The 57,671-nt window shown below is 39.6% G+C and carries 53 protein-coding genes, 1 pseudogene, 1 riboswitch and 1 other annotated feature (1 of these 56 running past the window's edge); of the genes and pseudogenes, 26 read left to right on the top strand and 28 right to left on the bottom strand.

Translation table 11 applies throughout. The features are described from left to right. The first annotated feature begins 85 nt into the window (after nt 1–85). From H5S41_RS08610 to H5S41_RS08620, 3 genes are all read left to right on the top strand, one after another. On the top strand, nt 86–1,681 hold the full coding sequence (locus H5S41_RS08610) for an IS1182 family transposase (RefSeq protein ID WP_259395115.1): 1,596 nt from the start codon (nt 86–88) through the stop codon (nt 1,679–1,681). 250 nt (nt 1,682–1,931) lie between these two features. Further along, nucleotides 1,932–2,129 (top strand): hypothetical protein, encoded by a 198-nt coding sequence (locus tag H5S41_RS08615; RefSeq protein WP_182602988.1) that lies wholly within the window; start codon nt 1,932–1,934, stop codon nt 2,127–2,129. A gap of 189 nt (nt 2,130–2,318) precedes the next feature. After that, a complete protein-coding gene (locus H5S41_RS08620) occupies nt 2,319–2,603 on the top strand; it encodes a hypothetical protein (protein WP_153709255.1) in 285 nt (94 codons plus the stop codon). Nucleotides 2,604–2,716: 113 nt separating this feature from the next. On the opposite strand, the gene H5S41_RS08625 is transcribed toward H5S41_RS08620, so the two are convergent. Beyond that, nucleotides 2,717–3,796, bottom strand: a complete 1,080-nt coding sequence (locus H5S41_RS08625) for a DHHA1 domain-containing protein (protein WP_182602989.1) — start codon at nt 3,794–3,796, stop codon at nt 2,717–2,719. Between the two features lie 135 nt (nt 3,797–3,931). Between H5S41_RS08625 and H5S41_RS08630 the strand changes: the two genes are divergently transcribed. Further along, on the top strand, nt 3,932–5,167 hold the full coding sequence (locus tag H5S41_RS08630) for a DUF2325 domain-containing protein (protein ID WP_182602990.1): 1,236 nt from the start codon (nt 3,932–3,934) through the stop codon (nt 5,165–5,167). Nucleotides 5,168–5,230: 63 nt separating this feature from the next. After that, nucleotides 5,231–5,469, top strand: a binding site (T-box leader). Nucleotides 5,470–5,520: 51 nt separating this feature from the next. After that, nucleotides 5,521–6,906, top strand: coding sequence for a branched-chain amino acid transport system II carrier protein (gene brnQ, locus H5S41_RS08635; protein WP_182602991.1), 1,386 nt, complete (start codon nt 5,521–5,523; stop codon nt 6,904–6,906). An 82-nt stretch (nt 6,907–6,988) separates the two neighbouring features. On the opposite strand, the gene H5S41_RS08640 is transcribed toward brnQ, so the two are convergent. The 3 genes from H5S41_RS08640 to H5S41_RS08650 all read right to left on the bottom strand — a co-directional run bounded on the left by H5S41_RS08640 (nt 6,989) and on the right by H5S41_RS08650 (nt 10,031). Further along, nucleotides 6,989–7,582, bottom strand: a complete 594-nt coding sequence (locus H5S41_RS08640; RefSeq protein WP_182602992.1) for a glycoside hydrolase family 73 protein — start codon at nt 7,580–7,582, stop codon at nt 6,989–6,991. 78 nt (nt 7,583–7,660) lie between these two features. After that, complete coding sequence (locus tag H5S41_RS08645; RefSeq protein WP_182602993.1) at nt 7,661–8,440, bottom strand: putative ABC transporter permease; 780 nt, start codon at nt 8,438–8,440, stop codon at nt 7,661–7,663. Between the two features lie 49 nt (nt 8,441–8,489). Further along, nucleotides 8,490–10,031, bottom strand: coding sequence for an ABC-F family ATP-binding cassette domain-containing protein (locus tag H5S41_RS08650; protein ID WP_182602994.1), 1,542 nt, complete (start codon nt 10,029–10,031; stop codon nt 8,490–8,492). A gap of 210 nt (nt 10,032–10,241) precedes the next feature. Here H5S41_RS08650 and H5S41_RS08655 point away from each other — a divergent pair, with 210 nt between their 5' ends. Further along, entirely contained in the window at nt 10,242–10,673 is a 432-nt protein-coding gene (locus tag H5S41_RS08655; RefSeq protein ID WP_231833068.1) for a helix-turn-helix transcriptional regulator, read from the top strand. Between the two features lie 316 nt (nt 10,674–10,989). Here the strand turns inward: H5S41_RS08655 and H5S41_RS08660 are convergent, their stop codons facing one another. Both H5S41_RS08660 and H5S41_RS08665 read right to left on the bottom strand, forming a co-directional pair. Next, entirely contained in the window at nt 10,990–11,277 is a 288-nt protein-coding gene (locus tag H5S41_RS08660; RefSeq protein ID WP_182602995.1) for a helix-turn-helix domain-containing protein, read from the bottom strand. Next, nucleotides 11,264–11,620 (bottom strand): type II toxin-antitoxin system RelE/ParE family toxin, encoded by a 357-nt coding sequence (locus tag H5S41_RS08665; RefSeq protein WP_182602996.1) that lies wholly within the window; start codon nt 11,618–11,620, stop codon nt 11,264–11,266. The genes H5S41_RS08660 and H5S41_RS08665 overlap by 14 nt, the downstream gene beginning before the upstream one ends. A gap of 326 nt (nt 11,621–11,946) precedes the next feature. Here H5S41_RS08665 and H5S41_RS08670 point away from each other — a divergent pair, with 326 nt between their 5' ends. The 7 genes from H5S41_RS08670 to H5S41_RS08700 all read left to right on the top strand — a co-directional run bounded on the left by H5S41_RS08670 (nt 11,947) and on the right by H5S41_RS08700 (nt 18,431). Then, nucleotides 11,947–12,963: a C40 family peptidase gene (locus H5S41_RS08670; RefSeq protein WP_182602997.1), complete on the top strand. Its 1,017-nt coding sequence runs from the start codon at nt 11,947–11,949 to the stop codon at nt 12,961–12,963. A gap of 371 nt (nt 12,964–13,334) precedes the next feature. Then, a complete protein-coding gene (gene trpX, locus H5S41_RS08675; RefSeq protein WP_182602998.1) occupies nt 13,335–14,330 on the top strand; it encodes a tryptophan ABC transporter substrate-binding protein in 996 nt (331 codons plus the stop codon). Then, nucleotides 14,327–15,226 carry an ABC transporter permease gene (locus tag H5S41_RS08680; protein WP_153709276.1) on the top strand — a complete coding sequence of 300 codons (900 nt, stop codon included), beginning with the start codon at nt 14,327–14,329 and terminating at the stop codon, nt 15,224–15,226. Before trpX ends, H5S41_RS08680 begins: the two co-directional genes overlap by 4 nt. Further along, on the top strand, nt 15,219–15,983 hold the full coding sequence (locus H5S41_RS08685) for an ABC transporter ATP-binding protein (protein WP_182598557.1): 765 nt from the start codon (nt 15,219–15,221) through the stop codon (nt 15,981–15,983). Before H5S41_RS08680 ends, H5S41_RS08685 begins: the two co-directional genes overlap by 8 nt. Before the next feature lie 65 nt (nt 15,984–16,048). Continuing rightward, entirely contained in the window at nt 16,049–16,612 is a 564-nt protein-coding gene (locus H5S41_RS08690) for a cadmium resistance transporter (protein ID WP_182602999.1), read from the top strand. Nucleotides 16,613–16,659: 47 nt separating this feature from the next. Continuing rightward, on the top strand, nt 16,660–16,992 hold the full coding sequence (locus H5S41_RS08695) for an ArsR/SmtB family transcription factor (protein WP_182603000.1): 333 nt from the start codon (nt 16,660–16,662) through the stop codon (nt 16,990–16,992). A gap of 116 nt (nt 16,993–17,108) precedes the next feature. Next, on the top strand, nt 17,109–18,431 hold the full coding sequence (locus tag H5S41_RS08700; RefSeq protein ID WP_182603001.1) for an MATE family efflux transporter: 1,323 nt from the start codon (nt 17,109–17,111) through the stop codon (nt 18,429–18,431). 89 nt (nt 18,432–18,520) lie between these two features. Here the strand turns inward: H5S41_RS08700 and H5S41_RS08705 are convergent, their stop codons facing one another. The 4 genes from H5S41_RS08705 to H5S41_RS08720 all read right to left on the bottom strand — a co-directional run bounded on the left by H5S41_RS08705 (nt 18,521) and on the right by H5S41_RS08720 (nt 25,768). Further along, nucleotides 18,521–23,581: a mucin-binding protein gene (locus H5S41_RS08705; protein ID WP_182603002.1), complete on the bottom strand. Its 5,061-nt coding sequence runs from the start codon at nt 23,579–23,581 to the stop codon at nt 18,521–18,523. A gap of 173 nt (nt 23,582–23,754) precedes the next feature. Continuing rightward, complete coding sequence (gene trxA / locus H5S41_RS08710; protein WP_153709281.1) at nt 23,755–24,072, bottom strand: thioredoxin; 318 nt, start codon at nt 24,070–24,072, stop codon at nt 23,755–23,757. Then, on the bottom strand, nt 24,062–24,829 hold the full coding sequence (locus tag H5S41_RS08715; protein WP_153709282.1) for a MeeY/MeeF family manganese export membrane protein: 768 nt from the start codon (nt 24,827–24,829) through the stop codon (nt 24,062–24,064). Before H5S41_RS08715 ends, trxA begins: the two co-directional genes overlap by 11 nt. Next, nucleotides 24,830–25,768 carry an RluA family pseudouridine synthase gene (locus H5S41_RS08720; RefSeq protein ID WP_182603003.1) on the bottom strand — a complete coding sequence of 313 codons (939 nt, stop codon included), beginning with the start codon at nt 25,766–25,768 and terminating at the stop codon, nt 24,830–24,832. Between the two features lie 144 nt (nt 25,769–25,912). Here H5S41_RS08720 and H5S41_RS08725 point away from each other — a divergent pair, with 144 nt between their 5' ends. Further along, nucleotides 25,913–26,830, top strand: a complete 918-nt coding sequence (locus H5S41_RS08725; RefSeq protein ID WP_182598552.1) for a magnesium transporter CorA family protein — start codon at nt 25,913–25,915, stop codon at nt 26,828–26,830. A 47-nt stretch (nt 26,831–26,877) separates the two neighbouring features. On the opposite strand, the gene H5S41_RS08730 is transcribed toward H5S41_RS08725, so the two are convergent. Further along, entirely contained in the window at nt 26,878–28,311 is a 1,434-nt protein-coding gene (locus tag H5S41_RS08730; RefSeq protein ID WP_182603004.1) for a C69 family dipeptidase, read from the bottom strand. Between the two features lie 167 nt (nt 28,312–28,478). Next, nucleotides 28,479–28,577: riboswitch (purine riboswitch) on the top strand. 105 nt (nt 28,578–28,682) lie between these two features. Between H5S41_RS08730 and H5S41_RS08735 the strand changes: the two genes are divergently transcribed. Together H5S41_RS08735 and nhaC are read left to right on the top strand one after the other, a co-directional pair. Beyond that, complete coding sequence (locus H5S41_RS08735) at nt 28,683–30,011, top strand: nucleobase:cation symporter-2 family protein (protein WP_153709286.1); 1,329 nt, start codon at nt 28,683–28,685, stop codon at nt 30,009–30,011. A gap of 312 nt (nt 30,012–30,323) precedes the next feature. Continuing rightward, nucleotides 30,324–31,724, top strand: a complete 1,401-nt coding sequence (nhaC, locus tag H5S41_RS08740) for a Na+/H+ antiporter NhaC (RefSeq protein ID WP_182598550.1) — start codon at nt 30,324–30,326, stop codon at nt 31,722–31,724. Between the two features lie 130 nt (nt 31,725–31,854). Here nhaC and H5S41_RS08745 read toward each other — a convergent pair whose 3' ends face one another. Further along, nucleotides 31,855–32,508 (bottom strand): histidine phosphatase family protein, encoded by a 654-nt coding sequence (locus H5S41_RS08745; protein WP_182603005.1) that lies wholly within the window; start codon nt 32,506–32,508, stop codon nt 31,855–31,857. Nucleotides 32,509–32,640: 132 nt separating this feature from the next. Here H5S41_RS08745 and H5S41_RS08750 point away from each other — a divergent pair, with 132 nt between their 5' ends. Together H5S41_RS08750 and H5S41_RS08755 are read left to right on the top strand one after the other, a co-directional pair. Beyond that, entirely contained in the window at nt 32,641–32,910 is a 270-nt protein-coding gene (locus H5S41_RS08750; protein WP_153709289.1) for a hypothetical protein, read from the top strand. Between the two features lie 125 nt (nt 32,911–33,035). Next, nucleotides 33,036–35,165, top strand: coding sequence for an LTA synthase family protein (locus tag H5S41_RS08755; protein ID WP_182598548.1), 2,130 nt, complete (start codon nt 33,036–33,038; stop codon nt 35,163–35,165). A 45-nt stretch (nt 35,166–35,210) separates the two neighbouring features. Here H5S41_RS08755 and H5S41_RS08760 read toward each other — a convergent pair whose 3' ends face one another. From H5S41_RS08760 to H5S41_RS08800, 9 genes are read right to left on the bottom strand one after another with little or no spacing between them, the layout of a single operon-like run. Further along, nucleotides 35,211–35,714, bottom strand: a complete 504-nt coding sequence (locus tag H5S41_RS08760; RefSeq protein ID WP_220483290.1) for a shikimate kinase — start codon at nt 35,712–35,714, stop codon at nt 35,211–35,213. A 2-nt stretch (nt 35,715–35,716) separates the two neighbouring features. Continuing rightward, entirely contained in the window at nt 35,717–36,793 is a 1,077-nt protein-coding gene (locus H5S41_RS08765) for a prephenate dehydrogenase (protein WP_182603198.1), read from the bottom strand. Nucleotides 36,794–36,795: 2 nt separating this feature from the next. Beyond that, nucleotides 36,796–38,088: a 3-phosphoshikimate 1-carboxyvinyltransferase gene (aroA, locus tag H5S41_RS08770; RefSeq protein ID WP_182603006.1), complete on the bottom strand. Its 1,293-nt coding sequence runs from the start codon at nt 38,086–38,088 to the stop codon at nt 36,796–36,798. Further along, the gene (locus H5S41_RS08775; RefSeq protein WP_182603007.1) at nt 38,066–38,620 is read right to left on the bottom strand and encodes a hypothetical protein; all 555 of its coding nucleotides are present in this window, start codon (nt 38,618–38,620) and stop codon (nt 38,066–38,068) included. The genes aroA and H5S41_RS08775 overlap by 23 nt, the downstream gene beginning before the upstream one ends. Further along, nucleotides 38,620–39,792: a chorismate synthase gene (gene aroC, locus H5S41_RS08780; RefSeq protein WP_182603008.1), complete on the bottom strand. Its 1,173-nt coding sequence runs from the start codon at nt 39,790–39,792 to the stop codon at nt 38,620–38,622. The genes H5S41_RS08775 and aroC overlap by 1 nt, the downstream gene beginning before the upstream one ends. 5 nt (nt 39,793–39,797) lie before the next feature. Continuing rightward, the gene (locus H5S41_RS08785) at nt 39,798–40,070 is read right to left on the bottom strand and encodes a chorismate mutase (protein WP_153709295.1); all 273 of its coding nucleotides are present in this window, start codon (nt 40,068–40,070) and stop codon (nt 39,798–39,800) included. An 11-nt stretch (nt 40,071–40,081) separates the two neighbouring features. Continuing rightward, a complete protein-coding gene (gene aroD, locus H5S41_RS08790; RefSeq protein ID WP_182603009.1) occupies nt 40,082–40,837 on the bottom strand; it encodes a type I 3-dehydroquinate dehydratase in 756 nt (251 codons plus the stop codon). 6 nt (nt 40,838–40,843) lie between these two features. Further along, on the bottom strand, nt 40,844–41,716 hold the full coding sequence (locus H5S41_RS08795; RefSeq protein ID WP_182603010.1) for a shikimate dehydrogenase: 873 nt from the start codon (nt 41,714–41,716) through the stop codon (nt 40,844–40,846). Then, nucleotides 41,703–42,920 carry an MFS transporter gene (locus tag H5S41_RS08800; protein WP_182603011.1) on the bottom strand — a complete coding sequence of 406 codons (1,218 nt, stop codon included), beginning with the start codon at nt 42,918–42,920 and terminating at the stop codon, nt 41,703–41,705. Before H5S41_RS08800 ends, H5S41_RS08795 begins: the two co-directional genes overlap by 14 nt. 430 nt (nt 42,921–43,350) lie before the next feature. Between H5S41_RS08800 and H5S41_RS08805 the strand changes: the two genes are divergently transcribed. Then, complete coding sequence (locus H5S41_RS08805) at nt 43,351–44,472, top strand: glycerol dehydrogenase (RefSeq protein ID WP_182603012.1); 1,122 nt, start codon at nt 43,351–43,353, stop codon at nt 44,470–44,472. An 81-nt stretch (nt 44,473–44,553) separates the two neighbouring features. Here the strand turns inward: H5S41_RS08805 and H5S41_RS08815 are convergent. Beyond that, nucleotides 44,554–45,403: pseudogene (locus H5S41_RS08815) on the bottom strand (alpha/beta hydrolase). Nucleotides 45,404–45,454: 51 nt separating this feature from the next. Beyond that, entirely contained in the window at nt 45,455–46,666 is a 1,212-nt protein-coding gene (locus H5S41_RS08820; RefSeq protein WP_182603014.1) for a D-alanyl-D-alanine carboxypeptidase family protein, read from the bottom strand. Between the two features lie 70 nt (nt 46,667–46,736). On the opposite strand from H5S41_RS08820, the gene H5S41_RS08825 reads away from it, so the two are divergent. Further along, complete coding sequence (locus H5S41_RS08825; RefSeq protein WP_182603015.1) at nt 46,737–47,318, top strand: hypothetical protein; 582 nt, start codon at nt 46,737–46,739, stop codon at nt 47,316–47,318. A 198-nt stretch (nt 47,319–47,516) separates the two neighbouring features. On the opposite strand, the gene H5S41_RS08830 is transcribed toward H5S41_RS08825, so the two are convergent. Continuing rightward, nucleotides 47,517–48,167: a L,D-transpeptidase gene (locus H5S41_RS08830; protein WP_182603016.1), complete on the bottom strand. Its 651-nt coding sequence runs from the start codon at nt 48,165–48,167 to the stop codon at nt 47,517–47,519. Nucleotides 48,168–48,358: 191 nt separating this feature from the next. Between H5S41_RS08830 and H5S41_RS08835 the strand changes: the two genes are divergently transcribed. From H5S41_RS08835 to H5S41_RS08850, 4 genes are all read left to right on the top strand, one after another. Further along, nucleotides 48,359–48,601: a hypothetical protein gene (locus H5S41_RS08835; RefSeq protein WP_153709304.1), complete on the top strand. Its 243-nt coding sequence runs from the start codon at nt 48,359–48,361 to the stop codon at nt 48,599–48,601. A gap of 79 nt (nt 48,602–48,680) precedes the next feature. Further along, nucleotides 48,681–50,066 (top strand): L,D-transpeptidase family protein, encoded by a 1,386-nt coding sequence (locus H5S41_RS08840; RefSeq protein ID WP_182603017.1) that lies wholly within the window; start codon nt 48,681–48,683, stop codon nt 50,064–50,066. 161 nt (nt 50,067–50,227) lie between these two features. Continuing rightward, a complete protein-coding gene (locus H5S41_RS08845; RefSeq protein WP_182603018.1) occupies nt 50,228–50,869 on the top strand; it encodes an NAD(P)H-hydrate epimerase in 642 nt (213 codons plus the stop codon). Between the two features lie 102 nt (nt 50,870–50,971). Further along, nucleotides 50,972–51,466, top strand: coding sequence for a winged helix DNA-binding protein (locus tag H5S41_RS08850; protein WP_182603019.1), 495 nt, complete (start codon nt 50,972–50,974; stop codon nt 51,464–51,466). Nucleotides 51,467–51,541: 75 nt separating this feature from the next. Here the strand turns inward: H5S41_RS08850 and hisS are convergent, their stop codons facing one another. The 3 genes from hisS to H5S41_RS08865 all read right to left on the bottom strand — a co-directional run bounded on the left by hisS (nt 51,542) and on the right by H5S41_RS08865 (nt 54,965). Continuing rightward, on the bottom strand, nt 51,542–52,819 hold the full coding sequence (gene hisS, locus H5S41_RS08855) for a histidine--tRNA ligase (RefSeq protein WP_182603020.1): 1,278 nt from the start codon (nt 52,817–52,819) through the stop codon (nt 51,542–51,544). A 325-nt stretch (nt 52,820–53,144) separates the two neighbouring features. After that, the gene (locus tag H5S41_RS08860; protein ID WP_182603201.1) at nt 53,145–54,341 is read right to left on the bottom strand and encodes an MDR family MFS transporter; all 1,197 of its coding nucleotides are present in this window, start codon (nt 54,339–54,341) and stop codon (nt 53,145–53,147) included. Nucleotides 54,342–54,344: 3 nt separating this feature from the next. After that, nucleotides 54,345–54,965 carry an LVIS_2131 family protein gene (locus H5S41_RS08865; RefSeq protein WP_182598531.1) on the bottom strand — a complete coding sequence of 207 codons (621 nt, stop codon included), beginning with the start codon at nt 54,963–54,965 and terminating at the stop codon, nt 54,345–54,347. 224 nt (nt 54,966–55,189) lie between these two features. Here H5S41_RS08865 and H5S41_RS08870 point away from each other — a divergent pair, with 224 nt between their 5' ends. Next, nucleotides 55,190–55,375 carry an LBP_cg2779 family protein gene (locus H5S41_RS08870; RefSeq protein ID WP_003665077.1) on the top strand — a complete coding sequence of 62 codons (186 nt, stop codon included), beginning with the start codon at nt 55,190–55,192 and terminating at the stop codon, nt 55,373–55,375. 122 nt (nt 55,376–55,497) lie between these two features. Here H5S41_RS08870 and H5S41_RS08875 read toward each other — a convergent pair whose 3' ends face one another. Further along, nucleotides 55,498–56,439, bottom strand: a complete 942-nt coding sequence (locus H5S41_RS08875; protein WP_182603021.1) for a LacI family DNA-binding transcriptional regulator — start codon at nt 56,437–56,439, stop codon at nt 55,498–55,500. A gap of 413 nt (nt 56,440–56,852) precedes the next feature. On the opposite strand from H5S41_RS08875, the gene H5S41_RS08880 reads away from it, so the two are divergent. After that, nucleotides 56,853–57,671: the start of a LysM peptidoglycan-binding domain-containing protein gene (locus tag H5S41_RS08880; protein ID WP_182603022.1), read on the top strand. Its footprint extends 903 nt past the window's final position; the window shows 819 of its 1,722 coding nt (coding positions 1–819); the start codon lies at nt 56,853–56,855; its stop codon lies off the right edge, out of view.

Raw genomic sequence — 57,671 nt, forward strand, 5'->3', positions numbered from 1 at the left:
TAAAAGAAAAAGACACCGACCAGCCCGTCGATGTCTTCAAAATACCCTCGAAAGGATATATAAAACATTGGAAACTAATTATAACATGAATCAACTTAGTTTGAACATACCTACTGCCTATGAACCTGAATTAAACCATCCTGCTCGTTATATTAACCAATTAGTTGAAGGCCTTGCGATCCGCAAGCCTAATATTATGGGGCGACCAAGGGAATACGATCCGAGAATGTTATTAAAATTGGTCCTTTTAGCCTACAGTTACGGTATTATTTCCTGTCGGAAAATTGAACGCTTTGCTCGTGAAAATATTGTCGCAATGTGGTTAACTCAAGAACAGCGACCAACTTACCGTACGATTGCTCGCTTTGTGATTTCTAAGGACTTAGAAGAAATGATCCAAAGCAGTTTTAAGGAGTTTCATGACTACTTGAAAGCTCAAGGAATGATTGATGAGGCTTCATTTATTGATGGCACTAAAATTCTGGCTAACGCAAATAAGTACTCCTTTGTTTGGAAGAAGCGTACGATCAAATATAGTGAATTAAACGTTGAAAAAGCCCGTAAACTGCTTCAAGAAATCAAGCAAGCTGAAGTTAAAATCGACGTTGACGAGAATAACTTTGACGTTGATCAGCTCGATACTATTATTGCGCTTCTTGAACAACGTATCGAAGAATTGAATCAACAGGTAAGCGAAACCGCTAAGGTTTCGCCTAATCCGGCCAAACAAGAACGACGCCACGCCAAAAAATATCGCCGCGCTTTAGAACACTGTCGCCAAAAAAATTTAGAATATCGTACTCAAATGCAGATCGCTGGTTCACGGAATAGCTACTCTAAAACAGATCACGCAGCTACTTTTATGCGCGTTAAAGAAGATCCAATGCGTAATGGACAAACTAAGCCGGCATATAATCTTCAAATTATGACTAATTCGCAATTTACGCTTGGTTATGACTTAATGCAAAACCCCACTGATACGAGAACACTAATTCCATTTCTTAAGCAGCTCGCCCAGAACGAAGTTTTGGGACGAGAAATTGTAGCCGATGCTGGTTATGGGTCTGAACGTAATTATAAATATCTTGAAGATGAGTTGCCTGATTGCACCGCCCTAATTCCTTATAGCACGATGATTAAAGAGAATAGTCGCAAATGGCGCTCTGATGATCGAAAGGTTATGAATTGGGAATACCATGAAGACGATGATTACTATGTCAATCCAGCTGGAGTCCGCTTTAATTTTAAACGATACGCTTACCGAAACGATAAATATAAGTTCCATCGCGACTTTAAGGTATATCAAGCCGAAAAGTACGATGAAAATCACCAAGTTATTCCTCAGGCATTAACGCCACGTGGAAATACTAAGTATATTATGGTTAATCCACAATGGGAGTATTTTAAAGCTAAAGCACGTAAGTCGCTTTCAAAGTCCACTACGTATTCTCGTCGCAAGTACGATGTAGAAACTGTTTTTGGAAATTTGAAAGCTTATTTGGGTTTCAAGAGGTTCACGGTGCGTGGTCTCAAGAAAGCCAAAAGTCAGATTGGAATTGCCCTAATGGCACTGAATATGAAAAAGATCGCCGGGAGGCTGTCCATATTTAGTATTAATTTTAAGAAAAGGAAGAACCGCTCAGAATTTCAAATGAAATTCCGAACGGTTCTCTTAATTTAAAGGACTTATGTCACAGCCCCTTTTGATTCGAGGCTAATCGCCTCTTGAAAACCTTTGAAATTAATTCAAAGGAGTAGATTATTATGATTTTAACGCAAAAGGAAATTATCCCTATTCTTAATCAGCTACTAACCACCAAATAGCTTTTCCAGTTACTAATGGCCAAATAGTTACCACAGAGTTTCCTCAATTTATTCACAGTTGCCACGACATAGCAATTATTAGTGAAGAAATACAGCTATTACTTCACTTGCCAAACAAAACAACTTATTACTGTTCATGGTCAGTTTCAATTAATGAAGAACAGCTGCCAATAATTGACTTAACAGTTCGTCCTGTTACCCCCGAATCACACCGTCCTGTGATTATCTCTCCACAACTTACTACTCGGTTTACCGACTACTTTATTAAGACTGGTCGTATACCAAACCCATGGAAAATTAGCTAATTTCACACTATTTGATACGTTTTTATTTAAATCATTATGGAATAAGTGTACTATTCTTGCATAATTATAAGCCTTTTTTCTTGGTAACTATAAAAACCAGTTTATAATAGAAAGTGAAAGGTAAATCTTCTTTATTGGGTAACATATCTATTCGTATGTGTAGGTACAGATTTGAAAGGAGATAATACTATGTTCGACGTTATCTTTTGGATTCTTGCAATCTGGTTCGTAGTAAACGTTGTATGGATGTGGTTTGCTCTTGACAATCAAGTTCTACAAAAGACATTCGCATGGATTAACGTATGTGCAATTGTAATTGGCTTTTGGGTATATTACGGCATGACACACGATGCAAGTGCTCTTAACGGCTGGTTCCTTACAATGAACTGGGTAAACATTGCCGTTGCCGCTGTTCAATTCTACTTTGGTTATCGTGAAAACAGTGTTACCCACAATAATCACACAACAGCATGATTTACTTTTCATGAAAGAACTATGGCATTAGGTCATGGTTCTTTTTTTTGTTTAAAAATCCGATGGTGGCAAATCTGTCATCATCGAATTTAACTTTATGTTTCGATTGTACATTACTTTTTCCCAAACAATGCCGCTATCTTAGCCGCAACTTCCGGATCAAGGTTATCCGCAAGGGTACTTTCATTTGAATTCTGTTCACTCTGCTGATTGTCGATTGTCTGCTTAAGGTCATCAATCACCGCCTGCTCGCCGACTTCAATTGGATTGACCGTTAACCGGCCGCCAGCAGCATCGGCATGACCACCACCGTTAAAGTACTTTTCAGCAAACTTAGCCACGTCTAGCTTACCATTGCTCCGAAGCGATACACTAACCGGGCTAACCACCAAGGCAGCATCAACTTCCGGATGTTGTTCTAGTAATTCATGCGCTATTTCTGATTTGTAATCACTTGCATATACTACGCCGAATTTATGCCCATCGAGTTCCGCTACTAAAACGTCTTTCAAATGGCTCTTAAGATACTTAGCCCGCCGTTCATTAAGCGTTCGAATCAATAAGCGATTTGCATCTTGGTACTTTTGCCAGCTAGTATTAAAGACATTTTGAACAAACTCCTCAGAATCTTGTAGGGGATAAAACCAAAAGAGCTGGTCAAAGTTATCCGCATCAATTCGTTCCTGTTCATCCATTTCAGGATCATTTTGCCAATCCCATGTATCATAAGCACGAATTAGTTCAACTAGATAAGCAAGCTCCTTTTGCCGCTGTTCATCAACCTTAGTAAAAGCTGATTGCTGTTTTAACCAATCCCATACTAAACTAGTTGCACTCGGATTAACCGCGGGATCAGCAGGCACAATACTATTTGTTGCGTATTTTTGCCGTAGTTCTGCTTCACTCTCATGATGATCAAAAACCAGCCAATGATTGGCAAAGCGTTCATTAAGCATTTTAAATGAGTAGTCGCTATCCGGTGTCATATCCATAATATATACATCTGTAAAACGCCCCGCTTCTGCTGTTTGCATCCACCGGCTTAATTCCTCATCAATTCGACCCGCGCCACAGTTTGTCATATCAAACTCAGTGTTCTCAAACATTACCGGTTGCAACGTTTTTAATAGCAATGGAGCCCCGAATCCATCTAAGTCATTGTGCGAAAATAATTTTATTAACCGTTGTGCCATTTTCTGTCCTCGCAATCCTAATTTTGTCTCTTATTATACCTTTTGAAACTACTGCTAACCACATTAATTACTGACATTGCGCTAACTAACTGCTATCATTGAAACTAGTAACTTATTTTAAGAAAGGAAAGCAATATGGAAATTTATGATTATCGTCAAGAATTAATTGACCTTTTAAATAACACCACTGACGATCCGCAAAGCCTCTTACAAACACAGCGGAGTCTTACCACCATTCTTAATATTCTAAACCATTATCAAGATAGCAAACCTGTTAAACCGTCTACTCCACGGTTTGTTCAACGGAAAATTCAACCAGCAGCCAGCAATCTCCCACCACAGGCACGCAAAACACTTAAGTCACTCTTAACCGGACCCGCTGCCAATAAAGAGCAAACAACTTTAGCGACGCCTACACCTTCCCCTACCGCTCCTGCCCCACAAAAAATTACTGAAGAAGAACGACTAGCTGCTGACAATTGCTATCTTGTTCATCGCAAATTAAGCGGTGCCGAGATCAATCACCGTTATTATCCAGAAGCAATTCTCCATGCGCTGCCTTTCCCTGTTGAAGATGGCGATATCGCCCAACTAGACTATGAGCAAAAAGTACGGGGACTACCAGTCATTCGGCGGATTACCGGTGACCACCTTCGTGAATACACGCCCGAAAAAATTAATGTTGTTGAGTATGGTGAATTAAAACGTGTTCCCGGTTCAGATATCCTCCAACTAAACAAAACAATTAAAGGTAATTCAATTGTCGACGAGGCACCAGAAAATACAATTGTCATTGATCCGTTCAAGTATCCCGGTCGCGATATTAAAGCGGGGATGGTTATTGACTTTGCTTACTACGATCGCGGTAATGGATTGGCAGATGCTAAAGACGGTTCTATTCGCTGGATTCATGAAAAGCAGGATTACGATACAACCAAACAACCAGCTAAACCAAAAGTTGTCAAAAAGCCTACTAATCCGCGTCATGATTATGAGAAAAAATTAGATTATGACCTTCATCAGCGTAAAATCCTTGTAATCACTGGTATTCGGAGTAAGGTTAAGGGACTTAAACCAGTTATTGATAAACACCATGGTCTTTTCCGCGGACTAGATGCTTCTGCCGAAGAAAAAGTTTCTAGCAGCAAGTTAAAGCGCGAAATCCGTGACGCTGATTTTGTAATCGTCTGCATCGATGCTATCCACCACCGAATCAGTCAACTTGCCAACCATCACGCTAAACGTTATGAAAAACCACTAGCAATTGCAAATGTAACTTCTAACACTGCAGTCGAGCGAGCAATTGCACGAGCATTAAACGGAGACCCTGCATACGCCGAAAGCAGTGAAGATTTAAAAAACTATAAATAAATTTTAATTTACTGTTGACTTTTATGAGAAAAGGGTTAATATTAGTTACAACAATTTAATTATTCGATCGCAATGAGAAAGAAGAGTAGATTAGGCGATAACTTCAGCGAGTCTCGGGTGGTGTGAGGAGACAGTTTAACCTTAATTGAAAATCACTTTCGAGTCTACAGCTTAAATACCAGTAAGCTGTAGTGGTTACACCCATTATCGTGTCAGCGTATCGCCATGATGGCCGTACGTGTGAGGTATTGTTAGTAATAGCAGTACAATGATAGGGTGGTACCACGCTCAGCGTCCCTTAGCCAATATGGCTAAGGGACTTTTTTGTTGGGATCAGATTAGGAGGAGAAAACATGCAAGATTTAACATCGCGCAAGTTAACATTCAAAAACTATTTAGTCGTTGCATCATTGCTTTTCGGTTTATTCTTTGGGGCCGGAAACTTGATTTTCCCATTACACCTTGGTCAATTAGCTGGTAGTCATTGGGGACCAGCTGCAGTTGGCTTTTTGATCACCGGAGTTCTCTTACCGCTTTTGTCAGTTCTCGCCGTTGCGGTTACTCGTGCAGAAGGTGTCTTTGACATCGGTCGGCCACTTGGCGTTGGCTTTGCTTTAGCTTTTATGGTTCTTATTCACGCAACAATCGGTCCATTATTCGGTACACCACGAACAGCAACGGTTTCATTTACAGTTGGACTTGCTCCCTTCGTTGATAAGCAATACCAATCAGTTGCACTGCTATTATTCTCAGCACTATTCTTCGCTGCTGCATTCTTCTTTTCATACCGTGAAAATGATATCTTAGCTAACATCGGAAAAGTATTAAATCCAGTCTTCCTTGTACTTTTATTCTTAGTATTTGTTGTTGGTTTTGCTAAACCGCTTGGTAACCCTGCTACTGCACCAACAACCAGTGCGTACGTTCATGATGCCTTAACTAATGGTTTCCTTGAAGGGTACAATACAATGGATGCCCTTGCAGGTCTTGCATTCGGGGTTACTGTTGTTACTGCGGTGCGCTCAATGGGTCAACGTACTGAAAAAGCAGTTTCCAAGGTTGTCGCTAAGGCTGGGTTACTTTCAATGGGTGCCGTTGCTTTTATCTACTTATTATTAATCCTTCTTGGTGCAATGTCACTTGGACGCTTCAAAGTTTCTCCTGATGGTGGAGTTGCCTTTAACCAATTAGTCAACGCTTACGCCGGGGCATTTGGTCAAATCGTCCTTGCATTCTTGTTAACAGTTACTTGTCTTACTACTGCTGTTGGTTTAGTTGCTGCCTTTGCTCAAGACTTCCACAAGCACTTCCCAAAGGTTAGTTACCATGCATGGCTTGCACTTAGTTGTCTTGCCTCATTTCTTACTGCCAACTTCGGATTAGACCAAATCATCGCTTGGTCAACACCAATGTTAATGTTTCTTTACCCATTATCAATGGTACTAATCCTTTTATCAGTTACATCGCCACTCTTTAATCGTGATGGTGTTGTTTACTTCTTCGTGGTCCTCTTCACCGTTGTACCAGCTCTCGGTGATATGGTTGTTGCTTTCCCAGCTGTTGTTAGCCAAAGCGCATTTGGTCAATCAGTAGCTGCACTCCGCAATATGATGCCACTTGCAAGTATGGGATTATCCTGGCTTGTTCCAGCACTTGCCGGCTTAGTCCTTGGTCTCTTAGTTCACTGGTTCCGTCGTCAACGGGTTGCTTCCACCAATGTCCAAAGCGAAGCAGATTAATAAGTGTCTTATAGGTTAAAAAAGTGGGAAATAATTTCTTTCAATATCGAAAGAGTTATTTCCCACTTTTTATGTTTTTTAATTACTTTATATTATCGTATTGCGCAAGGTTAAACTTCTTAATCGCATAAATTAACTTGCTTGCATAGTTAGGGTCGGTTGCATATCCGTTTTTTTGCAACTCATAGGCTGCTTGTTGATAAGTCTGGGCAGTTTGAACACCACGAAAGCGGGCATGGTTATCAGCAGTTCCATTAACGATTAATAATGTGTGGGCATTAATCGAATCCGCCCAGCTATTATAAACTGTGAAATATTGCTTTACCTGAATATCTTTACCACGGATATTTTCAGTAGTATACATTTGAACTTTTTCATCATCACTATTGGCTTTGATTCCAAATAAGTTATTGTATTTATTTGCTAACCGACTTCGACCCCAATTAGATTCAAGTCCGGCTTGCGCAATCGTAATACTTGCCGGAATGTGATATTTCTTTTGTTCTTGCTGCGCGGCTGGTGCAATCTGCCGAACAAATTCATTAACCGTTATATCTGCGGGATGCGTTTCACGCTGAATCTGTGGAGATTGATGGATAATAGCCGCTACAATCCCAAATAAAATAATTAGAAATGCAAGCACACTTGCAATAATAATTTTACTTTCCTTTTTCATCATATATCTTTCCTTTATATCCAATTTGACGCTATTATAACTAGTTTCTAACAATAAAGCGAGAATTGGAAACTATCCTTATTTACTCTTAATATCTTTCTTATATTCATTAAAGTACTTGCTATCTGTAATTTTCATCTTTGGGAAGCTCTTTAATAACCGGCGATGGTTCCAACTCAATTGCTTGCTGGCTCCTTCATTATTTAAATGATGAGCAAATTGATGATGCCAATCATGAAGGCGGTGTTTAAGGACAGCCCGGTCTTCTGGTTGAGCACTTTCAAGACGTTCGCGTAATTTTCTACGGTATGCTGCTGCTCGTTCATCCCATTGCTGGGTCGTAACATGGAATTTTTTCACACTGATAATAGTCAAAACAGTATCTGTCCCCATCACTAAAACAATAATTAAGGCTAACATGCCGTGAGTCCATGCCTCTTCCCAATTAATTACCCGCTGGATAACTGGTTGAATAAACTTAACTAACAGTACTACGCCAATCCCCCAGAAAAATGATATTTGAGGAGCAACTCGTCCTTGAATATTTCCTTTCAGATGTGAATAATCCCATAGTTTCATATGGAACAATTTCTCCAAGAACCAGCTAGCAACGTATTCAAAAATCGAAGCAACAATGAATCCGACTATAAATAGTAAAAAAATATTATCTTGAAACGGAAAGGTCGTAATCAAGATCGTCGTAACCGCGAATCCATATACCGGACAATATGGACCAAACAAAAAACCACGGTAGGCAAAATGATGGTCCTTAATTGAGCAGTAGCACGTTTCCCACAGCCAGCCAATAAACGAATATGTAAAAAATAAGACAATGATTTCAGAAAGTGTATAGGGCATCGTTATCCCTCCTTTTGAATTCATTGTCTCATAGATATGAAAAATATACTTACTTCAAGCTAAGTTTTTCAACATTAAGAATCTTGTCAAGCCATCCTTCAAAGAATCCCTGTTCGTGACTAACTAAAATCAAATTTCCCGGGAAATCTTGAAGAGCTTTCTTCAATCCCTCTTTTGTTTCATCATCTAGGTGATTGGTTGGTTCGTCCATAATTAAGAAATTACATGGCGTTAATTCGAGAATCGCTAATTTGACCTTTGTCTGTTCGCCCCCTGATAAAAGATTCATCTCTTTCATCGTATTGGCAGCATTAATTCCCGCACGTGCCAATTTTGTACGAATCGTCCGCGGTTGCATCGTTGGAAACATATTCTGAATCGTCTGCAAAGGCGTAAGCGTCGGATCATCCCACTCAAGATCCTGATCAAAATAATTAATCCGTGCAGATGGCGAGAATGTTGCCGTTCCGCCTAGTGCTGGAATTTTCTTCAAGATTGACTTAATTAACGTTGATTTACCAACCCCGTTAAACCCGGTAAATAGTAGTTTTTCACCCATCGTCATTGAAAAAGTAACTGGTGCAAGTAATGGACGGTTATAACCAACTGACAATTTTTCTACCCGCAGTGCATTTGCAGATCCGGTATTCTCATACGGAAAATGGAAGGTAGCTTTCAAATTATCTTCTGGCGGATCGATTTTCTTCATCCGCGCAAGCATCTTTTCACGGGACTTAGCCATTGTCGATTTTGATCCCGCCTTATTTTTACGTATAAAGCGTTGTGCCTTTTCGATAACGACTTGTTGCTTCTCATATTCACGTTCCTGCGCTTCCTTGCGTTCTTCTTTTTGGCGCATTGCTTGTTGGAAGCTTCCCCGGTACTTAGTAATCTTACCAAATGATACATCACAAATTGTATTCGTAACTTGTTCAAGAAAATCATAATCGTGTGAAATAATCATTGCTGCACCGTCAAAATCATTAAGATAACTAATTAGCCATTCAATATGGGCAGTATCAAGATAGTTTGTCGGTTCATCAAGTAAAATAACATCTGGATTTTCAAGCAACATCTTAGCAAGAATAATCTTTGATCGCTGTCCCCCGCTCATCTCAGAAACAACATGGTCTTTACCAATATCAGTTAGTCCCAAACCATTCATTACCCGTTCTACTTCTGTTTCAATCTCATAGAAATTATTCGCATCTAGTTTTTCCTGAATACGACCAGCTTTAGTGAGAAGCTCATCATCCATTTTCTCCGCATAGTCAGCATACAGCTTATTCATTTGATCATTTAGTTGGTAAAGTTCCGTAAAGGCAGTATGAAGGAAATCAATTAGGGTCATCCCCGCCGGAATATCAACATACTGGTCTAAATAACCAATTTTGATCCCTTTTTGCCATTTAATGCTCCCATCTACTGGGAGGGTTTTTCCAATAAGAATCTTAATTAACGTACTCTTTCCAGCACCATTTTGTCCGACGATTCCCATGTGTTCGTGCTTTTCTAGTTGAAAGCTGGCATCTTCATAGAGCTTTTTATCGGCGTAGCTCATCGTCAGACCTTCAACATCTAATACTGCCATTTATATTCTCTCCTCTTTTTTCTTACTTATTACGAGCTAAAAACTGCTATCCATACTATCATATTTTGGGGTGTAGCTTCAATTTATTGAAAAGATTCCAGCACATCAACTGCCTTCAAAGATCGCAGATATATCAAGAACGCAATAAATCTTTGCTAGTTTCATCTTGATAAATTTCATATACTTATCTAAAAACATAGGAGCACCATAATGGAATTCGGAAACTATATCAAGGAACAACGTAATAACTTAGGACTTACTCAAGCTGAAATTGCCAAGGAACTACATGTCACCCGACAAACGATTTCCAACTGGGAACAAGGAAAAAGTTATCCCGACTTAGATACGCTTGTTAAAATTAGCGATATATACAAAGTCTCAATTGACTTCTTACTTAAGGGCGACAAAAATTTAAAAAAGGATTTGGACCAAGGAAAGGCTTATAACGCTTTTAGTATTTTTAGGGGACTATTTTTCATAATGTATGGATTGTTTTTCTTGCTGACAAATTATCTAGTAGATTATAATTCTCCGACCGTTAATTTTTGTATATTTTCTTTTTTGATTGTTTTCGGAGTAGCTATCCTTTATGGTGAGCATGTAAAACCGTTCTTTTTTAGGAATGAGCAAACAAGCATATAAGCAAAAAGGAAACAACTTTTTTAATCAGAAATTTTCTTTAACCGGTAAAATATTTTGGGGAATTTTATTGACCATTATTGCAATCATGGTAATCATTCGTAATGATCATCTTAACAACTACCTAGAAACTTTATTGTTCATAATGATTGGATTAATGGAGATTTTTCAAAAATATATGGTTAAATAGCACTCATCATATTAATCAAAAGTTAAGGACTATTCTTTTTGTTATATTAAGGAGTTATTTTTATTTAAAATAAAATAATTCCCCATTAAATCTAAGAGGGAATTATTACTCATAATATTAAAAAATATTTTAAGCCGTTATAGGTTCAAATCGAACCGTCAATTTTTGATTAGTTGCATCAGCAATTTCATTTAAAACGTTAATAGAAACATTCATTTTTCCACTTTCAATTCTAGCAATTGTTGACTGTGGCTTTCCTACTAACTTTGCAAACTCGCGCTGGCTCATACCAAGCTTGTCCCGGAGATTATGAACTTCAACAGCGACCTGTAATTGCTGATTTTCTTCTTTATATTCCCTAGCAAAATTAGCGCTTCTCTGGCTTCGTTTTGCAATGTATTCATCAATTTTGCTCATGTTGATGGCTCCCTTCATAAATATTGCGTCTACGTAATCCTTTTCTGATTTCGCGCCTTGGGGTTTTTTGAGTTTTCTTAGTAAACCCTTGCGTAATAACGTACTTATTATTTTCCCAATGGAAGTAAATCGCACGTTGAATATTTGAAGAATGTTTAGAACGGATCTCATAAAGATTTGATTCTAACTTTTTTGTCCATTTTTGCCGCTCAGCAATCGATAGTCCTTGCTCCTCAATATTATTAATCACTGCTAACAGTTTAGCGGCATCCTTATCAGACAAACTGTCTAAATACTCCTCAAATTCATCCCAATCATAATAACCAAATTCTATTACTTTCATATATTTATGATAGCAGATCAGCTATCATAAATCAATTATCTAACCTACCTATTGCCAATTTATAAAGTAAGCCTAACTGCTATGAAACATAATTGTACTTTCCATCAAATATTCCGACGTTCTCCATGAAGTCCAAGATACTTTCTTCAATTTCTTCAAATTATTACAGCAATTTAACAATTATGTAACAACCGCCACCCTTAAGATATTTTTCATATCTTCTTCACAATATCATCATATAGTAAAAGAGTGCACAAAAAGATGCATCATATGAAATAAAAAACAAACAAATTCAGGAGTGAATTATTATCGCTAATAAAAAAACAATGTCAAAAGTTCTTGTCGCTGCTTTAGGTGCTGCTGGTGCATTAGCTGTTGCTAACACGGCAAGTGCCGACACCCAAGTTCAAGTACAATCAGGAGATACTGTTTGGGGATTTGCTCAACAATACGCTACTACCATTGATTCAATCTCATCAGCTAACCAATTAGCTGACCCTAACGTAATTTACGTTGGTCAACAATTAGTTATCCCATCTTCTGCTATCAGTACTGCTTCTGCTGCTGCAACTGTTGCTACACCAACTGCATCTGATAACGCAAATGCTAGTCAAGCTGCTGTACAACAAACAACTGCTTCAACTACTCCCGTTGTTTCTACTACAAATGCAAGCAACGTCGCTGATCAAGCACAACCAATGACTGTTGTTTCAGCTGCATCTGATAACAATGCTACTGCTCAAGTTAACGTTGCATCTCAAGCACCAGCCCAAGTAAGTGCTGCTTCTGCTACTATCAACGTTGCTCAAACCAGTGCAAATGTTGCAAACAATAACGTTACTACTCTAGCTACTAACGCTACTGCAACACCAACACAAACTACATACGCTGCTACTGAAGCTGTTGTAACTCCACAAAGCAATACTACTGTTCAAAGCACCGCTGCTGTTTCAGCAACCCCTGCTACCCAAGCAGCTGCTGGTCAAGGTAATGGGTCTACTGCTTCTGCCGTTGCTACTGCCCAAGCACAACTCGGCACGCCTTACGTTTGGGGCGGTAACCAACCAGGTGGTTTTGACTGCTCAGGTTTAGTTCAATACTCATACGGCCTTGGCTCAAACTACCGGACTACTTACCAACAAACAAACCTCGGTGCTCACCACTCTGATATTCAAAACGCACAAAGCGGTGACCTTTACTTCTGGGGCCCAGATAGCGCTCCTTACCACGTTGCAATTGCTACTGGTAATGGTGGCTACATCCAAGCTCCTGCACCAGGTCAAAATGTTCAAACTGGTAATATCAACTACTACACTCCTAGCTTCTACATCAGCATGAACTAAGAGCGTAATAGAATTCTAAGCAAGATAGCAGAAACATTTTCGCTATCTTGCTTTTTTCTTAGCAGATTTTAATAATTATATTGACAGTTTAATAAACATTCGCTATACTTAACAGCAATTAATTATGTAGGGAGTAAGTATAATGAACGTATATCAAACTATCAACGTTAATACTCGTTGGCAAAGCCGGTGATTCAGGTTGTTTCGTCATGGATGCGACCTGAAAAGACAGATTGCATCTGTGCCGGCTGAGTTTGATGTTCATTTCAGTCCGCATGGATCCACATGCGGACTTTTTATTTTGCCTTTCAAAAGCGAGAGTCCGTAGTGTGGGCTCTCGTTTTTTATTATTTTGTGAGGTGAAGTTTCAGATGAAAAGAATGTACAGTTTAATTGCAATTATTATTGCTTTCCTTTGTTTCGCATTCTTCAAGGAAAATAATGGGTTTGTAAATAGGCAGCGAATTCCCAAAGTCGGGGTTTTAACTTTAATGCATCACCCAGCACTAGATGAGATTTATAAAGGATACGTTGATGAACTAGCAAAGGAAGGCTATCACAACGGTAAGAACATTAAGATTGAATACCAAAATGCAAATGGTGATCAGAGCAATCTTAAAACAATGGCTTCTAAACTTGTTAACGACAACTCAACTGTCCTTTTTGGAATCACAACACCAGCGGCACAGGCATTGGCAAATTCAACGACAAAAACACCAATCGTTTTGGGAGCCGTTACTGATCCAAGAGCGGCAGGGCTAGTTAAAAATAATCAGCATCCCGGCGGCAATATCACTGGTGTATCTGATCAAGCGCCAATTCATGAACAGCTTAATTTAATTAAACAATTTATGCCACGAATGAAAACACTTGGCGTTATCTACACGTCAAGTGATGCTTCCGCAGTAGCTGGTTACCACCAAATAAAGCGTGAGTGTCGCAAAATGCATATCAGCTTAAAAGCTTATTCAATCGCAAACAGCAACGACTTGAACCAGGTTTCTGAACAAATGCTTAGTCAAGTCGATGCAGTGATTGTACCAACCGATAATACAATCGCTGGTGCAATGCAGACACTAGTCAAGAACGCCGATGCTGCGAACAAACCAGTCTTCCCTGCAACCGACACAATGGTCAAACAAGGCGGCGTTGCAACTTATAGCGTTAACCAACGGGCATTAGGAGTTCAAGGTGCTAAAATGACGGTTGCAATTCTCAAAGGGAAGTCAAAACCGGCAGACACGCCAATTGAGTATATGAAACACGGGACACCGGTTCTTAATATTAAACAAGCACGGAAACTTAATTTACGGATTCCTGCTCAATTTGAAAAAGATGCCGAAACGAAAGGAGAGGTTTACAAATGAATCTAATCGTATCATCAATTGGTCAAGGACTATTATGGGCTTTACTTGGTCTCGGACTTTATCTGACCTTTAGAATCCTCGATTTTGCTGACATGACTGTTGAAGGGACTTTCCCATTAGGTGCTGCTAGTGCGGTCGCCGCAATTACTCATGGTATTAATCCTTTTCTCGCAACCCTCATCGCAATTGGAGCAGGAATGCTAGCTGGTTTAATCACCGGGTTGCTTTATACAAAAGGAAAAATTCCTAGTTTGTTAGCCGGAATTTTGACCATGACAGCGGCTTATTCAGTTAACCTCCGAATTATGGGTAAATCCAACGTTTCCCTGCTCGGTCAAAAAACGCTCTTCAGCGGCTCATTCATGCGCAGTCTTCCCCAGTACTTTGATAGCGTCTTTCTGGGAATGATTACAATTGCGATTATTACAGTAATCCTTGTTTTCTTCCTCGCTACTGATTATGGACAAGCTTTCATTGCTACTGGTGATAATCCGACCATGGCAAAATCATTTGGTATTCATACTGACATAATGGTAATTATCGGCTTAATGGTATCAAACGGAATTGTTGGTCTCTGTGGCGCATTGATTGCTCAAAATAATGGCTATGCAGATATTAACATGGGAATTGGAACAATCGTTATTGCCCTTGCTTCCATCATTATCGGCGAAGTCGCCTTTGGAGAATTAACGCTTAATCAACGACTCGTCGCTGTTACTCTCGGTAGTATCATTTACCGCATTATTTTACTAGCCGTACTACAATTAGGTTTCTCAGCCAACGACCTCAACCTCATTTCCTCCGTTGTCCTTGCAATCTGCATGATGCTGCCACAACTCGAAGAACGTATCCATCTTAAAAAGCCAATTTTGAAAGGAGTTCGCCCTCATGAGTAAACCTATTTTAGAATTACAGGGTGTCAAAACAATTGTCAACAAAGGTACTTCTAACGAAACTACTATCCTCAAAGGTCTTAACCTAAAAATTAATGAAGGCGACTTTATCACCATTGTTGGAACTAATGGTGCCGGTAAATCAACCCTCTTTAACGTGATTGGCGGAAACCTTCATGCTGATGAAGGAAGAATTTTGCATAATGGTCAAGATATTACCAATACAACTGAAGAACAGCGAACTGCCTTCTTATCTCGTGTTTTTCAAGACCCTAAACTTGGCACGGCCGCGCGGATGACAGTCGCTGAAAATATGCTATTAGCAACAAAGCGTGGCGAACGGCGACACCTTATTCCCCGCAAGTTAAAGAGTAATATGGCGCGCTTTACTAAACTAGCTGCAACAATGAATAACGGTCTCGAAAAGCGAATGAACACTGCAACCGGTGCTCTTTCGGGTGGACAGCGGCAAGCGTTGAGTTTCCTAATGGCAACAATTAAACGCCCCGATATTATTTTACTCGACGAACATACTGCTGCCCTCGATCCGCATACGAGTTTGAACTTATTACATGCAACTAACGAACGGATCACTAAAGATCATTTAACTGCTTTAATGATTACCCATAATCTTGAAGATGCCCTCACATATGGTAATCGGCTAATTGTCCTCAAAGATGGTGAAATTAAGGCTGACTTTAATGCCGACCAACGGAAAAATCTTACTGCCGAAAAATTATACGCCTACTTTGAAGGTTAGGTTGACTATATATCATTTTTGGTATATTTTAAATATATCGATTTTGATATATAGGAGTGTTATTTATGAATTGGTGGATTATCTTCATCACATTTCTTGCAGTAAACCTTGATTTCTTTTTTATCCTAATTTTTTTACTTGACCGTTATAGCCTTCGGGAGGTAATCATCGGCTATCTTTGTGCCCTTCTAATCCTCGTTACTATTAGTTTTCTACTCGGAAAGGCCCTTGCTGTTTTTCTCCCTGAATGGATTTTGGGTGTTCTGGGAATTCTGCCGATCTATATGGCCCTTCATGATAATGATGAAGATCCTGATCATTTAGAAAAGCACGGACCGATTGTGACTACTCTAATAACTTATCTTGCAGTTTGCACCGGTTGTAATCTTTCAATTTTCTTACCAATTTTGACTGGTCTCACCGTACAACAATTTATTCAGGCTATCGGCTTTGTGGTCATTCTTTCAATCGCAATTGTAATGCTCATTAAGGGTGTTGGTAATATTCCGCTAATTAAACAACTAATGCAGCGTTATAGCGAGATTTTAATGAAGATCATCTACATTAGCGTTGGTTGTTACGTTTTCTGGGACAGCGGACTCATTACCCACCTTATTCGGCTCCTATAATTTGGTATAATAATTATTAAACCAATTAAAAGGAGGAGCAGCGAACATTGTCTTCAACCCAGGCCTTTATCGATGAAGCTGCTAAAATCTACAAAGTTTTAAGTAACAGTACACGGTTGAATATCCTGTACTTTCTTCGGCACTATAATAATGAAGCTGATGTCAAAACGATTGTTAACGATCTTCACCTTGCTCAGCCTATCATTTCAAAACAACTTGGTATTCTATATCGCTACCAATTAGTTAGCCGGCACAAAGAAGGGACCCGCGTATACTATGCCTTAGATGATCCGCACGTTATTGAAATGATTGATGACATGTTAAAACATGTTAAGCATGAGATAAAAGGCGAGCCGCATCCCCGTAACTTATATAAATAAAAAGTGGATAGAGGGTACCTATTCCTCTGTCCACTTTTTTCGTTATAAATCCTTGCTTACCATTGTTGCGTTAATTAGCGTAAAATAATTAGTAGATTGTCAAAAGGAGATTTAATATGGACGAGCTATTTGAACACTCTTCAATCAAACGAGCATACTTCACCCTTGCGCTGCCAGTTGTGTTAAGCATGGCTGTGACATTGATTTATAACATGGTTGATACCTTTTTCGTCGCTAAAACAGGTAATCCTAATTTAGTTGCCGGCGTTTCCCAGGGAGCACCAGTTTTTACGCTAATGATTGCGCTCGGTGATATTTTTGGCCTTGGCGGTAGTTCAGTTATTTCACGATTGTTTGGTGAACGTCGTGATAAACTAGCACGGTTCGTTAGCGGGTACTGTTTCTACGCTCCAATTATCTGTGGAATTATTGTAACTGCAATAATGGTTGCCTTTCAAACCCCGATTCTACATTTACTGGGTGCCTCACCAGCTACTTGGAAATATGCACGTGAATATTACCTAGTAATTGCTTGGGGAGCTGTTTTTGTTATCTTTGGGCTTTCGCCAACTAATATTTTACGAACGGAAGGTCTAGCTGTTCAGTCAATGATTGCAAGCATGGTCGGTACCGGAATCAATATTGTCCTTAATCCCATTTTTATTTTCACTTGTGGATTAGGTGCGGCTGGCTCTGCTCTTGCAACGGTAACAAGTACTGTGATTGGCGATATACTAATGATTTATTACTTGAAATCAAAAAGTAAAAAACTGACCACTTCAATTCATGAAACTAAAATTAGTTGGAAACTCCAATTTGAAATCTATGCTATTGGAATTCCCGCTTCTGTTACTAACATCATGGCAACATTCGCTGTTGCTTTAACTAATCGTTACTTAATTGTCTACGGTGCGGATAGCGTTGCAGCTATGGGAATCGCAATGAAGGCTAGTATGATCATCAATATGATTATGATTGGGTTTGCATTCGGTGCCCAACCATTGATCGGATATGTTTATGGCGCCAAAGATGAGGAACGTTTTAATAAAGTCGTCAAATTTGATATTCGAGTTGTCGCTAGTCTCGCCTTTATCCTCACTATTATTCTGTTCATTTTTGCTCCACATATCATCCGTATTTTTATGAATGACCCCAAGATAGTAAAAGAAGGAGCATTGATGCTTCGGTGGTTATCAGCTTCAACAACCCTTGCTGGTACTATTCTCGTTTTTACAACCATGTTCCAATCAATGGGGAAAGCAACCCCCGCATTTTGGCTATCATTTTGCCGCCAAGGATTAATTTTTGGCGTAGTAATTAGCATTTCAGCAAAACTATTTGGTTATACCGGCATTGTTGCTGCCCAAGCCGTCTCTGATTGTTTAACTTTTATTTTGGCACTCGTCTTCTTCTATTTCTACCGTCCACATTTTAAATAAAAGATTCTTTAATAAGAGCCAACTTCAAAAACCCTTTAAAATCGATCTAAGTTGTCGATCTTAAAGGGTTTTATCCTACCTATCTTTAATTAATTTTTTGTCTTCCGTTTTCCTAATCCAAGGCCTAATAGTCCTACAACACCAGCTAACAATCCTAATGCAGTAATTGCAACTGAGTTTTGCTCACCAGTTTGTGGTAATTGCTGATTTTCTTTTGTCGGACTATCTGTCGTCTCACCCTTCTCACTCACACTCATTGTCGCTGGTTGAGCTACCGGTTGAGTCTTTTGAAGCGGCTTAACAGATACGGGTTGAACAACTGCTTCTTGATTAACCTCCGTTTTGGGTTGGTCTACCGGATCTGATACCGGAGTTTCTTTGTCAGCTGGGATGATTGGTTGTTCAGGAATAGTTGGTTCCTTTTGATCACCCTCATCTGGTTCAGGAGTAACCGGCTCTGGTTGAACTGGCTGCTCATCTGCCACGTATTTTACAACATGATTAATATTTTCATTTGTATGAGAAACTGTAATCGCTGGTATTTCGGCTTGATCTGGATGGAAGCCCGCGATTTCTGGCGTCTTAACCATCTCGATTGTTTGATCTGGACTCCATTTGTCTTCAATCACTTCACCAGTCCACGGATTTGTCACCACCGTATGAGTAAATTCAACAGTAATTGTTTTATCATCAGGTAGACTTGGTCGCCCTTCCGTCACGCCGTCTTCATACTCATACTTAACGTTTTGCGTTACCTTTTCAGTTTCTGTCGTAACATTTGGAGCTGCGTAGTTAACCACATACTCAGTGTCACCACTTTCATGTGTCACATTCACTGTGCTTCCAGCTTGTGCAAGGTCGTAGTAAAAGCCTGCTAGTTCTGGGGTCGTAACCAACGTAAAGTTTTGTGCTGGACTCCACGTACTCGAAAGCACTTCACCTGTGAATGGGTTTGTTAATGTCGTTTGTGTGAACGTTAACGTCTGGATATTATTTTGTGGCAATACTGGCCGTCCCGTTGTAACTCCATCTGCGTATTGATACTTAACAGTTTGTGTCACCGTTTTATCTTCGGTAGTTACACGTGCCGGTGCATATTTTACAACATACTCAGTATTAGCACTATCATGAGTTACCGACTGGCTGCTTCCAGCTTGTGCCATATCATAGTAGAAGCCCTCTAGAATTGGCGTATCTACCAAACTAAAGCTTTGAGCTGGTGTCCACTCATCCGAAATCACTTCATTCGTAAATGGGTTAGTAGTCACTGTATGGGTAAAAGTAAGCTTTTGGACATTGTTTTCTGGCAATAAAGGCCGTCCAGCGGTTACCCCATCTGCATACTCATATTTAATATTTTGAGTAACCTGTTGTTCTTCAGTAACCACTTTAGCTGGTGCATACCTAACAACATACTCAGTATTAGCGTCTTCGTGAGTAACTAGTTGATTACTACCCGCTTGCGCAATGTCGTAGTAGAAACCTGCTAGTTCTGGTGTATTAACTATCGTAAAGCTTTGCGCTGGACTCCAGCTAGTAGATACAATCTCGCCCGTAATTGGATTTTTAACAATTATTTGAGTAAACGTCAGGTTCTGTATATTATTCTGTGGCAATGTTGGCCGTCCAGCGGTTACCCCATCTACGTACTCATATTTTATAGTTTGTGTTATTGTTTTAATTTCGCTTGTTGTATCTGGTGCAAGGTAGTATACATCATAAATCTTATTAGGACTCTCATGCGTTACCGCCACTGTATTACCTGCTTGGGCCTGATCATAGTAATAGCCAGCAATAGTTGGTGTTGTAATTACCGTAAAGTTTTGCGCTGGACTCCATGTGTCATTAATCACTTCACCTGTAAACGGGTTCGTTAAAATCGTCCGCGTGAACTCAAGTTGTTGAACATTATCAGTCGGTAATAATGCTGGGTTTCCACTTACACCGTTTGCATAATGATATCGAATTGTCTGGGTCACTACCTTACTCTCAGTCGTTTCTGTCGCTGGAGCATAGTTAACAACATACTCAGTATCGCCACTTTCATGCGTTACATTCACCGTGCTTCCTGCTTGAGCTAAGTCGTAATAGAGACCTGCCAGTTCTGGGGTCGTAACCAGCGTAAAGTTTTGTGCTGGACTCCATGTACTTGAAAGCACCTCACCCGTGAATGGGTTCGTTAATGTCGTTTGCGTAAACGTTAACGTCTGGACATTATTTTGTGGTAATACTGGCCGTCCCGTTGTAACCCCATCTGCGTATTGATATTTAATTGTCTGGGTCACTGTCTTATCCGTGGTGGAAACCTGTGCAGGCGCATACTTAACAACATACTCAGTATCGCCACTTTCATGTGTTACCTCAGCATTACTACCAGCTTGAGCTAGATCATAGTAAAATCCTGCAAGTACCGGGGTTTCAAGGGCCGTAAAGTTTTGCGCTGGACTCCATGTATCTGAAATAACCTCATTAGTGTATGGATTAGTAACTACTACACGGTTAAACACTAGCTTTTGGACATCCGTTTGTGGCAAGGCCGGCCGATTTTCTGTAACACCGTCAAGATATTCATAGCGGATTGTTTGAGTTACATCTTTCGTTTCAGCAATTGTGCTTACCGGCGCCGCATAGTTAACCACATAGTAAGTATCACTGTCTTCTGGAACTACGTAATCATTACTTCCTGCCACTGCAATATCTGCATAAAAGCCATTGATCGTTGGTGTTTGTACTAGTTCAAACTGATCATTTGTCGGGGTCCAATAGAACGCAACAACATTACCGTTAAATGGATTTGTAAGTGTTGTCTGGGTAAATGTAATATATTGGACATTATCTTTTGGCAGTTCTGGACGTCCCTGACTATTCCCATCTGCATACTGATAGTGAACAGTCTGGGTAAGCACCTTATCTTCGGTTGTCGATGTTGGTGCTGCATAGTAAACAATATATTCAGTATTACCGCTTTCATGCGTCACACTCTCAATACTTCCTGCCTTGGCATCACTGTAGTAGTAGCCGTCTAACTTAGGAGTATCAACTAACGTGAAGTTTTGTGCTGGCGACCAAGTAGTACTTATAATTTCCCCAGTTTCGGGGTTGCGTTGAATAGTCGCAGTAAACGTTAACGTTTGAACATTATCTTTCGGTAATTCCGGACGTCCATCTGTCACTCCATCAAGATACTCATAACGAACTGTTTGAGTGACAGTCTTTTCTTCAGTTGATTCATTTGGTCCGGCATATAAGACCGTAAATGCCGTACTCGGTGTCTCATGGGTAACATTATCATTTCCGCCAACTTGTTTTTGGTCTGCCCAGAAACCTTCAATCTCCGGTGACGCTACCGCTGTAAATTGTCCTGCTGGTGTCCACGTATCTGAGATTACTTTTCCTGTTACCGGGTTTGTAATAACCGTATGTGTAAATGTCAAACTTTGTACAACATTCTGTGGTAATACTGGTCGTCCCTGTGTAATTCCATCAGCGTATTTATATTCAACGGTTTGGGTAACAACCTTTTCTTCGGTATTAACAACAACGCGTCGATATTGGACCAGGGTATCTGCACCTGGGTTTCCAGGAATAATCGTTGCTTGAGTAGGATCTGCTAGTACCCACCCCAGCGCTGTTAAATCAGGTGCTTGGGTTGCTCCTGCTTTGTGCGGATCATTAGGATCATTATTGTAGATTGGTTGGTCAGCCCCAGCGATTGGATTACCATTTTCATCTACTGGAATTATCTTTCCCAAGTCAGCATAAATTAATTGTACCGAGTTAGCTCCCGGAACAAATGGGTTACGGGCAAGAGTACCATTACTAAAAGTCTTGTATTCATTAACCGGAACTGTCACCGTTTCTGTTTTTTGTCCTGGTCTCAAGAGAGAAATGTTCATTGTCCCCTGTGGATCAATTAATTCGTATATTAGTGTTTGTGAAACATTACGATCCCAATCATACAATGTCTTTTGGTAATATTGACCAATCTGGAATTGCGATATTGTTCCTTCATATGCTCCGTTGGCGGTATTTGCCAAACTCCCTTGCTGGTTAGTAAGATAATAGCCATTTAGTACCTGCTTATAGCTATCAACATTTGTAATCACAAATTGTTGGCCTGTAATCCCGTTAACCGGAACATTTGCAGGAAGGTTTTCGCTAGTAGTATAGTTACCATCCTTGTCCAGATAAATATATTCGATCGCTGGTGCATTGTTTTCTGGCGAAATATCAACTTTATCGGTGTAGTGAATACTATTTTGGTTTCCTAAACCATAAACTGGAGTAACCCGTAAATAAGATTTTATTGAAACGGAGGCCGGAACACTAATTTCTTTTCCGTTAAATTCTAATGTATATGCACCGGTATTGGAAACTCGATATACCTGTGTTTGCTGAGGGTTCTTAATTGCTGAACCATTACTGCTAACTGTTATATCAACATATTCATTAGGCCTCACGATATATTTTTGATAACTCTTTGTATAAGAAGCATCTGTCACATAAAGATAGTTAGTCCCCTGTGGATCAGTAGTGTCAACAGATAAAATTAAGTGCGCATCTTTACCGTTAATTGTTGATCCATCTAATTTAACGATTTGATAAATGTAGTATGGCTCGCCCAGAGCATTTTTATCAACTAATTTAGCCGCATCAGTTGGATAATTTGCTGGATTGCTTACTGTAATTGTTGAATCAACCGCTTGAGTAGAAGTAGTCGCAACAGCCGATGCCGTACTTGTACTTTCTGCAGCTACTCGATTAGCAACCGATGTTTCAGCCGGTTGAGTCATCGTTGTAGCACTAGCAGCTGCTGACTCACTTTGAGGTGCATTGCTTTCAGCGGCTGATTCACTTATGAACTGTCCAGTTTGAGCACTTGTTTCAGCGGTTGTTTGTGAACTTTTACTCAATTGATTTTCAGGACTTTCAGCAATGTTGCTTTGTGCCGAAGCTGGTGAAAGAGTAACTTCATTATCACTTAGGTTACTCACCGTGGAGGCTACTACCCCCCCCACATTATCTACGTTCTCCGTAGTATCAGCGTGAATTATCTGCTGACTTCCTCCCCATAAAATTCCAGCTGAAATCAACGCTGTCATCCATAATTTCCCCGATTTGTATAACTTGTAATGTTGTTTTGTTTCCATCTGTCGTCTCCTTTTTGTGTAATTTGTAACTACACTAAGTATAAATGAAAGCGGAAACAAGTTGGTGGTCAAAATTAGGAGTTTCTATAAACTATTTCTAAAATTTATAAGCAAATTCTAAATTTGTTTAAGAGATATTAAAAAAGGAAGCCATCGCAACTTCCCTTATACCGTTATTCACTTATTTTACGTTCAAAATAATGAGCCAGTTTTGCTTCTGGATAAACACCCGTCACCTTTTCCTTAGCTTCACCATTGCGGAAAAGAACTAAACTTGGGACACTCATCACCTTATATTGTTGAGCAATACTTTGGTTGCCATCCACGTTTAACTTAACAAATTTTATTTTATCGCCGAATCGTTGCTCAAGCTTTTCCATTACTGGTTCCATCATCTTACATGGCCCACACCATGGTGCCCAAAAATCAACAATTGTTAGCGGACCCTGGATGATTTCGTCAAAGTCTGCTGGTGTCGCATTAATTGCCATTTTTACCTACCTTCTTTTTTCGTGATCTGCGCATAAAATGTATGATAATCGTTACGGCAAAAACAAGCAAGATAAAACTACCAAAAATCCCTGATGGAATCTCAATATCAATAGCCGGGATCGTCAAGAATAACTTAATTGCAATCACAAAGATTAAAATATATGCCATTGGTTCCAATTCAGGTACCTTCCGCATTAACTTCATGATCACCTCTGCAATTCCACGCATACATGCAATCCCAATCAACCCACCAATTAAAACGATCACTGGGTTTTCTGAAACAGCTAATGACGCTAGTACCGAGTCAATTGAGAAAATAATATCCATGAACTCGATTTGTAAGACAACCATCCAAAACAGCTTCCGTCCCGATAATCTGGACTTACCTGTTCGCGCCTTACGCATCGCCCGTTTACCAAAAAACTTGTTGTGGAAGTAACGATAGACAAGGTAAATTAAATAGGCAGCTCCAATAACTTTGATTTCCCAAAAGTTAATCAGGTAGACACCAATTCCGATAATTAAAAATCGGAAAAGGTAAGAACCCCAAATCCCATAGAAAAGCGATTCTTCTTGTTCTTTTAACGTTGGTAATACTCGAGTCTGAGCTGCTAATACAACAGCGTTATCGACAGACAGTAAACATTCAATCATAACTAACGATAGAATAATCAACCAATCTTGTCCTGATGTAACAACCGTTGCCCAGTTATGTGGATCAAAAAATGGTCCATACAACTTCTCTAAAAGTGACAATTAATGTCCTCCTTTATTCAAATTTGTATCTTTTGCTAAGTTATATTTTACCAAATAATTTTGAAAATAGGACGGTAACGGGGCAGTAATGTTTAAAGATTTCATTATAAATGGCAATATTAACTTTTGCTTCCACCCATGCAAAAGCATTCCTTCTGTCGACTTTGGATTATAAAGCGGATCGCCGACAATCGGGTGCCCGCTATGTGCCAAGTGAACTCGCAACTGATGCGTCCGTCCTGTCGCTAATTGAAGTTTTACAAGTGACCGCGCTTGGTTGCTAGCGATGACCTGATAATATGTTAGCGCCGGTTGTGCATTTTCCCCATTGACCTGATGAAGATGTGGATTAACTGGGTTGCGTCCAATTGGCCAGCTTAGTTCTCCCTGCCCTTGCATTTTTCCTTCAACGACCGCCAAATATTGACGGTGAATGCGGCCATCACTAATTAAGCGGTTAAGAATCGGTACTACAATCGGATTCTTGGCAATAATAACGGCGCCACTTGTTTGAAGATCAATTCGATGAACCATATAAGCATTATTTTCACTATCCGCTAAGTAACCAGCAACATCATTCATTAAAGTTCCCGGCTCCCCGTGATAATTTGGATGGGTCTTTTGTCCCCGAGGCTTATTCACTACTAATAAATCACGATTTTCATATAAGACCTTTAAGTGCGGATGAGCAGAGGGCACATAGTCGTTTGCATCCGGTGTACGGACCTCATCACCACAGAACTGTAGTAAAATCTCATCTTCACTTTGGACATGTTCATTCATCGAAATATATTTTCCATTAACGAGCACTGAGCGCCTAACCCTTAGGTAGTGAATTAATCGGTTAGGGAGCAGCCATTGATCGTGAAGCAAGTGACGCAATGGTTTAATCTCCTGATTATCACTTAACGTTTCGATAATCTGCCATTGATAATTCATTTCATTTACCTCTTTTAGTCGAACTTTAATAAAGTTATTTTACTTTATTTCCCAGGAAATATTTAGAATATTTTCAAGCAGGTTTACTTTTTAGCAATAATAGCGTTGAATAGAATATGAGTAAATTTAAGGGGATGAGTACTGATGTTAACAACCGAGCAGATTAATGATCATAGTAAATGGATAAGTATATTTGAACCCCTTCCCCATGAACGACTAGACTTAATCGAAAAATATGAGGTTACTCAAGAGTTACTTGATTATGCGATTGACCCATACGAAAAAGCCCGGGTTGAAATTGATCAAGATGCCGGTGTCACATTATTAATTTTTGATGTTTACGTCCCAACTCATGCAGTCACTGCCCCGCAAACAGCACCAATTGGGATTATGCTAACTGCAAATAATATTATTACCTTCACAAATGCGAAAACTAATTTTGTGAACGGAATTGTTGCCAATCAGCTTCAATTGCTAAAAAAGCATGGCAATAATGAAGACAAGCTAAACTTGGTTTTCCCCGTCCTTTACCGCCTTTCTACTGATTATTTCGGTCCGCTTCGTCGTGCAGACCAACAGCGACAAGAAATTCAACGAAATCTTCAGCGCCGAACTGGACGACAAGCTATTACCCAATTTATGGAAATCGAAACCGGCTTAGTTTATATTCTTACCTCCCTCAAAGGAAATGTTTCCTTACTTGAAGAATTTAAACGACGCTTTGGCAACCATATCACTACTAAACAATATAATGATCTTGACGATGTCATTATCGAAGCCCAACAAGGTCTAGAAATGGCGCAAATGACCTCAGACGTTTCTGCTCGTGTTTCTAATGCCTACAGCAAGGTTCTCGATAGTGACTTAAACCAAACAATGAAATATCTCACCATTTATTCAATTGTCCTTTCGATTCCAACAATTGTTTCTGGTTTTTATGGCGAAAACGTGAAGTTACCGCTTGCCAATGGAACATACTCATGGGTCTTCACCATTTTTATCACTTTAGTTTTAATGTTGGCATGTGTGATCTTCCTGATTAACCGTCATTGGTGGAAATAAAATAGGAAAAGCTGAGAACACGATAAGTTCTTAACTTTTCCTATTTTTTATAAATTATCACCGCGTTCAAACTGGAACTTAGAATTTAATAATGCTTCATGTAAAAGCTGATTAATTAGTTCATGAGTTTCGTTTAAAACATGGTTAGCAGTTTTCATATTTTGTTCAGTTAAGTAATTAATTAAATTAGCCGAATTCTGAATCTGGGCTACTTCCGTAATTTTATCAACACGACTCACCCCATAGCTTTGGCAACGGTCACGAAAGTCATTCACTTCATTGATAAAGTCGTGGTAACGAGGTTCAACAATTACTTCCAACAACTTGTTTAACCAATAAGCACTTTTATCCGGTTGCGCATCATTGGTTGCATACTTGTATTTAGCAGGTGTATCACAAATGTTAGTAAAGAATGGAACATATGGACTATAGCAGTAAAAGCCGAAATTAATCCATTGAATTGCAGCATACTGAGCGGGTACATCATGACGAATTTGTAAAATGCATGAGCTTTGATTACGATCAAGCGCAATAGAACGAAATTTCCGCTGTTCTTTAAGGTCCCCAGAAGCGAATGTGCCCATTGGATCATATGGCGTGCCATTGTAGTGCGATGATAAGAAATATTCAACATCTTCAATCGCAATTTTCTTCTCAGCGTGTTGGATAAAGGGAATATTCTGACTAGTAGGTTCTTGTTCTAATGATGGCGTGAAGAGTTTTTGCCCGTACCAGGAACGTGGCGTGTTATAGTAGGCATCAGCTTCATCTTGTGTTCCAAAAATATTGCGAAAATTAAATGTTTGTGGATTAGGATTTAAGTGGTACTTTTCAACAAAGTTCTGAATTTGTGGTGCATACATGAAGTTATCGTGATCATTAAAATCAATCTCTTCAATACACATAATGTTTGGGGCAATCGCATAGGCATCATCCGGAATTCGCTGGGCAACCCATTGATGGCCGCCACCAGTCTCAAAGTACCATACCTCATCTTTATCACTAAAGGCAATTCCATTACTTTCACCAGTGCCATACTTTTCGATAAGTCTTCCTAAACGCTGAACCCCTTCGCGAGCCGACTTAATAAATGGCAAGACAAGATAAACCATTGAATCTTCGTTAACCCCGTTTTCAACTAACGGGTCATGCCCAAGCACCCGTGCATTTGTCATTTCGGTTTCAGTGGCGCTCATTGCAACATTGTATTCATTAATCCCCTGTTCATCCCATCGTCCGTCATCTGGAACACCATTAGGAGTCGCTGTGTAACGGCATCCTTGTCCTTCCATTTCTACTGTTAAACCATTATATTTTGATACATAATGTTCTCCAGTATAATCCTTCGCTGGAAAAATCTTAAAAGTTTTCGGGTTAACCCCATCCTCAGCATCTTCATCACGTGCAATAATCGTCGAGCCGTCAATTGTAGCATCTTTTCCGACAAGCATTGCAGTACAACTACTCATTAGCTTCTTCATCACAATACGCTTCCTTCCATGGTAGTTAATGTACTTCTTAATGATACCACTCCATCAAAGATTATATTTAAAAGCATAATAAATGAACATTTACCAATATCAATCGTCACTTTTAACGGCAGATTCCGAACTAAGCATTGAAAATAGCCGCGATTAATGCTAGGATAACAACATTAAAATAAATAGCCTATATAATACCGAAATATGGTCGGTTAGTTTCTACCTAAAGCCGTAAACTTTAGACTATAAGCACTTCTTAAAAACTGATACTGTCTGTTTTTAACTTAAAGCTTTAAAAATCGGTAGAGAGGCTGGAAATTTTTCAGGCTCTTATTTTTATTTAGGCGTGTTAATTTTTGAGGAGGTATATTTTGAAAGAACCTGTTTCATCTATTCAAGCACCTAGTCACCGCACTAAACTCGATTTTACCCGTCAATGGCAAAACTTTATTCTTGGGTTTCAACATTTACTTGCTATGTACTCAGGAGACGTTCTTGTCCCGCTATTAATAGGTCATTACCTACATTTTACAACCCTTCAGATGACCTACCTTGTTTCAATTGATATCTTTATGTGCGGAATTGCGACTCTCTTGCAATTAAAACAAACACCATTAACTGGGATTGGTTTACCAGTTGTTCTCGGATGTGCCGTTCAGGCTGTAACGCCCTTAGAGACAATTGGCGGTAAACTTGGAATCACCTACATGTATGGGGCCATTATTGCTGCCGGAATTTTTGTGTTCTTAATTGCCGGCTTTTTTGCCCGACTAAAAAAACTCTTCCCGCCAGTAGTGACAGGTTCTTTAATTACTATTATCGGTTTTACCCTTGTTCCGGTTGGTTTCCAAGATCTGGGAGGCGGCACGCCAACTGCTGCTTCGTTTGGTGCACCTGCTAACCTTTTCATTGGTTTCTTAACAATTATCATAATTTTGGTATTTAATGCTTTTGCACGAGGCTTTATGAAATCAATCGCAATTTTATTAGGAATTTTAATTTCTTCATTCATCGCCGGGGCAATGGGGTTTGTTTCCCTCAAGCCAGTTAGCGAGGCCGCGTGGTTCCATGCCCCGCAGCTTTTCTTCTTCGGCATCCCCCGTTTTGACACTAGTGCAATGATTACAATGATCCTTGTTTCTCTTACTACAATGATTGAATCAACAGGTGTTTTCTTTGCCCTTAGCGATATTACCGGACGCCAATTAACAACAAAAGACCTTGAACGTGGTTACCGGGCTGAGGGCATCGCCGCAGTTCTAGGCGGACTTTTTAATACGTTCCCTTATTCAACTTTTTCGGAAAATGTCGGTGTCCTTAAAATGTCGGGAGTAAAAAGCCGGCAGCCGGTTTACTATGCTGCCTTTCTATTACTATTACTCGGCCTATTGCCTAAGGTCGGCGCACTAGCCACCGTTATTCCAGAACCAGTGCTTGGCGGTGCCATGATTGTTATGTTTGGAATGGTCGGTGTTCAGGGAGTTCAAATCCTTCATAAGGTTGACTTTTCAAATAATGCCAACCTCTTAACCGCATCTGTCTCAATCGGGCTTGGTCTTGGAATTACCATGTATCCACAGTTATTCCAACATATGCCAACAGAATTTCAAATTATTCTCGGTAACGGAATTGTCGTTACCAGCATTTCAGCGGTATTGCTCAACCTATTATTTAATCATCGATGGGCATCTGCTAATTAGTTCTTTCTCATCATTCTTTAATTTAGTTATTGACATTCAAATCTAAGCACGATATTATAATTGCAACAATTATCGTTTCAGTAGGTCCTTCGTTAGGGGTAAGAGAGCCGGTGGTTAAGTGCGAACCGGTCAGGCGGAGTGATTCGAATTATCACGAGATTTAGATTGTCCGGCCATATTCAGTGCCGTTACCACCTGATATGAGCGTGCATAATATCAGTATGCGCAAGTGGGTGGTACCGCGGTTTAAAATTAATCGTCCCGTTGATGTAAATATCAACGGGGCTTTTTTATTTCTAAGGAGGAATTTTAATGAAAAATATTCATTTCAAAGAGGCGATAACCCTCTTACTAATTATGCTAATTATCTTGGGAACAGCGGTGATTAAGTTTGGACTATCACCACAGATCCCTGTATTGTTTGTCATTGCTTTGCTTATTTTCTGGGTTAAATTCCGGGGCGCCAGTTGGGACGAAATCCATCAAGGAATTCAAGAGGGAATCGGTACCGCAATTATCCCTATCTTTATCTTCATCCTTATCGGTGCCCTGATTGCCGTGTGGATTCAAGCGGGGGTTATCCCAACCATCATGATTGTCGGCTTTAAACTAATCAGCAGTCAATTCTTTGTACCCTCAACGTTTATCGTCTGCTCCTTAGTCGGGCTATCAATTGGTAGTGGCTTCACAACTATTTCAACAATCGGTATTGCTCTCTTTGGTATGGGGGTTGCCCTCAATGCAAATCCCGCATTAGTAGCTGGTGCAATTATTTCTGGTGCCGTCTTTGGTGATAAGATGTCACCTCTTTCTGATTCAACTAATCTTGCTTCTGCGATTGCCGGTAGCGACCTTTTTGCTCACATTAAGAACATGATGTGGTCAACAATTCCATCCTTCATCGTTTCCTTAATCCTATTCTGGTTCCTTGGCAATTCCAGTTCACACATGAGTGCTAGTAAAATAGCGCACACAATTACTATCCTTAACCAACATTTTTCAATTTCATGGTGGGCCTTATTACCAATTGCCTTAATGTTTATTTGTGCTTGGCGACACATTCCAGCTATCCCAACACTATTTATCAATATTATCGTGACTGTTGGCATGATCTTCTTCCAAAAATCCGGGACATCCCTTCAGTCGCTGGCAAAACTGATCAGTGATGGTTTCGTTGCTCATACTAGCGATACAACTGTCAACACCCTGCTAACTCGTGGTGGTGTCAGCAGTATGATGGGAACCGTTTCGTTAATTATCGTGACCCTTTCGCTTGGTGGTATCTTAATGAAATTCAATATTGTTCAATCAGCAATGAAGCCACTCGTTGACCACCTTCATAAGCCTGGTAGTCTTATTACGGTTACAATTCTTTCTGGTATCGGAATTAACCTTTTTGTCGGTGAGCAGTACCTCTCTGTTATTCTTCCTGGTAAAGCCTTTAAAGGTGCCTTTGACAAAATGAACCTCTCTCCACTAGCACTCAGTCGGGTTCTTGAGGATGGCGGAAGTGTTATCAACTACCTGATTCCATGGGGCGTTGCCGGATCATTTGCGGCTTCAACTCTTGGCGTGCCGGTTCTCCACTTCCTTCCATTCGCTTTCTTTAGCCTCTTCTCCCCAGTATTCTCTATTCTTAGCGGAATTACTGGTATCGGCTTGAAGTGGCAAAAGGGAAAGCAAGATAAAGCTGTTAGTGCAAAGGAACTATAATATAAGTTTTATCAACCCGCTAAAATACAAAATAGGACTTCAGTACTCGGTAAAGCCGAACGCTGAGGTCCTATTTGTGCTTGTGGGGACGTGAAAATGAAACCTCGAATAGCTTCCCGTCCTTCCGCTTTTACTTATTATATTCAACAATTTCCATATCATCATCAGTCAACGTTGCGCGTGTTAGGCTCCCATTAGCCGGACGCTCTGTTACATCATATTTACCATGCCCAAAGCGTTCAACTAAACTTAATAGAGTATTACCATGACTTACCCATAAAACATTCGCACCGTCAGGTAAATCAGCATCGCGAATAAGCGCTAATCCTTTATCCATCCGTTGCCAGTATTCTTCACTGTTTTCAGCATCGTGGAATGGGTCAGCGTCTTTTAGCCAGTCTTTTGCTTGACCGATAGAGTATTTCTCAACAATCTCGCGGAAGTTCTTCAATCCATGTGGTGCTCCGGCATTATACCAGGCAAAATCCATGTTTGTACCTTCATATGATCCGTAAAACTCTTCCCGAAAATAAGGGGCAGTTATTGGATGGTCCACCGAGTCAGCTTGGTTAATATTTAAGATTACTTGCGCTGTTTCCATTGCGCGGGGCAAGTCACTGCAAAAGGCAGCATCAAAGTGAATTTTTTGTAGCTTTTCTCCAGCTAGCTTTGCATCCTCTTTTCCTTTCATTGTTAACGGGGAGTTACTCCACCCTTGTAATTTGTTATAGATATTAAAAAAAGTTTGCCCGTGACGAACAAGATAAATATTTAATTTAGTCATCGCGATCCCTCCATACGTTTATTGTACCGCTTACAAGTTCTTAATACTATTTAAGAACTAACTTTGAGCTTTAAACATATTTCCTTCATATTATTCTCGTAGACTAAGCAATATAGGAGGAAGGCATTATATATGAAACTTAGAGACACTAATCAACCAAACATCGTTGCTGCGAAGATTATCAATGTTACTAAAAGAAATGTTACGGTGATTACTGAAGATGGGCACTTACTCAGAATTCCGCTAACCCAACAATATCGGCAAGATAAAACCTTACATGCATCGTTAGTTGATATTCTAAAGGCTGGTATCTGGATTCCTGTAAATAAGAAACTCAAAAAAATATTCAATTACGACTGGTTACCTGCCCCTACTCCAGTAACTGTACCAGCAAAGAATTAAGTTTCTTCAATGATTTCCAGAAAAAGAATGTTTTACAGCAATCTGTGATAAAATAATTCTTGATTTGTCGAATTTTCACTTCGATAATAGAGAACAAAACACATTGATTGCGAGGAACATTCCTAATGAAAAAATTAAGCAAATTTGTGGATACTAGGATTGGTTTTTTCACCCTCCTAGTTATCCTTTTTTGGTTAAAGACCCTGTTTGCTTACTTTACTGATTTTAAGCTTGGCGTAACGGGAATTTTTCAATACCTTATTTTAATCTTTAATCCGTTAGCCACAACCTTCTTTATTTACAGTTTGGCATTCTATTTTAAACGCTCCCGATTCTTTTACCCTGTCATTATGGGGCTAGACATTGCTAATACATTATTACTTTATTTAAATGTCATCTACTATCGTGAATTTACCGATTTTATGACAATTGCTACAATGACTGGTTATTCTAAAGTTAATCAGGGATTAAGCGGTAGTTCATTAGCCCTCACTAACTTTCACGATGTCTTTTACTGGCTAGACATTGTGATAATTCTTATTTTATTACTCTGCAGGGTTATCAAATTTGACCCCCGAGCAATCGGAACCCGCCTAGCATTTGCTTTTAGTTCTGTTGGTCTCGTCTTATTTGGTGTTAATTTATCCTTTGCGGAAATGAGCCGCCCTCAATTACTGGGTCGGACGTTTGACCGTTCTTATATCGTAAAGTATCTCGGTATTGATACTTTTACCGGTTATGATTTAGTAAAATCGCAACATATTAACAACATGCGGCAAAGTGCCACTAAGCCTGAATTATTAAAAGTGAAGAAATTTACTGATAAGCATTACGCTCCTGCTAATCCGCAAATGTATGGAATCGCTAAGGGACGGAATGTGATCATAATTCACCTTGAAAGTTTCCAACAGTTCTTAATTAACAAGAAAATCAACGGGCAAGAAGTTACACCATTTCTTAACTCGCTATACAACGGTAAGGATACCTACTCATTTGACAATTTCTTCCATCAGGTCGGTCAGGGAAAAACCAGTGATGCGGAAAACCTCCTTGAAACAAGTACGTTCGGCCTACCACAAGGATCGCTATTTGCCACTCTAGGAAGCGACAATACATTCCAAGGTGCGCCAGCAATCCTAAATCAACGGGCAGGTTATACTAGTGCAGTATTCCATGGAAATGTTGCCAGTTTCTGGAACCGTAATAACGTTTATAAAAACTTAGGCTATCAATACTTCTTTGATGCTAGTTATTATGATACGTCCGGCGACAAAGCTACAGGATACGGTCTTAAAGATAAACTATTATTTAAGAATTCGGTGAAGTATTTGCAAAGCTTGCAACAGCCTTTCTACGCTAAGTACATCACAGTTACTAATCACTTCCCTTATACCCTCGATGATGAGGATAAGGATCCAAACTTCCAAACAACTAATACCGGTGATAGCAACGTTGATAATTACTTTGTAACAGCTCATTATCTCGACCAGTCAATTCAAGAATTCTTTAATTACCTTCAAAAAACCGGTCTTGATAAAAAGTCCGTTATTATGATTTATGGTGACCATTACGGGATTTCTAATAGTGAAAATACTTCCTTAGCTAGTGTTCTCGGTAAGAATGCGGATGATTGGACTGACTTTGATAATGCTCAGCTTCAACGAGTTCCACTAATGTTTGTCATTCCGGGAACAGGTCACGGAAAGGTTTATCATACGTATGGTGGCGAAGTTGATGTCCTCCCAACCCTGCTCCACTTATTGGGAATTAGCAGTAAACGATACATTCAGTTTGGAACTGATTTATTCTCTAGCAAGCATAACCAGGTAGTTGCTTTCCGGAATCGTGATTTTGTTACCCCTACTTATACTAGTGTCGGCGGAACAATTTATAATAATAAAACTGGTAAAGAAGCAAAACTAACTAAAAAACAACAAGAAAAATTAAAACGCGATCAGGATTTTGTGAATGAAGAATTAAGTCTTTCTGATTCACTAAACGAAAAAAACCTGCTTCGTTTCTACCATCCAAAAGGCTTCAAGAATGTTAATCCTGCTGATTATAACTACTCTAATGGTCTTAAACGCGCTGAACAGATTGAAAAAGAAAAAGGTATCAAATCAACAAGTATCTTCTCCGAAAACGGTGATCGGTCAACTGTTGATGATTATGATACCGATGCCCCTGAGCAAAACCATTCATCAACTGATTCAAACCGAATTAAGATTACTAACCCAGATGCAAATAATAAATAGATAAAAAAGCTGTTATCTCATGGCGAATACCTTGGGATAGCAGCTTTATTTTTGAAGATATTTAACTATCTGTTGTGCAATTTCCGTTGGGGTTAAGTGATCTGTCACTATTCGCAAGTCAGCACAGCGATCGTAAAATGGTTGCCGTTTATGTTGTAATTGACGAATACCCTCTACGTCTAATGTATTTCCTAGCGGCCGGTTATCCTGTTGTTGAAGCCGGCGGTAGGTCTCTTCTGGACTTGCAGCAAGAAGGATAACTGGAACTCCCGCATGGCGAAGTAATTGAAGGTTGTCCTCTCGCAATGGCGTTCCTCCACCAGTTGCAAGGATTCCTTCAAAGTCCATGCTTTGTTTTAATACATCGTGTTCAAGTTGCCGAAAACCTTGTTCACCACTCTGCGCAAAAATTTGGGGAATAGTTTGGTGACTCTGCCGTTCAATTTCGCGGTCTAAGTCAAGAACCTGTTCATTTAGTTGCTGACCAAGAAGCTGACTTACCGTTGTCTTTCCGCTCCCCATAAAACCAATCAAAATTAATTTCACCATCTTCACCTCGTTACTATTTCATAATCTTTTTCTAAAATACGAGCAGCTTGGTCACGAGCTTCTTCCGTGTTGAAAACTAATTGCAGGATTCCATTAATATCTTCGCGAACTTCTAAAATTTGGATATTAATAATTGATAAATGATGTTTTGCTAGCATCCCTGTGACCCTTGCGATTTCACCACTTTTATCCGGAATGTTGAGGAACAAATCGTAGAATGGTGCACGGGCTGGTGTATTCAAACTCTCGCGGCTTACCTTAGCCTGCTTGAAGAAATCAAATAATGCTGACCGGTCTTCTTTTTTAATCAGAGCGCCAATGTTTTCTAACCCTGTAATGTAACTGGTTAACTGTTTCAAAATTAATTCCTTATTGTTCAGCAGGATTGCACTCCACATAGTTGGATCTGAGGCAGCAATTCTCGTCACTGATTTAAATCCTCCCGCGGCTACTCGCATTCCAACAGGTTCATCTTTGAATGCCTGCTGGGTCTGGTTAACCAATTCGGCCGCAATGATATGTGGAACATGGCTGATTTGGGCCACAATTTTATCATGCTGAGATGGCGTTAATTCAAGCCATTTAGCATTTGTTCCCGCCAGTAACCAAGTTAATTTTGAAGTATCAGTAGATTCTGATGCTGGCAATAAAAAGTAGTAGGCATTCTCAATTAGGTCCGCGCGTCCTGCTTGAACACCAGACTTGTGCGATCCTGCCATTGGGTGGCCGCCGATAAAAGTTAAGTTCCGTTGCGTTAAGACCTTGCCCGCCTGCATAATCGTTTGTTTGGTACTACCGACATCAGTGATAATTACTCCTGATTTTAATTTCAGATTAGCCAGTGCGGTAATATCCTTGATGATTTGTGAAACCGGACTTGCCAAAATAATGTAATCAGCCTGATCAACCCCCGTCATATCAGTCACAACCCGGTCTGCAATATTGTTTTCTTTTGCATATTGCAGCGTTTCTTCATTGACATCACTTGCAATAATTTGTATTTGAGGATGGTCCTGTCTGATTGCGCGGGCTAATGAGCTGCCAATTAATCCCAGCCCCTTAATAAAAACTGTTTCCACCATTAATTCCTCCCTGTCAGTGTTCCTAAATCAGTAAAGAAGTCAGGATATGAAATATTAATTGCTTCCTCATTAGTCATCGTTAATTCATCACTTGCTTTCAAGGCCGCGATTGCACCCATCATGCCAATGCGGTGGTCACCGTAACTTGCTAATTGCGGGTTCCGAACTTGCCACGTTGGCTGACCATCAATAATCATGCCATCTGGTAATTCCTCTACATGAACCCCTAATTTTCGTAATTCTTCAACAACGGTCTTAATCCGATCCGTTTCTTTCACCCGTAATTCTTCTGCACCAGTAATTACGCTACGTCCATTTGCACAGGCCGCTAGCAAAGCAACAAGCGGTAATTCATCAATTAAACTCGGGATCATTTCTGCTCCAATGTTAATAGGGCGAAGTTTACTAGTCTTAACGGTGATATTTCCCAACGGTTCGCCTTTCGTTGGTAATTCCTCAATTGATAAGTCAGCGCCCATTTTTAGAAGGACCCGAATGATTCCAGTTCGGGTTGGGTTTAAGTTAACACGCTGTAAAGTTATCTCTGAATTAGGAACAATCGTACCGGCAACAAGGAAAAAGGCCGCTGAGGATATATCCCCTGGCACTTCGACTACTTGCCCCGTTAAATGCGGGTGCGGTACTACTGAAATAATTCGGTTATCCCTTGTCATAATCTCGGCGCCGAATTGTTGGAGCATAATCTCGGTATGATTACGAGTTGGCAGTTTTTCAATAATCGTTGATACGCCATCTGCTTGTAAAGCTGCAAAAATCAAAGCACTTTTTACTTGGGCACTAGCAACTGTCATTTGGTATTCAGCATGGTGCAAAGGGTGACCAATAACTTTAGCTGGCAACGTTCCATTTTGCGTCAGTTCAACCTTTCCGCCAAATACACTCAGAGGTTGACTAACCCGTTTCATCGGTCTTTTTTGAAGCGACGAATCGCCAATCAAAGCGGTTGTGAAGTCTGTTCCTGCCAAAATGCCCATCATCAACCGGGTCGTTGTTCCAGAGTTCCCCATATCTAATGGGTTTGCGGGTTGCGTTAATCCATCAAATCCTTGCCCGTGAACCAACACATCGGTTCCTGCTTGTTCAATTTTAATGCCAAGGTCTCTGAACGCCTGCATTGTTGAGCGGCAGTCTTCACCATCGAGGAAGTGATGAATCGTTGTATCACCATGGCTGATTGCCCCCAACATAATTGCACGATGTGAGATACTCTTATCTCCTGGGACTATCAAAGTACCATGTAACCCATTTTTAGCTGGTAGCAATCTTTTCATCTTTTATTCCTCCTCGTATTCGATAAATACTCCAAAGCATCTTGGCAGTATATTCTTCTTTAATCTGTATTTCAGGCGTCAAACGGGCAAATTTCTTACTTGTTAAAGCGTACCGGCCGTCATTTACGAATCGTTGATAAGCCTCATATTTACTGGGAACCGTCACGATTGTTACTTTTTCATTAACGCTTTCCCGTAACAGCTCTAGTGTGGCAGCATGAGTATAAGCAACTGATGAGCTAGTATCTGTACGTTGTAATAACACCAGGGAGGCCAGCTCGGTTACTAAACTATCGACTAATTGCAGCTGTTTAATATATCGATAATGCAGATCACCCCAGCTATCCCCCTGCTGATCTCGGAACGCTGCGGGAACAATCAAATAATTATCGGTTAACTGGTCAAGGTGCTGGTATATGTCTTCAAAGCTCGGATGCAATTTGATCTGCGCGTCGAGATGCCGTTTACGAATATAAGTCACAGCTGCCTGATAACTATCCGTCTCCGCTGGCCCTAGTGTGTGAATAATCATTAATATTCCACCAATTCGCGTCGGTAACGATCAATCTCACCTTTAAGCCGTTCAATATTTGAAGATTCAAATGCATCTGTCACCGCTTTAGCCAATTCAATTGCGACAACATTTTCAACAACAATTGATGCTGGAACAATCGCCGTCGTATCTGATCGTTCAACATTTGCCTTTAACGGTTCCTTAGTGTTTACATCTACCGTCTGCAATGGCTTGTAAAGAGTCGGGATTGGCTTCATTGCCGCATTAATAATGATTGGCATCCCATTAGTCATCCCGCCTTCAAAGCCACCGAGATGATTAGTGAGCCGAGAAAAGCCGTTCGCTGGATCATAGCTTATCTCATCCATTACCTGACTCCCCAAATTGGTAGCGTCCTTAAAGCCATCACCAAAGCTAACCCCTTTAATTGCATTCACTCCCATAACAGCACCAGCTAACTTAGCATCTAGTTTAGTGTCCCAGCTAACATAGCTGCCTAATCCAGCAGGGACATTTTCAACTACTACCCTGATAACGCCGCCAAGGGTATCACCTGCACGCTTCGTTCGGTCAATCAAATCATGAATTGATGCAACCTTATCTTGATCAAGAATCCGTAAATCATTAGCTTCCACTTGTTCTTTTATCTGCGCAACATTTAGCGCTGGAGAAATGCCATCGTCTGCTTTCACCGATCCTACTTGCTGAACATAGCCGATCACCTGAATTCCAAGTGCTGCTAATAACTGTTCACAAATATTCCCAATTGCAACCCGGATTGCCGTTTCCCGCGCAGAAGAACGCTCCAGAACATTTCTTAAATCGCGGTGACGATATTTCATTCCGCCAACTAGGTCCGCATGACCAGGACGGGGATGTTCGACCCGCCGAACAGTATTAGCTGGCGTTGCCGGACTAGTTGGGTTCATAATTTCAGACCAGTGCGCATGGTCACGATTTTTCACAACTAGCGCGAGCGGCGAGCCGAGTGTTACCCCATGGCGTAAACCACCAACTATTTCAACCTGATCATGTTCAATCTTTTGTCGGTTCCCGCGCCCGTAACCTCCCTGTCTGCTTGCTAGCGCCTGATTAATTTCGTCAACATTAATGGTTAAACCAGCCGGAATTCCTTCAATAATTCCCGTTAACTGCGGACCATGTGATTCTCCTGCTGTAATGTAATGCATGTGATTCAATCCTTTCGTTGGCTTTTTTGGTATTCTCGTGAACGGTGCATGATTTCCTGATAAATTTCCTGGAGATACGGGAGCAGGTCAGAGCGATTAGTTAATCCCGCAACTTTGGTTAACACCTGTTGTTCACGTTTGGCATCAAGAACCGGTAAGTCATGTTTCAGCTTATAGTCGTTTACCTCTGTTACAACATTAAAACGCTCTTCAAGAAGCTTTACCAGCTGTTGGTCAAGTTCATTAATTTTCTTTCGACTTGTTGATAAATCTTCCATATTAACCCTCCCTATTCATGTAGTACATCAAAAATTTTACTTAATTCGGTCACTGCCAATTGGCCGGGAGCAGATGCTTTGCCAACTGTACCAAAGCTAATGCATGAGCCAAAAATTTCGCCACCAATCCGAATTATTTTTCCTTGTTGTCCCATTCCAATCGCCACTAAAGGAATTCCATCTGCTAAATCCGCATGGTGAAGACTGGTACTCAAAATCGTTAATAAATCTTCGCGTGATCGTGGCATAACCGCAAACTTTGCAATGTTGGCACCAAGATCAGTCATTTGTTTAATCCGTGCTTGTAAGACATCTGCAGGCGGTGTTTTGCAAAAATCATGGTTACTCATAATAACTTTAACTTGTTCTTCATGTGCTAACCGGACCAAAGGCAATACTACAGTTGTCGGTCGCAAAACTTCGATATCAATTAAATCGACTAAATGACTCTTAATTAACTCTTGGTAAATATGTGAATACTCAGTAAGCTGAAATTGGTAATTACCGCCCTCTCCTTTTGTCCGCAGGGTAACTAGTAATGGGTGGCTGTCTAAGATTTGGCGTAACTTACGAGCTGTTTCGATGATTGCTGCATTGCTATGAATATTGTCAAAAAAATCCAACCGCCATTCGACCATATCAATTGGTTCTTGACAGGCCCGTTTTGCTGCATCAACTAATGCTGCTGTCGTTGTCTCTACTAAAGGAACCGCAATTTTAGGCTTGCCCGTCCCAATTTCAAGTCCACTTACTCTAACCGTTCGCATCTAGCCTCACTCCTCGTTAAACAATAACTGGTGAATGTATTCAACAGGCATCTCTTTCCCTGTCCAGAGTTTAAAGGCTTCCGCACCCTGCTCAAGCATCATTCCTAGACCGTTGAGGACATGCTTAACACCAGCTTCCTTAGCAACTTTCATCAGCTTTGTTTCCCGTGGTGCATAAACGGTATCAAAAACAATCATATCTTCGTGGAACCATGTTGGGTCTTCAACTAAGGTCATATCTTCAAGCGGCTTCATCCCTACTCCGGTTGAATCGCAATAAATATCAGCAGTTGCTAATTCATGTTTAAAATCAGCGCGGTCTTCTAAGTGGTGCAAACTAGCATGGCATTTTGTCTGTGCATTAATCATTTCAACATTCTTTTCAGCCTGCTTCCACTGGGCATCTTGGCGGTTAAAAATTGTAATTTCTTTTACCCCATCTAATGCTGCCTGGATAGCAATCGGTGTTCCCGCGCCACCAGCTCCAGTTAATACCATTTTCTTTCCCCGAATATCTAATCCTTCGTCTGCTAACGACTTCATAAATCCGGTTCCATCAGTAGTGTAGCCGGTTAATACCCCGTTATCGTTTACGACAGTATTCACCGCCCCTGCCATCTTAGCTGCTGGTGATAATTTATCTAATAACGGTAAAATCTTTTGCTTATTTGGCATTGAAACATTTGAACCGCGCATATCAAGTGTCCGAATAGCCTGAACTGCATCTGCTAATTGATCATTACCGACTTCAAAAGCAAGGTAGGCGTAATTTAAGCCAAGCTTGGCAAAAGCATTGTTATGCATCGTTGGTGACATTGAGTGTCTGATTGGTGTTGCCATTAGTCCAATTAAAATTGTGTGTCCATCAATTCGTTCCATTGTTAATCTTCTCCTTTACATTTAACAAAGCTAAAACAACCATTAAAACCGTACCGCTCAAGGCGACTGCTAAGTCCCCAGCAAATGCTAATTGAATACTGTGGGTTGATAAAACTCCTGTAATTAGCGGAACCGTGAACGATGCAATACTACCAAAGAAGTAAAATGCCCCGGTTACCATTCCCCGATGATGAGGGTAGAGGTTCATGAAAACCGTTAACCCTGTTTGCATAATTCCTCCAGCAGCGCTAAAACCAAACACTAAACTTGCAATACTTACGAGGTTAATATTATTGCCTTCGATTAAAATAATTAATAATGCAATAACCGCAACTAAATTCAAACTAATTAATAAAGTCATTTCATTAATATTCCGCTTCAATAAGATGAATAGAGTAATTACCCCAATAATCGAACCAACACTGTAAAGCGATAGGAGAGTATGGGCAGTAAGGTTACCGTATCCTAGTGACTTTTGGGCAAAGAGGGTAATCCATTGAGTAAACCAAATCATCACGGCCATTGAGGTGTAGCCGTATCCTAATAAAAGAATTGTCGCAAAAATTTTCCTTAGTGACTTTTTTGATTGATTAACCGTTTGCTGGTGGTGACGGAGCGTTACCCGTTGAATTTTAGGAAACTTAACCGTACTCATGTTAATCATATTCGCAATTGTTAATACCGCCATCACGATAAAAGACCAACCGAACCATAGATTATTGGCGGATAAGGCTGCAACGATTAACGGTAAGATAAATTCGCCAATAGAAACAAAACCTTTAATTAAAATCGTATCGTAGCCTTTACCATTATTCATTTCTACTAACGTCGTGTATGTCCCTGCATCCAAAGCGGAATTAGCAATCCCAGCTAAAATTGCCAGACCATAAGCAACTGGAATACTATGCGTTATTACCATTCCCAACGCAAAAATTAGGTAACAGGCCATTCCAATAAACACAAATAATTTCCGACTAAGCATATCTGCTAGCGTTCCTGTTATTAGGTAGGCAACTAAACGGCCAATTCCAATTCCTGAAATAACAAAGGATACTGTTTTAATCGGTACTTGCCAGGTGCCACCAAGAGCGACCATGTTTTGTGCTAAGATAATGATTCCAAAGCCATGGATCAGGTAATTCATGTAAAGGCTTAATGACAGGCGTCGTTTATTAATCTGTGATTCTGCAATAGGCATTTCCATATCTCTTCTCCTTTAATAATCGTAAAAAAGCGCTAACTAGATCTGAGACTTAGTCAATCTAGTTAGCGCTTTAGGCAACGACAATCTGCCGTAATTATATACAGGAATCCTGAATATCTCGCTCTACTAGACCAACACCTAGCAAAGCATCATTAACTCAACTCTGCTTAGGTCCGAACGTCCCAGTCCGCACCTAAACAGCACGGACCTACATAAAGTAAGCAAAGCCGAAATAATATTTCTTAGTAGTTAATGATAATGAGGTCATCAAGAATCTTCCTTTCCGTTTAATTATTGTCTATTATTAAAACATTCTAATAATTTAAAGTCAACACTTAATTTTAAATCACTTAAAAGTAACTAAGCTTTCCACAATTCTTCAAAAGTGATATTGTTATGTAGTACACAAAGTATAATTGGAGGGATTTTTATGGTTGAAGAATTTGGTTCACCATCGTCTTATATTCAAGGTAAAGGTGTACTTTTCGCAAGTAACAAGTATTTACAGAGTTTCGGTAAAAAGCCCCTATTATTAGCAGGCAGTACGGTTTACAAAATCGTTGGCCAAAAATTTGAAGAATATTTACAAGATAATGGCTATGATGTTACCCGCGTCCAATTTAACGGCGAATCATCAACTAATGAAGTTGACCGCGTAACCGCTATTGGTAAAGAAAATAACGTCTCGGTAATTTATGGTCTCGGTGGCGGTAAGACTGTTGACACCGCTAAGGCTATCGCTGATAACTTGCACCTGCCAGTAGTTATTATGCCAACACTTGCCTCTAATGACGCTCCTTGTTCACGCCTTTCGGTTATCTACACTGATGACGGTGGCTTCGATCACTACCGGTTCTATAACCAAAATCCTGACTTAGTGTTAGTCGATACCCAGGTTATTGCCGGCGGTCCCGTTCGCATGTTGATCTCCGGAATTGCAGACGCTCTTGCGACAAATGTTGAAGCACAAGCAGTTGCTAAAGCTAACAGTGATACAATGCTTGGCGAAAAGCAAACCTTAGTTGGTAATGCAATTGCACAAAAATGTGAGGAGACATTATTTAACTACTCGCACCTTGCCGTTGCTGCTGCCCAAGATCATGTTGTTACACCAGCGCTCGCTAAGATTGTTGAAGCTAATACCCTTATGAGTGGTCTTGGTTTTGAAAGCGGCGGTTTATCTGGTGCTCACGCAATTCACGATGGCTTAACGATCCTTGAAGAAACACATGACCTAACGCACGGTGAAAAGGTTGCCTATGGAACATTGACCCAACTAATGCTTGAAGGCGCTAATAAAGAACGCTATGACAAGTATTTCCAATTTATCTTATCATTAGGCTTACCAACAACTCTTGCTGACCTTCACCTTGAGAACGTTTCTGATGAGGAGTTACTCAAGGCTGGAGAAGCTGCTTGTTCTGAGCAAGACACAATGGACCGCTTACCATTTACCGTTACCCCTGATGATGTAGCTCAAGCATTCCGTGCCGTTGATGCTTATAGTAAGCAATATCTAAGTAAGCACCGTTGCCACCATAGTCGAATGTAATCAATATCTTAATATCGTAAAATAAAGAGAATGGCCTCTAAAGCGCGGTAAAACCGAACTCTAGAGGCCTATTTGTGTTCCCTATTTTCCCCACAAGAAATTAATTATAGCCTTATCGACCTGAGCATTATCATGAAGTTTTGAATGTTGAGCGTCTTTTCCAGTTATCTTAAGGACCCGATACGATTTTGCTCGTGACCCTACTAGATACTTAAGAGATAAAGTCGACGCATTATCAACCCGGCCATCAGTCTTATCTCCTACATCTCCAACAATGTTTAAGACAGCTACTTGACCTTTAGGGTACATTTGCCGTGCTTTTGTCATTTGCTGATATGTTGCATTCATTTTATTTGGTTTGCCATCTTTATCTATTTTCATGCCAGCTGGTTGCTGAATTGCAACGGGAACTTGTTTGAAGTCCGGCAAAATGTCCTGCAATATCCACCTGTTTTTGCAATTGCGGCATATTTTGATTTTGTCCATTTCTAAGCATGTAATAAATAATTGAAATATTTCCCAGGGAATGACCAACCATATTAATTTTAGTAATGCGGTATCGCTTCTGCAGTGCTTTTACAACATTCGTAGCATATTCACCATGCTTATTGAAATCTAACTGACGATTGTTTTCATAATTAACTTCAACAATTGGGTTAATTGCTCCCTTATGCATCGAGCCGTGGAGCGTTACCTTACCATCATTACTAACATTAGCACGAATTACGGTACTAGTAACCCCCGCCTTTTTAGCTGCATTTACCATATGTTCTTCAGCGTGATAACTACTCCCGCCACCATGAAAGAAAAGAGTAGGGGTTGTTGATTGCACATATTTACTATGCTTTTGCTGACGCCAAAATGCGCCACCAATTATTGCAATAATAATAACTATTAATGTTGCGGTAATTCCGATATGGCTTTTTTTCATCGTTTTTCTGCCTTTCCTTACGTCTAAATTTTTAAATTTTTCTTTAACTTATCAGTGCCATAGCCGTTGCCAAAAGTTCCCGCGCCGCACATCATTAACGCTATACAAGGAATAAGTCAAAGGCTCGCCAGTCAACGTTTCCAATTGGTCACTCGTTATCCTTAAGTTACCAACATGCTCGCCTTTCCAAATAGGCGCTTCTAATTGACTAGTTTTATATTGAGTTCCGATTGTATAGTCGGTTTTTGTGTCATAGGGGCTCCAGATTGTTACCTGCTGTGGACCTAGTTTCATTGTTTTTTCAGCTCCATTAGCCACTTTACGTGTTGTTACTGAAGAAGGCACTTTTATTTTTTGGAGGTGATATTCACTTTTAAGAATATTATATAAGTCTTGTGTTGCCTTAAATCGATTATCCTTATTATCACCTTTTGAATGCAAAATAACGGTAACAATTCGATGGCCGCGATATTTACCCGTACTAGCAAAACAAGCCCCTGCACTATCAGAAGTTCCAGTCTTTAAGCCGTCAATCGTTACTCCTTTTACAGTGTACTGCTCACCGGGAAGCATTTTATTTAAGTTTTTCTCAGTCTTAACTTGGTCCTTTGCTATTTGAAATTTCACTTCTTTTTGGGCAGTGATTTGGAGAATCTCAGGATAATGTCTTATAAGATATTGCGATAAAATCGCCACATCACGAGCACTCATAGTATTTGCGGCATTATTAGGAAGGTCGGCTAACTTGAAACTTTTCATATCACCATTATCTAAGCCAACCGAATTAACAATGTTGGTATGAGTCATTCCAATCTTCTTAGCCTTTTGCATCATCTTAAGGTTAAACTCATCGGTCCCATCTCCCGTGGCAGTTGCAAGAGCGACAGTCGCTCCGTCAGCTGATTTGACAAGTGCGGCATTTATTAGTGTACGGACAGAGTAAGATTGACCTGCTTTTAACCCAATTGATGAGTAAGAAGAATCGTTTGAAATTGCCGCAATTTCGGGGGTTATTTTTACTTGGGTATCCCACGAAAGCTGTTTTTGCTGAATCTCGTCTTCAATTACCAAGATTGTCAAAAGCTTTGTGATCGAAGCTACTGGAAGTGCTTTTTCAATATTTTGCTTATAAATAATCTGGCCGGTAGATGCATCAACCATTATCGCTGCCGTCGCATCAATTCGACTGCTGGCTAAAACCGGTTGACTCCCTACCGTCAACACCATGAATAGAGATAAAATAAAAACTATCATTTTTTTCATGAAATCTATTCTCCTATTTCCTCCAAGTACGGTAAGATAAACTTAGCAATAAATAATAAAGGAATCCATCATGAATAAAGAAATTAAACATTTGCTTTTGATCTCGGTCACTCTATTCCTCATCTTTATTTTTATCTTTAATGTCTACACATATCACGCTGCTAATTTTGTCCCGCAAGCAAGTAAAGCAAGTCAAATTATCAACCGAACTCGGCTTCGTTCTCCCAATATTAACCGTCCCTCGGAAAAGTGGACATATCCTAATGTTAATAACTCGCATATTGAATTAATCGCATTAAAAAAGCCGCAACAAGTTTTAGTTATTAATTCTAACAGTCATCGCGTAATCTACATTGTACATGCCCAAATCAATTTACCGGCACAGAAAAGTCCTCTTCATATCCTTCACGCCCGGGGACAGCAAATATATCATATCAATGGTTCGCGGCAAGCTGTATCTAAAAATTGGCTAGGAATCAGTAATGGTAATTATATTGAAACTCCAGTTACGGATATGAACAGCCACCGTGTCCCGCATAACCTGAAAAAAATACCGAAAGTTGAAAATACTATTCAAGTATCGCATGCCGATGCCAAATGGCTTCAAGCATTGCCAGAAAACACACCCTTATTAGTTAAGGAGGGCTATTAAAATGTTTTTAAGATTAAAGCAAGGCCGCTTTTTTAACCATTTACTTGGCAGCAACCTCATTTTATTAATTCTGATATTCTTTTATGACCTGCTTGCCTACTTTGTCCCCTTAGCTAAAATCACTATCATTCAAATCGTTCTAATCTTCTTTATAATTGATCTAATTTTAATTGGTCTTAAAATTATCTCCTTACACGATTAACCGACAATCTCAATCTTAGTCCCGACTGGCAGATTTTGTTCCATCCATTGGGCATCTGGAATTGAAAGCCTGATACAACCATGTGAACCCTGTGTTTTGCCGAGCTTTGCAGCTTCTTCTTCATTATATTTGCCATCCGCTTTAGTAGGGACGCTATGGAATAAATATTCACCATGATTCTTCCATGAAACATAGTAATTAGCCCCTTCTTTCAAAGATTGGTTGAAGAAGCTATCACCGCGTTCTTGCTGAGCATAAAATGTTCCTGTCGGGGTTGCACTCTTCATTTCTCCTGTCTTGGGATCCTTCTTATAGATTCCGCCAGTGCTATACATCGTGTAAATAATTTTTGAACCATCATATAAATATGTCCGGTTATTTTTAAGATCAACTTTAATCCAAAAATTCTTTACCTTGCTTAAATCAGGATAAGGGATTGTTTCTGAAGACTTATGCCAATCAATCGGTGTTCGCATATGACTTGCACTATTATTGTTATTATTTGATTTCTTTTCCTTTACTTGCGATTCAACTGTTGCTTTCTCTGAATGGGTATTCGAAGCAGCATGTAATTCTGGACCAATTGCAATTATTGCTACTAACAAGCAAAATATTCCATAAATCCAATGCTTTACTCGTAAGTTCAAGTTAATTTCTCCTTTACAGATAATTCAAAACATCACTATTATATTATAGGGAATTTTTTATTCAATCTTCATTTTAGAAAGGTGTTTAAAATGCGGGATAATCTTAAGGTTTCATATCTAACTGCTATCTTTTTCTTTATTGTTGCTATAATTTACGCAAACTTTTCATAAGTTCTGACGGGGATTTCAATATGACATCATTTCTTTCAAAATTATCGACTATCTGGTTCTACATTATCAATCATAAATGGTCAAAAGACATTTTACGAGCTAATTTGCTTTTTATTTTTCTCGTGATTGCCTATGACCTTTTTCATCTTTCCTTAAAAGCAATTGGTTGGCGAATATTTTTTAAAGTATTTCTACTACTAAATATTTGTCTATTCTTTAAGTTTTTTCTTGATGGAATTGACCGTTATTTAAAAGCCCGTTAATTTTATAATCTTTTTATTGAGTATTTAAGTAGACGTGCTAAGATAAAAACGTGATTATTTTTAATTTGAGGAAGGTATAATGCGTTCAAATATTAAATACTGGTTGACTGGATTAGTCGCACTACTAATCATCTTAATTGCCGGTATGTATATCCACCAAACAAATCATTTTAATAAAAATGTGACAATCAACAATATTGCTGTTGGTGGACTTACCGCAAAGCAAGCTTTTGAAAAGGTAAAGGGAACCTCAGGAGCTACAAAAGTATACGTCGACAATAAATTAGTTTACCAATCTAAACCAATGAAAGCCAAGTTCACAAATGATGATGAGCAAAAATTTAATCAAGCCTTAAAGAAGCAGTTTTCGCTCTTTCCATCGCATAAAGAAATAGATTTGGCAGTTAAGCCGGATAATTTTGATGAATCCTCACTAAACACCGCCAAATCTAAGGTAACTGAACAGGTTCAACAACTCAATGCTAAGCGTAAGGCCCCCGTTGATGCGTACGCCATTTATCGTAATGATAAAGTTTCAATCGTTCCAGCTGTAAACGGAACTAAATACAACCTTCAAAATGCCATTAATCAGTTAAATAACCAAGCGGGAAGTACTAAAATCAACATCGCGTTGCATAATGAAAAGCCGCTTTCTGCCAATAGTAAAACTGTTAAGAATGAGCAACAACAACTAGAGAAACTAAAGAGTAAAAAAGTAACCTACCTCGTTCAAGATAAAAAGTATAATTTTGCAAGCAGCCAGATTATTACCGAAGCTACGTACCGCAACGGAAAATTTAACTTTAATACTGCTGCATTAAATAAGCAAATTAAAAAGATTAATAACGAGCAGGCTACTCTTGGCAAGCCATTCAAATTTAGGACCCATTCCGGTTCTGAAATTACAACTACTGCTAATGGTTCCTATGGTTGGAAAATTAGTGAGAAAAAGGCCGGTGACTCACTAACAAAGGCAATTGTTAACGGACAGCAGGAAGTTAACGGGAAAAACGACATAGAAGGTACTGGCTATAATACTACCGGTCTTGGCTACAACGTTACCACTAATCACGGAATCGGTAACACTTATGCCGAAGTTTCGTTAGCTGACCAACGAGCCTACTTCTACAAAGATGGAAAATGCGTGCTTGAATCAGATATCGTAAGCGGAACTAACAACGAAGGCAATAAAACGCCAAAGGGAGTCTGGTATATTATGTACCAGCAAAGTCCATCGGTTCTCCGCGGCCAAAATGATGATGGGTCTAGTTATGCAAGCAAAGTTAATTACTGGTCACCATTTACCGAAACCGGCTGTGGCTTCCACGATGCAAGTTGGCGCCATAATTGGTCAAAGACTGCCTACCTAAATGATGGTTCGCATGGTTGTATTAACATGCAGCCAAGTATTGCTGGTCAAGCCTACCATGACTTAGAAAAAGATGAACCGGTTATTGTTTACTAAATTACTGAAAGCTCTTAGCAATTTGCTGAGGGCTTTTTATCTCCCTATCTTTATATACGGATAGGGTGCTGTCTTTTTAAAGATAAATTTACATCATATCTGTGAACCTTCTTACCCTAAATCGTGTTACATTTAAGGTGTATATTTAGGAGGCTTACATTATGACAGATAAAATTGTTACTGCAGAAGAAATGCGTCATTATGATTCTTATACAATTAATACTATTGGTATCCCTTCCCTTGTATTAATGGAGCGAGCTGCCCTAGCCGTTCGAGATGAAATTCTACATGCTTTCCCACTAAACCTTAAAAATGTTGTTGTCGTTGCTGGAAGCGGAAATAATGGCGGCGACGGATTAGCAATCGCCCGGCTACTTCATATTGCTGGCGTTCATGTCTCAATACTTAATGTTGGTAATCCTGCCCACGCTTCAAATGAGCACCAAACCCAAGACAACATTGTGAAATACTATCAAATTCCTGAAACAACTGATTTTGCCGTTCTTGACAATGCAACTTTAATAGTTGACGCAATGTTTGGAATCGGGATTGATCGTCCAGTAACGGGCAATTACGCTGAGGCTATTAAGGCAATTAATAATACAGATGCTATTGTGGTTGCTGTCGACATGCCTTCTGGAATTAACACTGATACCGGAGAAATAATGGGAACTGCTGTTAAAGCTACCGCTACTGTTACATTCGCATATAACAAGGTCGGTCTAGTAAAAGGCGATGGTGCTAGTTATGCTGGTCGTATTGTTATCGCTAATGACATGGGAACCTATGCTATTGATGATTAAAGCCGCTTTTATCCTCAAGTCATTTCACTATTAATATCTAATTATTAATATTATTATAATAACTGGTAGGAGTTTTGATGAATTGATTTGGAGGTAAATAATATGTCAGAATTAACGACCAAGTTATTTTTAGATATTAAAGATTTCGAGAAATATCAGGCAATGCTAAAATGTCACGTTCATATTGAAGAAGAACGTCGTGGCGAATATTGCTTGTCCGGCTATCCTGACCGTCATAATTACCATCGTCTCCTCCGTATTTTACGAGGACATAATGATGGCCTATTGAGTCACCAATTAATTTATGAGTTTGACTACCGTCCGAGTGAACTTAGTGATGCTACTAAAGCGTTAGTAGCAAATAACCTGGCAACAACCAGTATTATCAGTGATGAGGAATATAAAATTCGTCTTACCGATGAAGGAATAGAAGCAGCTGACAAGCTATTATCTAGACGTGATAACATCGCAGAAGCAGCTTACCATACCTTAAGTAATGATGAACAACGTGAACTTGACAATCTTATTAACAAGTTGCTGGAAGATTATAAGAATCGCAATGTTAACTACATTGCACTTGAGAATATTTGCAACTAAATTCTTGAAAAAACGAATGAGACCGAGAAAAACAGTTAGTTTTTCTCGGTCTCTATTTATTACCATCTTGGTAAATTATTTCAAATATTTAGCAGGTTCTGCAATGAAATCAGCGATCTTTACGTCAACCGTGTCTTTCGTTGCTGCATTCTTTAATTGGAACTGTCCTTCTTCAACTTCACGAGTTCCAAACACAGCAAAGTATTTTGCATTACGACGGAAAGCTTCCTTAATCTGTTTTCCAACCTTCACACCACTATAATCCTTATCTGCAATGATTCCTTTTTGCCGAATTTTACTAAGGACTTCAAATGCCATTTCATCCCCTTGCTCATCAGCACTAGCAAAGAAAACATCCAGCTGATCTTTAGGAGCAAATTCTGGATTCTCCTCTTGCAAAAGGAGCATTAATCGTTCAACACCCATTCCAAAACCAATTCCGCCTTCTTCTGGGCCGCCAAGCTGACTAATTAAGCCGTTATAACGTCCACCAGCACAAACAGTCGTAAAACCGCCACCAAATGCTGGCGAATCGGACATGATCTCAAAAATCGTATGGTTATAGTAATCAAGCCCCCGAACCATATTAGTGTCAATTTCAAAGTCAATCCCTAATTTTTTCAATAATGATTGTACTTCATCAAAGTAGGCCTGCGATTCATCATCAAGATAATCAAGAATTGAAGGTGCCTCAGCGACAATCTTTTTATCACCGGCATCTTTACTATCTAATACTCGTAATGGGTTCTTGTATAGACGTTCTTGCGAATCTTTACTCAATTCATCATAGTGTGGTTTTAAATAGTTAATTAAAGCTTCACGATAATCTTCACGAACCTTCTTATCACCAAGCGTGTTAATCACTAATTTAACGTTTGGGATTCCAAATTTCTTAAAGAGTGCCATCGCCATTGAAATAACTTCAACATCAATTTGCGGTGATTCATTATTTAATGCTTCGACCCCAATTTGATGAAATTCGCGTTGACGTCCTGACTGTGGCCGTTCATATCTAAACATTGGTCCCATGTAGTAAACCTTATATGGCTTAGGATATTCCGGACCGTAAAGTTTGTTTTCAACATAAGCCCGAACCACACCAGCAGTACCTTCAGGGCGAAGTGCGATATGACGGTCGCCTTTATCGTGAAAGTCATACATTTCCTTTTCAACGATATCAGAAGTGTCCCCTACATTCCGTGAGAAAACATTATAATCTTCAAACATCGGCGTTCGGATTCCCCGATATCCAAATTGGTTAAAGACTTCGCGGGCATTTTGTTCTACTTTTTCCCAAATACCTGTAGTACCTGGCAAGATATCAGCTGTTCCCTTTGGCTTTTGATAATCCATTATTTACTTTTCCCCTTTCGTTACGTATAAAACAAAAAGCCCTCTAAGACCACGTAGCCTTAGAGGGCGATATTAATCACTGTTCCACCTCTATTTACAGCAACCTCACAGTTACTGCCTCATGAAGTTATTAACTTCTGACGATAACGGATCAACCGGAACAGGCTACTAATCAAGTTCACCTATTCAGCTAGTAGAGGTGGATCATACCTGTCTCCAGCTCTCAACACTACCGGATCTCTGTTTATTACACAGGTACTTTGTTTCTACGTCAATGCTTTTATAATACAATAGTGATTTTACCATAGCTTAATCAATTTGGGTATCATTTCTCTAAATTAAGCCGATGCTGGATTCGATGCAAATAATATAAATAAATACAAATAATCCCAAGCGTTATAATCATCATCCCAAAGACTGACAGGAATAATATCTGATAGTTGCCCTTTTCGATAATATATCCCCCATATAAGGGACCGAGTGCGCGACCGATTGACATCATAATGTTAAGCAAACCTTGATAATGCCCTGCTTCATTCACATTAGTTAATTGTGTAATCCATGCTGGAAGACCTGCAAAACTCGTCATTTCCCCAATTGTTAAAATTACAAAATCAAGGACAAAGGCAAATAACGTTCGCGCAAAAATTAGCAAGAAAAATGAGACCGCAAAAATAAAGAGGCCGATTATAATCTGTGTTGACAGCCTCATGTACGGGCTTAGCTTATTTACCAACGGCTGACCGACAATAATCAATACCCCGTTTAGTGTCCACAACATGCTATATGCATAAAATGGAATCCCCATATTAGTCATGTGGACAGCCATTACACTTTCCCACAGTGAATAACTAAGATGGACCGTGATGTAATTTATTAAAATGAACCAAACAAGAATAATCCACCGGTGATGCAGCTGACGGGGGACCTTATGACGCTCCTTAATCCCCTGCGCTTTCTTAGCTACCCCCACTTCAACGTTAAAGGTTAATATTACCAAAATTGTTAAGAACGCATAGAAAACTGTTGCAGCGACAAAAACAACCACAACACTGATTGGTAATAAGACACCAACTAATAACGTTCCAATGACCACTCCAATATTGAATGCCATGTAGATATAGTTAAAAACATAGCGAGCCGGATGGTCACTTACCATTGCCCCATAGGAATTAACTATTGTAGCATTAATTCCATCACCAAAACTATTAATGGTAATTAAGACAGCATACCACGGCCAACCGTGAATAAAGATTAGCAGGAAAATTGCCAACGTGGATAAGCTAACACCAATTAAAGCTGTCTGATACTGTCGCCAGTGATCAAATAACCAGCCTCCTAAATAGTTACCGCTCATCATTGCAATGGACATCACCAACATGACAAAACCTGCAGTTGTCAGACTTTGACCCAGATAGTTATGCAAGTACATGGTTGTAAGCGGCCATAAAAAAGCTGCCCCAGTGTTATTTAATAAACTAGCAAAGGCAACCCATTTTAATTTTACTGTTTGTTGCTTCATCATTTAACGTTCAGATACCATTTCAGGAGAAGGAACCCGTAAAAGCGTATAGGTAGCAGCATTACGATTTGCTTTTAATCCTAGTCCATTAATAACCGTATTTTTATACTTAACATCCATTACGGCAGCAAATGCATGACCTGTCTTTGCGTCTTCTTTTTCTAGCTGTTTCTTATCCCATGGCAAGGCACTAGCACTTAAGTTAATGATTCGTGAGCCGTCAGATACAGACCCGAAGCGAGAATTTGTTGTGTATTTATCATTACCGGTCCAATATGTGTAAGAAACAATCGGATGTTTGCCACTCTTGCTGCGAGTAGCTAAAACATAATAAAAATCATCTGACTTGTTCCCCATTTGTAATGGTTTACAAGTAATTGATGTCCGTGTTTCTTGGTGGTTATTGATATCAACCGGTCGGAAGAATGTTAGGTACAGCATCCCTCCTAACCAGCATAATGACACAAGCAACAGAATTATATAGCGAATCATCAAGCTAGTCTCAACTACTTTTTTTGTCTTGGCAATCAGCATCAACTGATGAACGCGGATATAATGGATAACATAGCAAAAAAACAGAATTGAACATATCCAAGATACCCATCCTAACCAATTCCAACTCATAACTTACAAATACTCCATTCTCTAAAAAGATTTACCTTGATTATCACACAAAATCATTCACTTGTCGTTAAATCTTAGCCACAAACAGATAAATTTAATAAAATAAACTACTTGGATCTATTCAAACTGTGCTAAACTATTTTTTGGTAACAAGCCGTGTCTTGATTTAGAATAGGACATAAGAGTAAAATTATTTAATAATTCCATTAAGGAGGAGTTTTTTCATGGACAATTTGAGTGAGCTTGCTCAAGAATTGATTAACTTTGAGCGTGAAAATGACTTAAATGATAATGAAGTTGCTTTTGGCAGTCATCTTTCTGTCGAACGAATTCACGAGATTAAATCATCTAACACCCCTGTAACTTCAGAAGAAGTCGAATTGCTTCAACGGTTCATGCAAAGTAAGTAACATTATGATTCATGCCGTCGTGGCAAAAACTTAACGTAAATATTATGGAACAAAATTATAACTTAATTTTTGTCCTGTAAAAAAGGAGATCGGAAAAAGTAAAATTTTCCGGTCTCCATTTTTTATGGCTGATAAAATTCAACGGGTACAAGGGTTGTTTTTATAGTTTCATTTGGTGTCTCAATTCTTTTCATCAATGTGCGAATTAATTCTTGGGCAAGTAACGGGATCGGTTGAATAACAGTTGGCAAATATGGCGCCAATTTTCGGATTAACTGCGAGCCGTCATAGCCTGTAATGAAAAAGTCTTTATTTATTTGCTTTCCCGCACTGCGATAGAGGTTGTAAATCGTTAGCGCTTGAACATCATTAGAAGCTAAAACACCATCATAGTTTCCGGGAAATGTTGCTTTTAAGTCTAAATTCTGGATTGCTAACGGCTCAAAGTCGCGGTTTTGCTTGTTTAGGAAATCAAGTGCGCCCTGAATCCGGTTAATCGTTGGCGAGACAGATGTATCTTCATCAACAATCACTGCTAAGTGCTTAACATCATGATCCACTAAATATTTAGCTGCTAATTCGCCACCGTGATAACTATCTGCCGCAACAATCGGAATGTTATCAGCTAAATATCGATCAAATGAAACGATTGGGGCTGTTAATTGGTGATACTCTTTAATATCAAGATTGTGCGAACTTGATATAATTCCATCAACCTGGTTAGCCATTAACATATTTAAATACTCATGTTCGATTTCTGGATTTTGTGCAGATGATGCAATAATTGTTTTATAACTTTTCTTAAACAATTCATGTTCTAATTCATTTGCCAATTCAGCAAAGAAGGGATTAGTTAGGTTAGGAAAAATTAAGCCTACAAACTTAGACGGCTTCCCTTGCATTGCCCGTGCTAGTGCATTTGGTTGATAGTTTAACTCCCGCATTGCCGCATGAACCTTATCAATTGTCTTTTGACTTAATGAACCGTAATTGTTTATTACACGGGAAACAGTAGTCACTGAAACCCCGGCTAGTTGGGCGACATCTTTTAACTTAGCAACCATTTTAAAACTCCTCATTAATTTAAGTTACTTTATTATAGCTTACTAAATTTGAACAATCGATGATTATTTCTAAACTTATACTATACATTCTACCTACAATACTATAATTACATATGTTTATTCTATCATTTGTTTTAAAATGTTTTTCAATCGATAAAGTAGTTCTTGTGAAGATGGTAATTATTGATTTTATACGATTTAAATAGCGATTTTAAAGGATATATCGCTTTTCCGCCACCCAAATTGGATTGACGCTCGGAAAAATTAATGCTAGGTTATTAGTAGTTGAAATCTTTAGAACTTCTTAAACTTTTTTACTTTTTGCTATCATTTTAATTTATGAAATGATTAATAAGCCACTTTTAAATATTATGTTTAAGATCTTTAATATATAACATAAGGAGTCTCTGCCAATGAATCATCAATCAAATACAGATCCAGCAACACATTTTAAAATGTACAAGAGTGGAAAAAAATGGATGTTTGCTGGTTTAACTGCTGTTACTTTAATAACTACTACTGGTGCTGTTGCTCATGCTGCTGACAATGCGCCAGTTTCAAATAACCAACCAGTTGCTGCTACTACACAACAAAGCAGTGCTGACAGCACAAGTGCTTCAAGTGCTGTTCAAAGTAGTGCTAACGCTGTCAGTGCATCATCTGCAACGAGTTCTGCTGCTAGTGCTGCTCAAGCTTCTAGTGCCGTTGCCAGCACCGCTCCTGCCTCTTCTGCAGTAAGCGCACAAAAACAAGCTACTCCTGCTGCTCCACAAGCAACAAGTGCAGCTCAAGAAAATGCAACTACCGACCTTAATAGTCTTCACTTTAGTAATAATGCTTCTCAACAAGCCTTTATTCAAAGTGTTGCTCCCGGTGCAATTCAAGGATGGAATGAATACAAGGTTCTTCCTTCTGTAACTGTTGCACAGGCCATTGTTGAAAGTGGCTGGGGACGTTCTGCTTTATCTACACAAGCACATAACCTCTTTGGTATCAAGGGTTCATACAATGGTAATTCTGTTACTATGAGAACTCGTGAAGTTTACGGTGGTCGGAGTGTTTATGTTAACGCTAATTTCCGTGCATATGCTAATAACTCCGAATCAGTTGCAGACCACGGTCGATTCCTTAATGTAAACCGGCGTTACAGTAACTTGCTCGGCGATACAGACTATGCTTCTGTTGCCAGAAAATTACGTCAAGATGGTTATGCTACTGACCCAAGTTACGCT

The sequence above is a fragment of the Limosilactobacillus albertensis genome (assembly GCF_014145555.1).
Taxonomy (GTDB): Bacteria; Bacillota; Bacilli; order Lactobacillales; family Lactobacillaceae; genus Limosilactobacillus; species Limosilactobacillus albertensis.

Excerpts from the sequence above, each read along its gene's own strand:
- H5S41_RS08795 (WP_182603010.1), bottom strand. The coding sequence starts at position 41,716 with ATGGAACGAATTGATGGACACACAATTTTAATTGGACTAATGGCAACA.
- H5S41_RS08660 (WP_182602995.1), bottom strand. The coding sequence starts at position 11,277 with ATGAGCAAAATTGATGAATACATTGCAAAACGAAGCCAGAGAAGCGCT.
- H5S41_RS08825 (WP_182603015.1), top strand. The coding sequence starts at position 46,737 with ATGAATAAAGAAATTAAACATTTGCTTTTGATCTCGGTCACTCTATTC.
- H5S41_RS08745 (WP_182603005.1), bottom strand. The coding sequence starts at position 32,508 with ATGACTAAATTAAATATTTATCTTGTTCGTCACGGGCAAACTTTTTTT.
- H5S41_RS08730 (WP_182603004.1), bottom strand. The coding sequence starts at position 28,311 with ATGAAGAAGCTAATGAGTAGTTGTACTGCAATGCTTGTCGGAAAAGAT.
- nhaC (WP_182598550.1), top strand. The coding sequence starts at position 30,324 with ATGAAAAATATTCATTTCAAAGAGGCGATAACCCTCTTACTAATTATG.
- H5S41_RS08625 (WP_182602989.1), bottom strand. The coding sequence starts at position 3,796 with ATGGCACAACGGTTAATAAAATTATTTTCGCACAATGACTTAGATGGA.
- H5S41_RS08805 (WP_182603012.1), top strand. The coding sequence starts at position 43,351 with ATGGTTGAAGAATTTGGTTCACCATCGTCTTATATTCAAGGTAAAGGT.
- H5S41_RS08725 (WP_182598552.1), top strand. The coding sequence starts at position 25,913 with ATGTTAACAACCGAGCAGATTAATGATCATAGTAAATGGATAAGTATA.
- H5S41_RS08720 (WP_182603003.1), bottom strand. The coding sequence starts at position 25,768 with ATGAATTATCAATGGCAGATTATCGAAACGTTAAGTGATAATCAGGAG.
- aroC (WP_182603008.1), bottom strand. The coding sequence starts at position 39,792 with ATGCATTACATTACAGCAGGAGAATCACATGGTCCGCAGTTAACGGGA.
- H5S41_RS08640 (WP_182602992.1), bottom strand. The coding sequence starts at position 7,582 with ATGAAAAAGGAAAGTAAAATTATTATTGCAAGTGTGCTTGCATTTCTA.
- H5S41_RS08650 (WP_182602994.1), bottom strand. The coding sequence starts at position 10,031 with ATGGCAGTATTAGATGTTGAAGGTCTGACGATGAGCTACGCCGATAAA.
- H5S41_RS08680 (WP_153709276.1), top strand. The coding sequence starts at position 14,327 with ATGAATCTAATCGTATCATCAATTGGTCAAGGACTATTATGGGCTTTA.
- H5S41_RS08655 (WP_231833068.1), top strand. The coding sequence starts at position 10,242 with ATGGAATTCGGAAACTATATCAAGGAACAACGTAATAACTTAGGACTT.
- H5S41_RS08665 (WP_182602996.1), bottom strand. The coding sequence starts at position 11,620 with ATGAAAGTAATAGAATTTGGTTATTATGATTGGGATGAATTTGAGGAG.
- brnQ (WP_182602991.1), top strand. The coding sequence starts at position 5,521 with ATGCAAGATTTAACATCGCGCAAGTTAACATTCAAAAACTATTTAGTC.
- H5S41_RS08865 (WP_182598531.1), bottom strand. The coding sequence starts at position 54,965 with ATGAGTTGGAATTGGTTAGGATGGGTATCTTGGATATGTTCAATTCTG.
- H5S41_RS08750 (WP_153709289.1), top strand. The coding sequence starts at position 32,641 with ATGAAACTTAGAGACACTAATCAACCAAACATCGTTGCTGCGAAGATT.
- H5S41_RS08800 (WP_182603011.1), bottom strand. The coding sequence starts at position 42,920 with ATGGAAATGCCTATTGCAGAATCACAGATTAATAAACGACGCCTGTCA.
- H5S41_RS08835 (WP_153709304.1), top strand. The coding sequence starts at position 48,359 with ATGACATCATTTCTTTCAAAATTATCGACTATCTGGTTCTACATTATC.
- H5S41_RS08760 (WP_220483290.1), bottom strand. The coding sequence starts at position 35,714 with ATGGTGAAATTAATTTTGATTGGTTTTATGGGGAGCGGAAAGACAACG.
- trxA (WP_153709281.1), bottom strand. The coding sequence starts at position 24,072 with ATGGCAATTAATGCGACACCAGCAGACTTTGACGAAATCATCCAGGGT.
- H5S41_RS08705 (WP_182603002.1), bottom strand. The coding sequence starts at position 23,581 with ATGGAAACAAAACAACATTACAAGTTATACAAATCGGGGAAATTATGG.
- H5S41_RS08630 (WP_182602990.1), top strand. The coding sequence starts at position 3,932 with ATGGAAATTTATGATTATCGTCAAGAATTAATTGACCTTTTAAATAAC.
- aroD (WP_182603009.1), bottom strand. The coding sequence starts at position 40,837 with ATGCGAACGGTTAGAGTAAGTGGACTTGAAATTGGGACGGGCAAGCCT.
- H5S41_RS08690 (WP_182602999.1), top strand. The coding sequence starts at position 16,049 with ATGAATTGGTGGATTATCTTCATCACATTTCTTGCAGTAAACCTTGAT.
- H5S41_RS08870 (WP_003665077.1), top strand. The coding sequence starts at position 55,190 with ATGGACAATTTGAGTGAGCTTGCTCAAGAATTGATTAACTTTGAGCGT.
- H5S41_RS08820 (WP_182603014.1), bottom strand. The coding sequence starts at position 46,666 with ATGAAAAAAATGATAGTTTTTATTTTATCTCTATTCATGGTGTTGACG.
- H5S41_RS08845 (WP_182603018.1), top strand. The coding sequence starts at position 50,228 with ATGACAGATAAAATTGTTACTGCAGAAGAAATGCGTCATTATGATTCT.
- H5S41_RS08645 (WP_182602993.1), bottom strand. The coding sequence starts at position 8,440 with ATGCCCTATACACTTTCTGAAATCATTGTCTTATTTTTTACATATTCG.
- H5S41_RS08840 (WP_182603017.1), top strand. The coding sequence starts at position 48,681 with ATGCGTTCAAATATTAAATACTGGTTGACTGGATTAGTCGCACTACTA.
- H5S41_RS08785 (WP_153709295.1), bottom strand. The coding sequence starts at position 40,070 with ATGGAAGATTTATCAACAAGTCGAAAGAAAATTAATGAACTTGACCAA.
- H5S41_RS08620 (WP_153709255.1), top strand. The coding sequence starts at position 2,319 with ATGTTCGACGTTATCTTTTGGATTCTTGCAATCTGGTTCGTAGTAAAC.
- H5S41_RS08775 (WP_182603007.1), bottom strand. The coding sequence starts at position 38,620 with ATGATTATTCACACACTAGGGCCAGCGGAGACGGATAGTTATCAGGCA.
- H5S41_RS08755 (WP_182598548.1), top strand. The coding sequence starts at position 33,036 with ATGAAAAAATTAAGCAAATTTGTGGATACTAGGATTGGTTTTTTCACC.
- H5S41_RS08610 (WP_259395115.1), top strand. The coding sequence starts at position 86 with ATGAATCAACTTAGTTTGAACATACCTACTGCCTATGAACCTGAATTA.
- H5S41_RS08670 (WP_182602997.1), top strand. The coding sequence starts at position 11,947 with ATGTCAAAAGTTCTTGTCGCTGCTTTAGGTGCTGCTGGTGCATTAGCT.
- H5S41_RS08700 (WP_182603001.1), top strand. The coding sequence starts at position 17,109 with ATGGACGAGCTATTTGAACACTCTTCAATCAAACGAGCATACTTCACC.
- trpX (WP_182602998.1), top strand. The coding sequence starts at position 13,335 with ATGAAAAGAATGTACAGTTTAATTGCAATTATTATTGCTTTCCTTTGT.
- H5S41_RS08850 (WP_182603019.1), top strand. The coding sequence starts at position 50,972 with ATGTCAGAATTAACGACCAAGTTATTTTTAGATATTAAAGATTTCGAG.
- hisS (WP_182603020.1), bottom strand. The coding sequence starts at position 52,819 with ATGGATTATCAAAAGCCAAAGGGAACAGCTGATATCTTGCCAGGTACT.
- H5S41_RS08685 (WP_182598557.1), top strand. The coding sequence starts at position 15,219 with ATGAGTAAACCTATTTTAGAATTACAGGGTGTCAAAACAATTGTCAAC.
- H5S41_RS08860 (WP_182603201.1), bottom strand. The coding sequence starts at position 54,341 with ATGAAGCAACAAACAGTAAAATTAAAATGGGTTGCCTTTGCTAGTTTA.
- H5S41_RS08875 (WP_182603021.1), bottom strand. The coding sequence starts at position 56,439 with ATGGTTGCTAAGTTAAAAGATGTCGCCCAACTAGCCGGGGTTTCAGTG.
- aroA (WP_182603006.1), bottom strand. The coding sequence starts at position 38,088 with ATGAAAAGATTGCTACCAGCTAAAAATGGGTTACATGGTACTTTGATA.